We start from the raw sequence: 57,671 nt of genomic DNA, 5'->3' as shown, positions 1-57,671 counted from the left end.
ATGCGCGTACGCAACGACCTCGTCACTCTAGGCTTCACCATACGGCAAGGCAGTCTCAGCCAATACACGACAAGAATGGTCAAAGGCGATCAGACAGTCGATCTGCTGGTTGACAATCATTTATCGCCTCGTCAGCAACGACGGGCTTTCTTGGGAACCAATCGAATGCTCGGAATGCCCGGGTCTCGCAAAGCGCTCCAACGACATATGCAAGTAACGTTGTCATTCCAAGATGAAAACGCCATCATTGAAACCCCTGATCTTCTCGGGGCGTTATTGATGAAAATCGCATCATGGCGAGAAGCCCCGCAGGGCAATATCGACCGTCACCTTGTCGATGCCGCGACACTGGCTTCGCTGATTGATTCACCGGAACAAGAACTGCTCAGACTCAACAATGCAAGCGACAGTGACAGAAAGAATGTCCGGGCACTTCACCAAGTACTGAGCGATCCCACTGACTACTGGTGGCGCAACATGCCAGAAGAACAGCGCAACAACGGATTACGCACCGTGGCAATACCGTCATTGCTCATCGAGATGCCAAGGAAAGCAGACATGCGCGCATGGCTTGATAAGCATTACGGTCTGCTGTGATTTCCTGCATGAATCACCGGCGATTGTCCATTTCCATGCAACCCATGTACACCCGCGCGGTACGACCATGCAATCACACCACAACCAGATACCCCCGGGTTCCACAGCCAACCCGACCATACCAAGCCGTCATGCGACCGTCAGGTCACTGAAGCGGACCCCATATTCCGTACACATGTCCCGGTTTCCCGGGAAAACCGGAATCGGTACCAGCCACAGGAAGGAGCCCTCCCATGAAAAACGGGATGTTCACACCCGAGGAACGCGAACGACTCTCCCGCCTCGGCGCGGTCCTCGAAGTAAGGGCCAGGCAGATTGTCTACTCGCCCGAATTCAAAAAGGAATGCATGAGACGCTACCGTGCCGGAGAACGCCCCGGCGTCATCTTCGCGTCCGCGGGCCACGGCGCCATACGGTACAGCAGACGATCGGTCAAGCCCCATCCTCGGCCAGTTCCATCAGCGATATCGGTAGTTTTCGTGGAATGCCAACGCCTCTCTGGCTTCCTCGATGAACGCGTCGACACCGTCCTTCTTGTACGTCTCTCTGAAGCGCGCGACCGGCAGCTGGGAGGGAACGAGCGCATCGGAGGTCACCGTCACATCCTCGGGGTGGTGTGCCTCCCATGCAGCAAGCGACTCGGCGATTTTGTCAAGCAGGGAATCGACGTCATCGATCCTGTACCCCTCGTTAAAGAAAGTGAGCTTGAAAACCTGGTTGCGGACCTTCTCGGCCGTGAGCGTGTCCATGATCGCCTTTCTGTGGGTTCTGCGGGCAATTATCCACCATCATATCCATCGCAGGCGATGGACTCCGGGGGCAGCGATAGTCAAAACTATACGTATTCGCGAATAGTTTTGACTGCCACCCCGCCTAATCCAGAAATCTTGAGGCACGAATATTATATATTCTTCCGTAATCGGTATGATTATGTATATACTATGGTTATGAAGCAGATACGAACGGACGGAACATTCGTCACCGTCGCCCAAGCAGCCTTACGCCTTGGCATCAGCCCCAGACGCGTCCGCGCTCTGGCAGAACAGGGCACACTCAGTGTCGCCGACATCGAACAACACAGTCTGCTTATCAGCAATGAATCAGTGCTTGCATACAGAGCGCGCCCCCGTTCGGCAGGCCGGCCGCTATCCCCACGCATGGCCTTCGCCGCACTGTACCTTATTGCGGGGCTGCCCACAACGTGGATCACCCCGCAAGAACGGTATCGAATCCGCACCATGCTGAAGTCAACGGACGCGCGTCACTTGTCTGAAACCGTGCGAATGCGTGCCACTCGAACCTGCTTCTGGGCGCATCACTCAGACATCCAGACAATCCGACGGTACATCGTTCCATCTGGATGCACCGGCCAGACCGCCCAAACATTCCAGCTGGAATCCCCCTCCATTTTGGAAGGCTATCTTTCGGCGGCAATCAGCGCCTCCCTGATGAAGCGCACCTTCATTCGCGAGAACGCTTCCCCGACGACCTTGATCATACACACTGCAAACTTTCTTCCCCCGCATGGCGACGAGATGCCTTTGAGCGTCTGCGCTGCCGATTTGGCACAGTCGCCGGATCCAAGAGAAAGCAACGCTGGACTCGACATGCTCGACTCGATGTTGCGCGATTTCAACAGAAAGGATCATCATGCCATTACCAGTAGTTGATATCCCACATTCCACACCGTGGGAAACCGTGTTCCACCTTGCGCAGCTCACCGATGACCCGCATACGTGGATGCTGACCGGCGGCCTGATGACGCAATTGCACGCGCTGATGCATCACGTCGACATCCGCCCGACCACAGACGCCGATTTCCTCATCAACGTGCTCTCATACGAGCACTCGGTGATGCGCGTGCGCAATGACCTCATCACCTTGGGGTTTGCCATCCGACAAGGCAGCCTCAGCCAATACACAACCAGAATGGTCAGAGGCAACCAGACAGTCGACCTGCTAGTTGATAATCATTTATCACCGCGCCAACAACGACGGGCTTTCTAGGGACCAGCCGAATGCTTGGAATGCCTGGATCACGCAAAGCACTCCAACGGCATATGCAAGTGGCGCTGGCATTCAACAATGAAAGCGCCATCATCGAAGTTCCCGATCTCCTCGGGGCGTTATTGATGAAAATCGCATCATGGCGGGAAGCCCCGCAGGGCAATATCGACCGTCACCTTGTCGACGCTGCAACGCTTGCCTCGCTGATTGATGCGCCGGAACAGGAGCTGCTCAGACTCAACAATGCAAGCGACAGTGACAGAAAAAATGTCCGAACACTTCACCAAGTACTGAGCGATCCCACCGACTACTGGTGGCGAAACATGCCAGAAGAGCAGCGCAACAATGGCTTACGCACCGTGGCGATACTGTCATTGCTGATTGAGATGCCGAGGAAAGCCGACATGCGCATGTGGCTCGATGAGCATTACGGACTGTTGTGATTTGTCGTGATTCCCGCTAGAGGGCGGCGGCAACTAATCGCCCCGGGTATACTCGCCCGTCGTGCAACTAGGCAGTGGCATGGCCGGCAGGTATCAGCAGAACCAGCAATCCACCCCACCACACCAAGCCGCCATGCGACCGCCAAGTCACACCACAACCAGATAGCCGCCCCATAATACGCGGAATCCCGCCCCCGCAGCCATCTTGACGACAGTACGGGAACGGGAGGAGAGAGAAGGTCCGACAAGCGGCAGGTTCAGTCGGCCAGCCCTCCACTTCGGAAAGAATGCGGAGCCGGCCGACGCACCTGCATGGCAAGTCACTCGGAGAATGCCGCGGCTTTCGGTAGCATTCCCAATTCGGCCTTGTTGTTCGCCCATTCGGTTGACCATCCGTTGACAAAGGCGTTGGACACCTTATTCCAATCGCCCGTCCCCTGCGCATACTCAACCAGCGCGTTGGAAATGTCATCCTGCCACTGCTGATCAGGGATCGTGAAGCTGCGAACCTCCTTCTTTCCCTGCTCGCTGTAGGCACGCGCCGCCGCGGTGAGCGGATTGTCCGGCTGATCGCTGTCACCGAAGGTGGTGAACGGCACCGAGAATCCCATATCCTTCGCGAAAGTCTTCTTTGCTGTCTTGTCGGTCACCAGCCACGCGATAAAGTCAAGCGTGGCCTTCTTGTCCTGTTCGCTCGCGTTCTTATTGACCGCCCAGCTCGCGTCATAAACACCTGCGGGGCCGTAATCGCCTTCGCCCTTGATGCCCATGTAGTAGGGAAGCATGCCCAAGTCGTCGTCGGCGACCTTGTTGCCCTTGATCTGCGAGTACGCCCACACGCCATTGGGATAGAACGCGACTTTGCCGAGCGCGAACTCCGACGTGCAGTCATCATAGGTCTTGGAACTGACCAAGCTGGGTTGCGTCGGGCTGTTCTTCAGTTCAAGGTCGAACAGGTTCTTGTAATTGTTCAGATACGTCCCCTTCAGCGTTGCGGAGAATGTGGTGTCGCGATCGCGATACTCGTAGAACAACGGCAGTCGCGCCATATGTGCGGTGAAGCGGTAGGTGTCCGAGGGGTCGAGACCCGGCGTGGCAATTGCGCCGTCGAGCCCGAGATCGCTCTTGTGCTGCTGGATGCTTTCGACAACTTTCTTGAACACGGCATAACTGGTGATGTCGTCAGCGGACTTGATAACCGCGTAATCCTTGGTGCAGTAGTCCTTGATGATCTTCTTGTTGTAGATGATCCCATACCACTCGGCAGCATATGGAAGCGTGTACACGTTGGACCCGTCCTTGTACGCGTAAGCACGGCCGTCCTTGCTGAGCAGGCTGTACGCCTTGGACGTCTGCAACGGTTCCGCGTAACGCTGGTACTTCGCGAACTGGTCGTATCCGGAGATATTGAACATGGTAGGAGCGTCAGATTTCGACATCTCCGATGCCATCGTGGTGTCGTACGTGCCGGATGCCGCGGTCTGAATGTCCACTTGCACGCCAGTTTGCTTGGTATAGCTGGCCGCAAGCGTTTTCAATTGGTTGACGATTTCCGGCTTGTTGTTCATGTAGCGCACATGGCCTTTATCGGCCGATGACCCTCCGCATGCAGCGAGGCCGACACTCATGGCGAATACCGCCACGGCTGCTGTGAGCTTCGTCAATGTGGTGTTCATGATGACTCCTTTGTTGCTGATGAACTGCGGTTGATGGCCGCACTTGTGGTGGACGGATAAAGTAATAACGGCAGATTCGCCCGGCATCGTTGCCGTTGCGGACAGGAAGAGTAACAAATGTTGACGATGGATATCAATTGCGGCCGAAGCGCCGATAATACGACAGCAGGGGCGCAACGGGGGCTGCCGGCCGGAGGAATGCCCTGATATGGGCATCACCCCCAGCCAGCGATGAAAGCGCTATCAGTCCTGGTTCAATCGCAGCCAAACGGTGGTATCTTGCGGCAGCCGGCCGTCGGAGCACAGCTCGCCGGAAGCGAGCAGCACCTCCCCCGCCGGCAATGCGACCGGTTCCGCGCCGAAATTGGTGACGCTCACCCAGCCGTTGGACCGGCGGTAAGCAATCACGCCGCCGTGCTGACCGTCAGCGCCATCCGGCACATCAGACGGGCGGTCTTCATCCAGCCAAGTCAGCGTTGTGTCGGCCGGCATCAGCTCATGGCGCAACGCCAACGCCCTGCGATACAGATTCAACATCGACTCCGGCTGCGCGCTCTCACGGTCGGCGGCGAAATCAGCGAACCATGCGGGTTGCGGCAGGTGTGCAGGCTCCGACGGCTGCCCGGCCTGATCGGCGGAAACGCCAGCGCCCACGGATTTCACACGAGGCGAGAAGCCGAACGACCCCTCGACCCCGTCGGCGGCGACCCACGGCAGGGGGACGCGGCACCCGTCACGCCCCTTGTCCTTGGCCGCACGTTCGCTATTGCGCGCGGTCGGATCCTCGAGCTTGTCCCACGGAATATCAGCGACCTCGAACAGACCAAGCTCTTCGCCCTGGTACAGGTACGCCGAACCGGGCAATGCAAGCTCCATCAAAATCGCGGCCCGGGCGCGGCGCGTACCGGCTTCGCGATCCTCGTGATAGCTGGTGCCGTCACGCAGCAGCCAGTCATGCGCCAACTGATGATGCCGCGTGCTCGGCACTTGCGGCAGTGCGTAACGGCTGGCGTGACGCGGAACATCGTGATTACTCATCACCCACGTGGCGGTAGAGCCAGAACGACGCGCCGCCTCGAGACCTTCCTCGATCGCCTGATGCATGTCGTCACGCACCCAGTTCTTCTTCGCGAACTCGAAGTTGAACACCTGACCGAGTTCATCGTCGGACGCATACAGATACTGCCGCGCGGGATTAACCCACGCCTCGGCCACGGCGAATGCCGGCGGGTCATACTCGTTGAACACCTTGCGCCACTCGCGGTAAATCTGATGCACGTCGTCGCGGTCGTACAGCGGATGGCTGCCGTCGGCGGGCAGGCTTGGCGGGGTGACGCTCCACTGGTCGAGATTGTCGCGGTCGAGGTCCTTGCACAGGCCGTGCGCAACATCGACACGGAAGCCGTCAGCGCCGTGATCAAGCCAAAAACGCAGGGTTTTGATGAAGTCCGCCTGCACATCCGGGTTCTTCCAGTTCCAGTCGGGCTGCTCCACGGTGAACAGGTGCAGATACCACTGGCCGTCAGGCACGCGCGTCCACGCAGGGCCGCCGAAATGGGACACCCAGTCGGTGGGCGGCAGTTCGCCATGCTCGCCGCGGCCGTCACGGAAGATGTAGCGGTCACGTTCCGGCGAGCCCGGACCAGCTGCAAGCGCGGCCTTGAACCAGGGGTGCAGGTTGGAAGAATGGTTGGGAACGATATCGACGACAATCTTGATACCGGCCTCGTGCGCGGTTTTGGCGAGTTTGTCGAAATCGTCCATCGTACCGAGTTTCGGGTCGACGTTGCGGTAATCATCGACATCATACCCGCCGTCGGCGAGCTGGCTCGGATAGAAGGGGCTGAGCCAAATCGCGTCGACGCCCAGCTGCTTGAGGTAGCCGATGCGGCTGGTAACACCGGCGATGTCGCCGAGGCCGGAACCGGTGGTGTCCTTGAACGAACGCGGATAGACCTGATAGACCACCGCTTGATGCCACCAGGCCGCTGCGGCGCGATCCGATGCCGTGGATTCTTGCGCGGACTGGGGGGACTTGCGTTCTGCCATGCGCTTTCCTTTCTACGCTAGGTCATGGTGATGGGCGCGTGACTCGACTGCGCCACCACGATGACAGCGGTTACATCCTTCGCCGGCCTCACTGGCCGGAAACGTACGTTTCTCGTGATTCTTGCGTCTTGCCGTGGGTGGTGTCGGGAAGTTGGAGAGCCGCCGTCACCCGTGACAAGTCGTTGTATTGCAACATAATGATAGCGCTTTCATTACAACCGCACAAATGTCTTAATTTCCGCCGCGTGTTGCCATGTTTTCCAACGGTTTCGATACGATGGAAGCGGTCAACAAGCAAGGAGTACCATGGCAAGGGCGACAATCAGCGATGTAGCGGCGGCGGCAGGCGTATCGCAAGCCACCGTATCCCGCGCGCTCAGGGGCAGCGCGAACGTAAGCCCCGCGACACGGGCAAAAGTCGAGCAGGCAGCGGAATCCTTGAACTTCACCCTGTCGAAAAGCGCGTCAACCCTCGCATCCGGCCGAACCATGCGCGTGCTGCTGCTCGTCTCCGGGCCGTTGAACACCTGGTTCAACGCATCAGTGCTGCAAGGTGTCTACGATGTCCTCGCTCCGGAAGGCTACGACACCATCCCGGCTTTCGTGACCAACCGCGAGCAGCTCGACCGCTTCTTCCGCGACCTGCCACGTGACCGCAACGCCGACGCGATCATCATCACATCCTTCGAATTCGACACCGCGCTGCACGACCAGCTTTCCGCGCTCGGCATGCCCGTCGTCGGGCTGAATTCGCCGTCAACCGCCGGATTCGACGCATCCATCGGCATCGACAACGCCGCCGCCATCACCTCGGGCGTGCAGCTGCTGCGGTCGCTCGGCCATCGGCGCATCGCCTTCGTGCACGACTACATCCCCCACGACATGGTCTACGGCACTTCGACGCGCGTGGCCGCGTTCCGGACTGCCGCCGCCCAAGCCGGGTACGGCGATGACGACATCGTGATGATCGGGGCCGACCACCACGACACGACCCCCGCCATGTTGGATGTGACCGCCGCTGGGATTGTGGCGAGGCTGCTGTCATGTGAGCAGCACCCGACCGGCATCATGGGCGAGACCGACGAGTTCACGGCCGCGGTGTACAAGGAGCTGCGACGGCAGCATCTGGCGGCGCCACGCGACTTTTCCATCATGGGCTTCGACGACGCGCCAGTCTCGCGCACCCTTGACCTGACGACGTTGCACCAGAATCCGGTCGAACTCGGCAATGCGGCAGCGCGCAAGGTCCTGGCGCTGCTGCGAGGCGAGGCACCGGAGCGGACCCATGAGCTCGTGCCGGCGACCTTGGTGCTGCGCGAAACCACCGGCCGCGCGCCGAACGGGCGGTAGGCACGGGCGGGGTGCGGACGCGGGGTGCGGGACGGCAGACCGACGAACGTCACACAGCGGACGCCGCAATCATCCCTACCGTATTCACGACATGCGCATGCCCCGACATACACGACCCGGCAGAACCGCAGACGATACGAGTCGGCCCCACACCGTCCGCATCAATCCGCGTGCCGCGACATACACAACACAACAGATCGACCAACCCAAACCGATTAGGCCCGCAACAGGCTCATCTCGCGTATGCCCAGACATACATAACCCGACAAACCCGGTTCCCCGGCCATCTACCACGCCATCACTCCGCACACCACGCATGCCCCGACAAACACAACACGACAAATCAGCCCGGCAAGGGATAACTGAGACCGGCAGCAAACCAATCACGTATGCCACGACACACACAACCTGACAGATTGGCAGACGACACGAGCCAACCCTGCAGCGTCAGTATCGCCCCGCATGCCCAGACATACACAACCCGACAGACCTGGCTCCCCAATCATCAGTCACGCCATCAACCTGCACACCGCGTATGCCCCGACAAACACAACGCGACAGACCGGACTGTGCGAGGACCCACTCACACAACGACGGCCGGACGGAACCGGATGAAGGTTCCGGGTAATGACAAGGGGCATCGTGTGAGGATCCACTCACACACTGCCGGGTCAGGCGGCACGGACCGGAATACCGAGCGGCGCAAAGGGGCGTTGTGTGAGGATCCACTCACACAACGGAGGTCGAGCAGCCCCAGACCAAGGTTCCAGGCACTGCCGAGGGGCGTTGTGTGAGGATTGACTCACACGGTGGCGGATCAGACGGCCCAGACCAAGGTTCCGGGCATTGTCAGGGGACGTTGTGTGAGGATCCACTCACAAAGTGCCAGATCAGGCGGCACCCCCGGAAGCACCAGCCCCGGACGCACTGCCACCAGTACCACCCGCACCCGCAGCACCACCAGCCCGCTTACTCGCCGCCTGCCGCCAGCGCTTCACCGAGTCTTCCCGGTACTCCTGCGCGGTCGCCGGATCGATGCCCAGCTCACGCAAGCACCGGTCGCGCTCCCGCTCGGCGCGTTGCCCCAACTCCGCCCGCAGTTTCGCATCCGCGGCACTCGCAGCTGGCGGCAACGTATCCATGCGCGCGACGAACACGTCCATCCGTTCCGCATGCCGTAGCAGATGCGCCATCTCGATATGTTCGTGCAGAATCTGCCGGTAATCGTGCGGGTCGTGCGCAATCTCGCCGATCGCGGTCACCGGGTGCACATCCGCCACGCGGTAGGTCAGCCCGGCGAGCAACGGCATCAAGAACACCGTCACCGCACCGGCGGCGACCAGCGTGGACGCGGTCATCTGCTGCATCGTACCCGCTTTAACCGCGACTGTCGTCACCGCAACAATCAACGGCAGCGCAGTCGCACAATACACAGCGACGGTCACACGGTGATGCGACGACATCGGGTTCGCCTTGCGGTCCAAGGACATGGCGATATACACAGGCACCGCACGAATCAGCATCAGCACGACGATGAACACAATCAGCAATCCCGGATTGCCGCCGACGGCCTTCAAATCAATCGCCGCGCCAGAAACAACGAAGAAAATCGGGATGAAGAAGCCGTACGAAATCCCGTCAAGCCGCGTTTCCAAGGTCTGCGAGCCTTCCGGAATCACGTATCGCAGAATGAATCCCGCGGCAAACGCACCCAGCACCACATCGAGGTCGAAAATCGCTGACACCGTCACCAGCGTGATGAGCAGCAGCACAGTCAGACGCATGAGTACCTGCTCGGAAATGTTCGAATGCTTGGTCACGAGCCTGTAGAACCGGTTGCCCGCCTTGCGTGCCTTCGCTGGCACAAGCGCTGCGACCGCGCAAATCACGGCGAATACGGCGAGGGTGAGGAAAGTCTGCCATTGCGAGCGCGTGGACAGCAACACCGCCATCATCAGCACCGGGCACAGCTCACCCCACGTGCCGTAGGCGACCACCGCGTTGCCAACCGGCGTGCCTTCGAGTCCGCGTTCCTTGAGAATCGGCATTAGCGTGCCGAGCGCGGTCGTGGTGAGCGTGATCACCGCGGCCATTCCAGTCATGTCATGCCGTTTGAAGTACGGCACGAAGGTAATCACCGCGAACGCAAGCACAAATGTCGCCACCCACGTCGCCAACCCCACGCGGCCCTGATGCCCGCCCAACTGCTTGGGGTCGATCTCGTACCCGGCCAGCAGAAACAGAAACGCGAGCCCCAGCTCGCTGAGCAGTTCCACCGAGTCGCTGACCTGTATCACCCCGAACATATGCGGCCCCAGCAACGCCCCGGCGAGCAGCAACAGCACGGTCTGCGGCACGGGTTTGCCGGGGATGAGCTGCACGATGACTGGGCACAGCACCGCCACGAGCATGATGATGGTAAGCGAGACAAGATCGACGGTCATACCGCCATTATCGTCGCGATGGCGGAAAATCGCCGGTTTGTGCCTTGAGGCGAGATGGGCCATGTATCGTGCTTCCGATTGCACATCGGCGCTGATGGTGGTAGCTCAGAAAGTACACGCGTGACCGATACAATGCTTTTGGGGGGTGGTCACAATGCCACGCGAACGCACAGACAATGCTCGGACAAGATTCACTCGTCACGTTCTGCAGGATACCGTCATCAAACTGTTGCAAACCCAGCCTTTGCAGTCAATCAGCGTGAAAGAGGTTTGTCAGCGGGCCGGGATTAACCGCTCAACGTTTTACAGCTATTACGACAACATCCAGGATCTGGTCGCGGATATTGAAAACGAGACGCTCACATGGCTGGACCACGCAATCGCCACGGCGTTCAAGACCACGCTGCGGGCCGATCTTGAGCCGGTCATCACCAGTATTTGCCAATACGCAGCGGACAACAAGGATCGCGTCCGGATTCTGCTGAGCCTGAAAACCGATCCGCAATTCCAGCGCAGGCTCATCTCCATCATTCTCGATTACAACAATTGGCAGTCCCGCGCGCAGTCCGACGGGGCAGACCCCAGTCTTGCCAATATGCGACTGCTGTTCTGCATCACCGGCGGGCTCGGGCTTGTGCAGTCGTGGGTGGATGACGGGTTTTCCGCCACACCTGAAGCGATTGCGCACGTGATTTACACGCAGTCGTTGCCGCCGGTGCTACACGCCATGGCGCAGGGTTCGGCGGAACCACATGGAGAGGCTTCGCCGCGTGAACGCGACCGTCACGCGAGATGACGCCACGTGCGATATGGCGGCAGGACTATGGCTTCTGCGATTTTGCGCACCAGGTCGGGCGCGAACGCAACCGTCGCGTGAGATGACGGCGGGATACCTCGTGTCTGCGCGCTACAATGTCACCGTCGCAGCGCCGCACCGATGTGCCGGCGCACGACCTGAGCAATCAGAGAGGAAAGCATGAGCATCAAGAACACTGAGCCAGTGCAGGCGGAAACGCATGACGAGGCGTCGGCACAGCAGCAGACAACTGCCTCAACCGCCGCAGCAACCGACGCAACCGCAGCAACCGACAACCAGCCAAGTCTGCACAAATCATTGAAAAACCGCCATATCCAGCTCATTGCGCTGGGCGGAGCCATCGGCACAGGCCTGTTTTACGGGTCGAGCGAATCGATCAGCCTCGCGGGGCCGAGTATTCTGCTTGCGTACGTGATCGGCGGTCTCGCGATTTTCCTGATTGTGCGCGCAATGTCGGAGATGAGCGTCGAAGAGCCGAAAGCCGGCGCGTTCAGCTACTATGCGACCCGCTACTGGTCGAAGCGTGCGGGCTTTGTGTCCGGATGGAACTACTGGTTCAACTACATTCTCGTGTCGATGGTCGAGCTTGCGGTGGTCGGCTCGTTCGTGAACTACTGGTTCCCGGCGATTCCGCAATGGGTGTCCGCGGCGTTCTTCCTAGTGCTGATCACCGCGATGAACCTGATGGGCGTCTCGAAGTTCGGTGAATTTGAGTTCTGGTTCGCGATTATCAAGATCGCTGCGGTTCTGGCGATGATCGTCGGCGGCATTGCGGTGATCATCATGGGGATTCCGGGAGTGTCCGGCGTGCGGGCGTCCTTCGCGAACTGGTTCACGATCGGTGGCGGATTCATGCCTCACGGCCTGCTGTCCCGCGGGTCTGACGGTCAGTGGACCGGCCTGCTGATGGCGCTGTGCGTGGTCATGTTCAGCTTCGGCGGCACCGAGCTCATCGGCGTGACCGCGGGCGAGGCGGAGGATCCGCGCACCACCATTCCGAAGGCGACGAACGGCGTTATCTGGCGCATCCTGGTCTTCTATGTCGCCGCGCTCGGCGTGATCATGGCGGTGGTGCCGTGGAACACAATCGACGGCAAGTCAAGCCCGTTCGTGCAGATTTTTGATTCCGTGGGCGTGCACGCGGCCGCCGGCATCCTCAACTTCGTGTGCCTGACCGCGGTGATGAGCGTCTACAATTCTGGCTTGTATTCGAACTCGCGCATGCTGTATTCGCTTGCGAAGCAGGGCAACGCGCCCGCGTATCTCGGCCGACTGAACAAGCGCGGTGTGCCGGCTGCGGCAGTGCTGACCTCGGCAGCGATCACGGTGATCGCTGTGGTTGTGGTGTTCCTGTGGCCGCAATTCGCGTTCAACTACCTGATGAGCATCGCGACGATCGCCGCGGTGATCAACTGGTCAATGATCATGCTCACCGAAATGCACTTCCGCAAGGCCGTCGCCGCGGGTGACGGGCCGAACGAGCTCGCCGGACGCAGTGGGCAGGACGCGCTTGACGCGATTCACTTCAAGCTGCCGCTCGCCAAGGTCACGCCGTGGCTGGTGCTCGCGTTCATGGCGCTCGTGGTTGTGCTCATGTGCTTCTCCCCCAGCTACCGTGTGGCCGTGGTGATTGGGCCGATCTGGCTCGCCGTGCTGCTGATCGCCTACCAGCTGACTGTCTCCCGCAAGGGCGATACCGCCGGCGCGAGTGCGACGCAAGCGTAAGTACACAGCAATCGTGAGCCTGAGCGGCCTGTCCCCCCAGGCTGCCGTCCCCCCTCCCAAACTGGTTACGCTAAGGACCCCATCAGCGTAACCAGTTTGTGTTTTCGGGGGTTCCGGCCTGCTTCTACCGACGCTCAGGAGCCAGTCAGCGTCGGCAGAAGGTTGGGAGAGATACACACCGGAACGGCACCACGGCATGACACCCGGGTATGGCACCCCGGACAACACCGCGGTCCGATGCTCCGGACGACAATACACAAACTGGTTACGCTGACGACGGTCCTAGCGTAACCAGTTTGTATGTGGGGAGACGTGTATGTGGGGAGACGATAACAGGACAGGCCGCGGTTTACTGGAGGGACGCGAAATCACGCAGGTGGTCAAGCACCGTCAGTTGGCGCTCATCCAGCACAATGCCACCCAGCCACGTCCCCAGCGCGAGAACGCCGACACCGTTGAGCAGCGCGGCGAGCGCGACACACCACGGCAAACCGGCATCGCTGACACCCGCCATCGCAAGCGCCATCGCAACCAACCCCGTCGGCAACAGCACAATCATCGACCCGAACATATGAATCAGCGGAATCAGCGCCTGACTGGCCGCACGGCCCTGCGGCGTGGAAAACGGCCGATCCGCAGGGGCTATCGGATACATGAACACCGGTGAAATCACCTCGGCCACACCGACCGCGCACAATCCGAGCCCCACACTCAACGCCCAGAACATCACCGACATGTCCAGTCCGGTCTTCGGCGTCCACGCGCCGGTCGCCGCCACGCACACGATTGAAAGCAACGTCAAGTACACGAGGATAATCGCCACGTGCACGCGAACGCGACCACGCCGGTCATCAATCCCCCGCACGCCGCTGAGCACTTCAAGCGTGAACCCGAGCCCGTCATATGCGACGCCGTTGCCCTCAAGCGCGGCAAGCACCAGCCCGCCCGTAGCGACGGCGAACCAAACCGCATACCGCGTATCCTCCGGTTGCAACAGCATCGCCACCAGCACCAGCACAGGCGCTGCGTACATGACCAGCTGTCTGGGATCCCGACGCAGATACGTCGCCAAGCGCGCGGAAATCGCGCCGGACACACTGTCGGGAACACGAGCGAACATGCCGATGCCGCGCTGCACTTGCGCCGTCGTAGACCGGCCGCCGACCGTGCGTTCCCTGCGCAAACACCACAGGCACGCCCGATAGCATATCCAACAGGTGACGGCGATAATCACCAGACGCGCCGCAATCAGGCCCCAATGCCCCTGTCCCGCGTCGAAGGGCAGTTGGAAGGCCGCTCCGAACGGTGTCCAGGCGGCGACCACCGCATATTTTGCGTAGGTGACTTCCTTGACGCCGGAGCTCATCAGGATATTCGGCAGCTGGAACGCGAAGAAGCACAACGGCATACTCAGGATGTACAGCCAGCTGCGGGTGCGCCGCGAATCCGCGAGCACGGAAAACAGCGAAATCATCGCCTTCGACATGGCCAGAAGCACGGCGACCGTCACTGGAGCCGACAGCACGGCCACAACCACCATCAACGCGCTCGTCCCCCGGTATATCGGCGCGAACGCAAGCAGGGTGAGCATACCGCAGATCGCCGGCAATCCGCACATACCGGCAGCGAACAATCCACGCGTCAGCCTGCCGTCATCGATGCCGAACAGTTTGAATTTCTGCGGATCCATGGCGCTTGCCTGACCGACGTACATGAGTTGGAGCAGCAGGACGCCCAGCATGGCGACGGCCCCGCCCAGCACCACGATTGTGTTGAGCAGGTCGCCGGCGTGGGTGGCGGCGGGCATGACATCGTCGCCGAATCTCAACGCGGTGACGGCGGCGCCCACAATCAGGCAGATGGCAACAATCAGCGACACGATGGCGGCGATGATGCGTTGCGGGGAATGCTTAAGCGAGGCGAAGGTGAGGACCCAGCGCAGACGGATGAGCGTGACGGCCGCCTTGGGAGCGCCGGAGGCGGGGGCGGAGGCAGAGGCGGGAGCGGGCGCTTGAAGAGGAGCGGCTCCGGGAGCGGGCGCGCCGAAGGTGGGAACAGCTGGTGCGCCGGGGGCAGGAACCGGCGCGGGAGCGGGAGACGGAACGGAAGCCGGGGCCGGAACGGGAGCGGTCATTGCGCGCCTCCATCCAACCACGCGATATGCGCGGCGCCATGCCTGCCGCCGACCAATTGCAGGAACCGCTCTTCGAGATCCTCGCCGGCGGCCACTTGGCTGATGGTTCCGGCCGCGCATACCACGCCTCGATTGATGACCGCGACATGCGTGCACATTTTCTCGACAAGCGCCATCACATGCGAGGAGATGATCACCGTGCCGCCTGTGGACACGTATTCGATGAGGATGTCCTTGAGATTGGCACTGGAGACCGGATCAACCGATTCAAACGGTTCGTCGAGCACCAGAATGCGGGGGCTGTGAATCATGGCGCATGCGAGGCAGATCTTCTTAGTCATTCCCGCTGAATAGTCGGCGACCATGACGTTGGCGGCATTGGACAGGTCGAAGGCGGTAAGCAGGTCTCCAGCTCGCTGAAGCGCTTGAACACGAGGCATGCCGCGCAACATACCGCAGTAGACCAACAGCTGCATGCCGGTGAGACGGTTAAAAATCTCATCAGGCTGCGGCATGACGCCGATGGTGCGCTTGACTGCGTTCACGTCGCTCCACACATCCCGCCCGAGAATCGTGGCGATACCGCCATCCGGGCGAAGCAGGCCGGTGACCATGTTGAGCGTGGTGGTTTTGCCGGCGCCATTGGGGCCGACCAGACCGTAGAAGGAGCCGACGGGAATATCAAGCGACAGACCGTTGACGGCGACTTTGTCACCGAAGCGCTTCAGCAGGCCGCGGATGGATACCGCGGCGGCGGGGTTGGGAGGCACAGGTTGCATAGGCCGCGCGGGCTGAACAGGCGGTACGGCTTGCACAGACGATGTCGTGATACCGGGTTGCGTTGATTGCACAGGTTGCGCTGACTGCACAGGTAGCGCGGGCTGAGCGATTGGCGTAGTCGGCGTCGGCGTGACGGGCTGCATCATCGCAGGCGCAGTCGCGCCGGGAACAGGGGCATCCGCGCCAGGGAAACGGACAGAATGTCCCGCATTGTCTAGTGTCATGGATTTAGGCTATCACGCGGACGCAAGGATGGTTGGAATTCAAGCGAAATCGCCATAGCTGAAGATGACATCCGGGACGAAAATGGAGTGCCAAGAGGACGATGCAGCGCTGAAGACGATACTGAAAAACACTGAAGACCACACGGTGCCGGAACCGGCTGCATCAAGTCCAAGGAACCCTCTGCCGGCCCTCATCATCGTCGCGCTGATGGCGATACCTGTGGCTGTCGCCGTATGGGCGCCCGGAGGATTGTTCTTCGTCGGATTCTTCTGGGGACTGCTGTTTGCCGGGTGCAGCGTTTGGCTTGATGTCGTGGCTATGCGGCGCCAACGCGTATTCGACGACCCGCTCGTCACCGCGGATGAGGCGCGCAATTCCCGCAGCACGCCGTCACCAACCTCCCGCCCCTTCACAAACTAGCTACGCAAACAGTCTCCCCAGCGTAGACAGTTTGTAGGAGAGAGGCCCGGGGACACACCACGAATCACCCGAGGCCTGACTACACCGCCTCACTCGGCGCGGGGCGCGGCCGTTGATTCGCGGGTGATGAGCCGATATCCGGGCTCGAACTGGTTGGCGACGGATTCGCCGTCGATCAACGCATACAGCATCGAAACGACCTGCCCGCCAAGCGCGGGAATATTGCGGGCGAGCGCGGTCAGCCGCGGTTCGGTGACCGTGCACAGGTAGGAATCGTCCCACGAAATAAGCGACAGGTCTTCAGGCACGTTGATTCCCTTGGCGGACGCCACATGCAGGCCTTCGATCGTCATCACATCGTTGTCGTACACAATCGCCGTAGGCGTTTGCGGCAATGTCAGCAGCCGTTTCGTGCAATCGCGGCCTTCCTGCGGCGTGTAGTCAGCGTGCAAGCAGTCATACCGCATGCCATATTTCGCGGTTTCCTCACTGAAGACCCGATCGCGCAGATACGTGTGACCGAATCGTTCAGGACCGGCGACGCGCGCGATATGAGTATGCCCCAAATCATGCAGGTATTTGACGATTTGGCGGGTCCCATCGGCGTCGTTGCTGCTGATGGTCGTCAGGCCGCCGGATACGGATGCATCAGAGAACACCAGCGCCGGTACTTCAGGATGTTGCCGATACAGCTCGACGCGACGGTCTCCGATTTCGACGTTGAAAATCATCACCGCGTCCACGCTGCCGGCGGCAATCCAATTGCGGTGTACGCGAAGCGCCTCGTCGTCATCATGCGCGAAGCGCAGCAGCAGGGAGTAGTCTTCCTTCTCGAGTTCCACACCAACGCTGGAGAACAGCTCCATGAAGTAGGGCTCCACGCCGAGCAAGGTGCTGCTTGCGTTCAGGACCACGCCAATGGTGTGCGTATGCGCCACGGACAAGGCTTTGGCGGCGCTGTTTGGCTTCCAACCCATCGAATCGGCGATTTCCAGCACCTTTTTACGCGTTTGTTCGGAGACGCCGGGCTTGCCGTTGAGGGCGTAGGAGACCGCGCTGTTGGAAACCCCTGCGGCTTTTGCCACATCGGTGATGGTCACCTTCGACTTTCCACTGCCCATGGCTTTCACCCTTCAGTTCATATGTATTTGTACATGTTAACCCCTTCATCTTATAGCAGCGCAACCCCAAGGTTCCCCAGCGCTCATGCCTTGAAAGACAACGATGATATCGTTACCATTCGCCGCAGGTGATGCCGCATCCGCCGTGTACGCAGCTCGCCCCAAGTATGCGGCGCATTGCGCTGAACTGCCGTTCATCATCATCCAGCTCCCGCAATGGATCGACCGCGCGACCGCCGAAGCGCACGCCGACCCGCTTGACTGGCCAGTCATCCGCGACGCGCAATGGGCCGCAAGCCGCGAGATTCCAAGCGTCGCCACCGTATGCACTATTGACTGCGGCGAGTTCGACAACATCCACCCCTACGACAAGCGCACGGTCGGCGAACGCACGGCCGCCATGGCGTTGGGCACGATGTACAGATGCCGCGAAATCGCCGTTTGTGGGCCGGAACCCTTGGCAATACGGGCGGTCGACGGCTCTGCTGATTACTCTGCCGACGGTTGTGCCGGTGGTTGTGCCGGTGGCGGCGACGGCTCAGATGGCAGCTCCGATGACTCCGAGCGCGGCGGAGCTGTGCTGGTGCGGTACCGTCATGCTGCGGGACTCCGATTCGACGGGACCGTGCCCGGCACGACGAACGCCGACGGACTGGATGCGGTGTCTCGTTCGGCTGAGCAATCCGGATTCGAGCTCGCCGGCGCCGACGGCGTCTTCCATGATGCTGCCGCGCGAATCGTGCCTGATTGTGCAGTACACGGCGGGAAGACCGGTCTCTTCAGCGAGCCGGGTACAGCGGGTAGCGCGGCGAGCGGCACGACGGGCGACACGGCCGGCGAAGGCGACGGCGTAATCCGCGTCTTCAGCCCAGATGTGCCGCAACCCGTCGCAATCCGGTACGCGTGGAAAAGCTGGGGGCCTGCGCCCGTGCGCAATGCCGACGGACTGCCAGGCATCCCCTTCTGCGCCGACGTACCGCAAGCCTAGACTTGGCGCGTCCGAAGGTTGTCCCCCTTTTTTCCTTCGGACGCGTCAACCCTTTTCCGCTGGGTTGCGAAACGCAGTGGATATCTGCGATTCGGGATTGTTTTGGAATCGTGTCGCGGAGCAATATCAGTCATGCCGTGAAGCGGGATTTATCGCCACGGATGACCATCCATGCGAGTTCTCCCACGTTGACACCGAATGCTCTGTTATCTTGGGCCGTGGGTGGGTCTCGGACGGCAGGAGCCGTCGGGAGAACGCATGCGGATTGCCTCCACGCGGGTAAACTCCCAGATTTCCGCGGGAGTTTAGAGCGGATACACGAATCCTGCGGCGTTTTCCCAACCGTGGCTCCAAGACCGGATTTTGTGAATCACGGAATTTCAACGTTTTGTTTGGGAGATTATCGGCGAATCCCTGATTTGTGGCTAATCTCCCGCACTCGATGTGGGAGCTTTCGCTGTAAATCGTAAATCCGTCGACTTCTCCCGCGCTGGCCATATCGGCAAGCTATCCGCACCCGACTTCCCGCATACCCGGCCCCGCACACCCAACTCCCTGCACGCCGAATCCCACACATCCAGCGGGACAACCGCCCTCAACCGCCTGAACGCGTGGACGGTGAGCCGACTCCCGACCCCACCGGTTATGCCGACCCGCTGTCCCCTGCTTCTGCCGACGCTGAGGTGTCTGTCAGCGCCGGTAGAAGGTTGAAGTGCGCACACGTACATGCGTGTAGCCCCGCCTCGTCCATCACAAACTGGCTACGCTAGGACCTTTGGTTTGCGTCACCAGTTTGGGAGAGTACACGAACTGGCTACGCTGGTGGCCTCCCCGGCGTCACCAGTTTGGGAGGAGATACAAAAAGACCGCCGGCCGGACGAACCGGACGACGGTCTCTTTCAAACGCTATGCGGAACCTCGGCTAGCCGGCCACTGGCTCAGCCGCCGAAGCGCCGCCCGCAATCACTGCACCTGGGTACGAGCGATCTTGCCGTTGAAGGACTCGGTCATATCAGCGTCAGCGTCCTTCTGGTTGTTCCAGGAGAACATAGCGCGAAGCTTCGGGCCGACGGTCTCGAGGTGCGGGTGAGAGTACTCTTCCTGCAGCTTCTTGAACTTCGGGGCACCAGCAGCCTGGTCGTCCATGAACTCCTTGGCGAAGGAGCCGTCCTGGATGCGCTTGAGCTGATACTCCATGCGCTTCTTGGTCTCCTCGTTGATCACGGTGGAGGTGTAGTCGCCGTACTGAGCGGTGTCAGAGCAGGACCAACGAGCCTTGTTCAGGCCACCCTCGTTAGCCAGGTCGACGAGCATCTTCAGCTCGTGGAACACCTCGAAGTACGCGATCTCCGGCTGATAACCAGCCTCGGTCAGCACGTCGAAGCCCATGTCGCACAGGTGGTTGATGCCGCCCATGAGGACATCCTGCTCGCCGAACAGATCGGTCTCGGTCTCTTCCTTGAAGGTGGTCTTGATGGCGCCAGCGCGCAGAGCGCCGAGGGCCTTCGCGTAAGCCAGGGTGATATCCCAGCCGTCGCCGCGAGGATCCTGCTCGACAGCCACAACCACCGGGACGCCACGGCCGTTGGTGTACTCACGACGGACGATGTGGCCCGGGCCCTTCGGAGCGACCATGAACACCGGGTGATCCTCGGTCGGCTTGATGTAGCCGTAGTGGATGTTGAAGCCGTGAGCGAAGGCCAGAGCAGCGCCCGGCTTCAGGTTCGGCTCAACCTGCTCCTTGTAGACCTGAGCCTGGTACTGATCAGGCAGCAGGATCATGACGATATCGGCTTCGGCGACCGCTTCCGGCACGGACTTGACCTCGAGGCCCTGCTCCTTGGCGTAATCCACGGACTTGGAGGTCGGGCGCAGGCCGACGACGACGTCAACGCCGGAATCGCGCAGGTTCAGCGCGTGGGCGTGGCCCTGGGAGCCGTAACCGAGAATGGCGACCTTCTTGCCATTGAGCACGGAGAGATCCGCATCCTTCTCATACCAGATAGTTGCTGCCATATGTAGCACTCCTTGTTTTGGGAAAATCCCTTGCCGGCTTGACACCGGCACTTTGCTTGTAACTTCTGCAAAAAGGATTTTGTCCTTGATTGATGCCCATCATACTAGAACCGGCGTCCTGTATCGAACGCGTTCCACTAGTTGAACACCTCGGCAAAACTTTTTCGCAAGCCATCAAGCACATGGGTAGTTGGTCTCCGGACCGTAGTGCGGAACCGGGACGCGGCGGGCGGAAAACCAACCGCCACGCCTCGGAATCGCGCCAAAATCCAAAGTGGAATCGATATTCAGTTATGTCGTCTTCAGTTATGTAGTTATGTACTTACGTGTTCAGTTATTTGTGGTCAGATATCAATATTCAGATATCTCAGGTATTGACTGCGGACAAACGCCGAAGCGTGCAATCCGCAAGGACGCCCATGACGGGGAGCCGGCAATCCGCTGACCGCCTGTCGAAAGCCGCGACCGCGACCGCCGGCTCCACGCGCCGACGTCACTTGGTGAAATCGGTGTCCTTCGTCTCACGGCAGCTGAGCACCGCGACCAGGCAGCACACAGCCATCACGCCGAGATACAGGCCGACCGAACGCACGCCCCAATGATGGGACAGCCAGGTGGCGATCGTCGGAACGAACGCGGCACCCACAATCGCGGCGAGATTGTAGCCGATGCCGGAACCCGAGTAGCGCACGTTCGCATCGAACAGCTCAGGCAGGAACGCGCCGATCGGGCCGAACGCGATGCCCATCAGAGCGAAGCCGACGCACAGGAACAGCTCAACCTGGAAGAAGTTGCGGTGACCCATGAGCAGGTACGGGAACACCAGCGCGAACACCACCAGCGCGACCGAGGAGAACACGAGCACGCGACGGCGGCCGATGCGATCGGCATACACGCAGGACAGCACGATGAACAGTGCGAACACGCAGATGGCGATCATGAGCATGAGCAGATACTCACGGTTCGTGAAGCCGAGGCTGCCACCACCCTGGGCGACAGTCTTCGTGCCCCAAGCGAGCGACCAAGTGGCGAGCGTGTAGAACAGCGTGTAAGTCACAGCGACGATGAAGGTCGCCTGGATCACCTGACGCCAGCTCTTACGGAACACCTCAGTCAGCGGGGACTTGACCACCTTGTGCTGCTGCTGGGCGAGACGGAAGACCGGAGTCTCCTCCATCTGAACGCGCACGACAAGACCGACGATCACCAGCACGCTCGACAGCAGGAACGGCACGCGCCAGCCCCAAGAGACCATCGCGGCGTTATCGTTGAAGCTTTCGAGCAGGAAGTACGTGCCGTTCGACAGGAAGAAGCCGATCGGGGCGCCCAACTCCGGGAAGGAGCCGTACAAGGCGCGCTTGTCTTCAGGCGCGTTCTCGGTCGCCACCAGCGCGGCGCCGGACCATTCGCCGCCCAGGCCGATACCCTGGACGAAGCGGCACAGGCACAGCAGCGCGACCGCGGCGATACCCCACATGTCATAAGTCGGCAGGCAGCCGATCAGGAAGGTGGCGATACCCATCGTCAGCAGTGACACAACCAGCGTGGTCTTGCGACCCATGCGATCGCCGAAATGGCCGAAAATCAGGGAACCGACCGGGCGAGCGATGAAGGCGATGGAGAAGGTGAGCAGCGACATCAGCAGCGCGACCGTCGGATTGGTCGTGTCGCTGAAGAACACCTTCGGGAAATAGTTCGCAGCGGCGGTGCCGTATGCGTAGAAGTCATAGAACTCGATGGCTGTGCCGACCATGGAAGCGGCAATGACGGTACGCACCGAGTCACGCGTCATCTGTTCCACTTTGCCGGCGGCCTGTTGAAGGCCAGTCGTCTGTTCGACTGCTGTCATGATTGCTCCTGGATTGCTCCTGGACGTGCCGACGTTGCTCGCGTGCGACACGGTTCCATCTGTTTTGTTTTGAGCTGGATGCTGGTTGCGAATCTGTGGCGATCCTTGTGGGATTTGCAGTGCAACAAAAAAGCCCCGCGATGTATGCAGGGCGAATGATTTATCCGGCCCCGCATTCGTCAGCGGGGCTCAGCATGTACCGAATCAGTCCGCCAACGAAGACGGGCTAATAATTCGTGCGGAAACTCGCAGCAACAGCAGACCGTTCATCGTGGCGTCCTCCTTTCGGTTCTCTTTGGGATGTCTTCCCAACTGGCCCCTAACCATAGGAGGGTTCGCCCGCCACAAGGAGGCGATGTCCACTATGTGGACATGTCGGGAAGGCCGTAATATCAACGGGTTGAACGTTTGACTTCGATGTGGTGGAGTTGCGGCGCGAGGCCGGAGTGCGGCAGGGCGCGGCGCTGAGCGGGGCGTGGGGATCATGGTCGGTTGCGGGAAATCGCGGGAGATTGCGGCGAATCGGCCGGCTGGCGCATAAACTCCCGGGAGAACAGTGGAGTCAGAGCGAATTTTGCCGGAACTCCCAACAGAATCGTTGGAATCATGCGGTTCGCAAAATCAGGGAGGCGGGAGTTCAACATCAAATCAACACGAACACGATAAACTCCCGGGAGAACAGTGGGATTGGGACGGGTTGCGCCAGAACTCCCAACGGAATCGTCGGAATCATACGGTCCACAAAATCAGGACGCCGGGAGTTCAGCATCAAATCAACGTAAACACGATAAACTCCCACAGCCGATTCCGCCGGCATACGCGCAGCGACGGAAGAGTCGTGGGGAATCGGCGGAGTGCGATGTTACGGGTGGTGACGGCAGAAAGATTGCAGGGAGTAAGACGGCAGCCGGATTGCGCGCGGCGACTTCCGGTTTGGAGTCAGATACGGGGATTGCAATCGGATGCAATGCGCCGGGTGCAGTCGAGCGCGGCCGGGTACGACCGGATGAGCGGGAACGGTCGGAGGCGGGAGGAACGGTCGAGTGCAGCCAGATGAGCGGGAACGGTCGGAGGCGGGAGATTGCGACAAATTGATCGGCATGGGCATAATCTCCCGGGAGAACAGTGGGATTGGGACGGGTTGCGCCAGAACTCCCAACGGAATCGTCGGAATCATACGGTTCACAAAATCAGGACGCCGGGAGTTCAGCATCAAATCAACGTAAACACGATAAACTCCCACAGCCGATTCCGCCGGCATGCGGGCGCACCGCGGATTTCCAACGCTCTCAATCAGGAGCTGATCCGCAGCAATGAACGATTGACACGCGCCTAGGGAGTTCTTCCACGCGATGAAGGAATCCGTGCAAACTCCCGCAGCGGCCAAAGCATCAACATGCTGAGGAACATGCTCAGACCTGATTTCGCCACGAATCGTCATAAATCGCGCTCGCCTTACAAACTGGTTACGCGGAGCCGGCCGTCAGCGTAACCGGTTTGTGCGAGGATGAACGGGACTGCCACAATTGCACGCCACCACGATTGGCCGTCACGCACCTGCACGACCGGCAGGAGACAGGGGCAGATAAACCTGTGAATCGATTCTGCCGGCCTTCAGTTCTCAATGCGCAATCTCAATATCTCAGCGAAACGTCGAGATCAGCGAGATTTTCAGAAAAATCTCTGAAAAACTCCGACGGGAACGCAAATCCGAAATTTATTGAGATTCTATGGGCCAGCCCGCACGAATGAGGCGCCCTCACAGCGTTGATATTCCGCGGTTCTCAAGAATCCGCCATCGCTGTGACGACTCGCCAGAATCTGAAAATCTCGCGAAAACATGTCCAGACGCGAGATATTCAGAAAAATCTCTCAATATCTCGCGACAGAAGGGCGAATCCGAGAGTTTTTCAGACTCCAATCTGAATATCTCGCCAAATCGGAGGGGGCTGCGGTCGCAGGCGTGCCGGGATGCCTTCACCTGCACAGCCAGTGCGAAAAACGCAAGCGGCCGGGCACCTGTTTCGCCCCGCAATGAGGGGAACAGGCACCCGGCCGGCACATCACACGCATCACACGCACTCAGGCTTTGCGAGACGTCGCAGCCACACGCGCTAGCACAAAGCGCGCTGCCCGCAACCGAACTGACGTTTAAAATCCGCCACCGTCGTCGGGCCACACGCACTTGCGGAGGGCAAGCCGCCCGCGGCGTCACTTCACTTTCTTGATGCGCATGATCAGGTAGGCGGCGACCAGCACAATCACGATGGCGACGATGAACACCACGCGATAGGCGGATGGCGGCGTCGCGGTCACATGATGCATGCCCTTGGAAATGCTGATGATCGTCGACGTGAACACCGAGCCGATCACCGTGGACAGCGTGTTCGCAAGGTTCAGAATGCCCAGATCCTTACCCGCCTCCTCCGGATTCGGCAGCACGGAGACGTTCAGCGCCTGGTCGATCGCGTTGTACACGCCGTAGCCGAGGCCAGCGACCGCGGCGAACAGTAGCATGCCCGTACGGCTCGGCATCAGCAGCGGCATCAGGATGCCGACGGCGAACAGGCAGCTGGCCAAGGCGACCGGCAGCTTGCGGCGGCCGATCTTATCGGTAATCGGGCCGGCGGCCAGCGCGGCAATCAGCGAAACCACCAGCGTGATCACGCCCATCACGGCGATCAGCGCGTTCGCGGAATCCTTCGCATGCGGCTGGCCCGCGTAAATGTAATCCTGCGAAATATAGAACAGGTAGCTGTTGATCATCCAGTAGCCGCCCATCATCAGGGTGCGGCCCACGAGCGCGAAGTAGAAATCAGGAGCATGGCGCGGCGGACGGAAGTTCATAAGCACGGACTTCGCGGTGATTTCCTCGCGCTTCTCGTTCTTGTTGGACCCCTCGCGCGGCCAGATGGCGACCGTGATGATGCCGATCAGCGCGAACATCGCCGCACCGATCAGCCAGCCGAGCGTGACACCGGCGGCGCCGTTGTCGTTGAGCTTGGCGCCGACCACGTTGCCGAGCGTCTGGCCGGCGGCGATACCGGCACCGTAGAAGCCGGAAATCGTACCGCGGACCTTGTCGGGCACACGGTCGGACATGGTCGCCACGAACGGGGCGAGCATCACGTTATAGCCGAGCTGGGCGCAGCACCACAGCACGAGGATCGCCGGGAAGCTGTGCTGGGCAAGGGCGATCAGGCCGACGGACAGGCCGGCGATCAGGCCGCCGGGCACGATCCACGGGCTACGCTTGCCGAACCGGCTGCGCGTCATATCGGACAGCGTGCCGAAAATCACGTTCGCCAGCAGCGCGACAATCGAGCCGACCGCGTTGATGGTGCCGAGCATGGACTCCTTGGTGGCCGGATCGATGTTCTCCAGCACCTGCGGCAGGATGACCGCGCTCAAGGCGACCCACGGGATGGCTCCGGCGACGGCGCTGAGCGTGAAGCCGACGCCGAGGCGCATGATCTCGGTCTTCGACGGCCGGTGCCCATCAGCGCTGACCATCGGGTCACGCATGTCGTTGAACGCCGAATTCGGGTCGAGCACGGCCGCATCCACGGAACTCGCCATCGCCGCGACAGGGCTGCCGCTTTCCGCGACCATGCGTGTCTCCTGGACGCCTACGGATGCCGCAGAATCCTCGCTCTTCGCCTTCTTGGGCAGTGGGACAGCGAGACGGGAGACCGCCTCTTTCTGCTCCGGAGTCAGCGCCTTGTCCAAATCAGGGCGGTCATCGATACCCGGGCGGACATACCCGTTGCCAGGCTTCTTGCCGGCAGTTCCACCGGCCTCATTGTTGGTCATGTCAAATTCCCTTTGCAATGCCTTGCGCAATGCCTTCTGCAATGCCGTTGTTATGTAACCAGTCCGTCAGGACCCGGCAGCGGCAGTCAAACGTTTCAGGCGACCGTCGGCGGAGCGGCCAGCAGGTCGTCGGTTTCATGCTCGCCAGCCGTATCCGACCAACGCAGTGTGCACACGGAAGCCTGGTTATCAACACCCAGACCGCGTTTCGGTTCGAACGTGAGGCTCGCCGACGTGGTCTCGCCCTTCCAATCGAAGGTCAGCGTGTCGCCCTCATGACTGAAGGTGAACTCGCCGTCGAATGCGTCAAGCTGGTTGCGCATGCGGCACAAGGCGTTGAGCGCCTTGACGACCGGACGTTCGAGATTACGGTCAATCTCCTCTACGGAATAGTAGTGGCGATTGATGTCGCGGCCGACATTCGTGCGATGCAGCAGCTCCATGTCGTTCACGCCGGCGAGCGCACCGACATAGTACACCTGCGGCACGCCGGGCAGGAAGAACTGCACGGCACGCGCGGCGAGGTAATGCTGGTCGTTGCAGCCGAGCGCCGAATAATACGTGGAATTGACCTGATAGAGGTCGAGGTTGCTGGCGGCGGCACCAGTCGCGGCGCGGGATTCACCGTGGGTGTTCTCATGGATGGTTTCGACGAGCTGGTCGACCTCCTCGTCGGGCACGAGGCCCTTGAGACTGCGGTCGAGCTGGTCGGAGCCGATGTCGATGACGCCGATGCCGTCATGCGTGTCGAGTACGGTGACCGCGTTGTTCGGGCGCACCTCGACCCACTTGGCGATCGGACCGGTCTTGCCGGTGGTCAGGGCGTGCAACAGCAGACCCGGAATCGCGAAATCGTAGACGCGATCAACCTTGCCGGCGATGGCGACCTGCTTCTTGTAGTAGGAGTGCACTTCGATCAGCGTTTCGAGACCGCGGGATTCGGCTTCCGTCTTAATCCGGCCAATGAGGTCGAAGGTCTTGGGGGTCATGAAGCAGCTGGTCTTAGCCTGCTTGGCGCCGTAGCCGACCGCGTCGAGACGGATGTAGCTCACGTGGCTGCGCGACAGCTGGTCGAGGATGGACAGCAGGTAATCCCAACCCTCCTTGGAATCGGTGTCGATATCGACCTGCTGCGGGGTGAAGGTGGTCCACACGAGACGGGTCTTGCCGCCCCACGTGTAGTGGGTGAACGGCAGGCCCGGGCGCGGACGGTAGATGCCGGCGAGGTCCTCTTCGGTGGCGCCGTCGGGGAAGACGCTCGACATGGTGAGGAACATCGGGTAGTAGGGGCTGTCTTCGCCGCGCTTCATGACGTCTTGGAATTGCTTGGATTCCCAGGACATGTGGTTGACGATGGTGTCGACCATGATGTCGTGGGTCTTGGACAGCTCGGCGATATCATCCCATGTACCCAGGCGCGGGTCGACCTTGGTGTGGTCCACCGGGTCGAATCCGGCGTCGGCGCCGTCGAACGGGGTGAAGAACGGCAGGATGTGCACGCCTTCGTAGACACCGTCAAAGCGGGTGCGCAGCACGTCGGTCAAGGACTTGATGGTGCCCTCGCCTAACCGGTCGGCATAGGTGATGAGCTGGACTTTGTTCTTCATTGACCCTCCTTCGACGCCAAACGCAGAACACGTATAGTGTAGCGGGTTTTCGGCGGATTTTCGTGGATTTGGCGATTCGAGTCGCCGTCCGCCATCATCATTCCCGAATGATTCCCGAACGCGTATCGAACCGGTTTGATATCGTACGCGACGGGGTGGTCATGATGCCTTGCGACACGCGGGATATCGGCGAAACTGTGCCGAATACGGGGTTCTCTGGTGTCGCAAGAGCGATGGAGGCGGGGCATACCGAGGAAGGCACATGCATCCGAGGGGAGGAACGGGGCAAGCGAGGCTGCGAGCTGGGCCGCGGACTTCGAGTTGCGATACCCCGTGGAAGAACGGGGCACACGAGGCTGCGAGGCTAGCCGATGCCAAGAATTCAGTGATGATTCACGCTGGGGATATCCTCGAGTTCGAATCGGTAGCGCTGCCGGACGTCGGGATACTTCGCGCGGTCGACCTCGCCGGCGAACATCTCGAGCGGGCGCACCCACAGCGAGCCGTCACCATACAGTTTGCGATACACCACCACCGGCAGGCCAGACTCGGAATCCGTGGCGAAATCCTCCACAAGATACCGGCCGCCCTTGAAATGGCGGTAGATGCGGCCGCGGATGATGCGGCGGTCGGAGTTCGATTGCGCGGGGGCGGGCGGTTCGGTTTCGGCTGGGGTATGGGGGGCTTGGCTGTTGTTCATGCCTCGCATCGTACACGGGCGGGGTGGCGAGCGTCGTGCATCCGTCCTACTCACGGTTACTTTTCCATACGGTGAATTTCGAGGACCGATTGTGCGGCCGCGGAGAGTCAGGCTGGCAGAGACGGCTGCGACGCGGAATCAAAACCGCAGAATATCAACGATCCGATGGCAGTGAGCGTTGCACGGCACTCTCCCGTTCCATGGTCACTTTGCCATACCGTGCGTTTCGACATTCGATTCTGCGGATGCGGACACATGATTCCCGAGATAATCGGGACTTTACGCCGAGACGGGCCATGAATGTGTAAAGTCCCGACTTTCCGCGGGAGATTAGCGCGAATCGGCCGATCCGTGGGAAAACTCCCAACGGCATGATTTTGCGAACCGCATGATTCCAACGATGTCGTTGGGAGTTCTTGCAGAACGGAGTCGAACTCGACAATTCTCCCGGGAGATTATCCGCCCAATGGCCGATTCAGCGCAATCTCCCGCTTCCGACCGTGGATCAGCGCACCCAGTTTGGGATTGGGATCAACGGTGAACGCGGGCGGCAATGCCGGCGAGCGGATGCCACGCGTCGAGGCGTGGCATGAGCGCCTGGCACACCAGCGCACTCACCGCGACCGCGCAGCCGGCGGGCACAAACAGGTTCACCGGCGCGGCGGCGAGCTCCATCACCAAGCAGGTCGCCATCAGCGGCGCCTGCTGAGATGCGGACAGCAACGCGCACGCGCCAATCAGCGCATACACAGCGAGCATATTCGTATGGAAGCACGTCATCCACAGCACGCCGAGAATCGCACCCATCGACGCACCCAGCGCGATGCCCGGCTGCAACACACCGCCCGAAGCACCGGAACGGATGGTCAACAGGGTCAGTATGGCTTTCGCCACAAACCCAATCAGCAACCCCGGAATAACAGACAGTTCAACCGCGCTCGAGAATCCCAGCTGCCCCAACGCACGGCCGTTGCCCATAAGCTGCGGCAGCCAGATTGCGGCGACACCGGTGAGCGCGCCGGCAAGCGGCATGGTCCACAGCAGCGTCACACCCGTGGACTTATGCGATTCAGCCCATGCGGAACCGCGGCGGAACAGAGCGCCGCACACCCCGCACACCGCGCCGACAATCAGCGCGAAAGCAATAAGATCCGGCGTGAACAGGGCGCTGACCTGCCCCAAATCGTAGAAGGTATGCGTACCTTTGACTAGCGAGGCCGTCCACGCCGCCAATGCCGAACCGCCGAACGCCAAAGCCACAGTTTCCAGACTGATTTCGCGCAGCAGGATTTCCGTGGCGAAGAAAGTTCCGGCGAGCGGCGCGTTGTAGACGCCGGCGAGACCCGCAGCAGCAGCGATCGCAACGAGTGTGCGCGTATCCCGCTTGCCAAGCCGAGTCAAACCCGCGAACCGCTGGCCGAGCAGCGCGCCCAATTCGCGCGGGGCGACTTCGCGGCCAATTGAGGCGCCCGAACCGACGATGAAAATCTGCAGCATCACATGCACCACGGTCTGCCACGCGGGCATGCGCGAGCCGCCCACCGCCTGTTTGACCGACGGCACTTTGGTCGTGCGCGTACGCAGCAGCCACCAGATCACCGCCGCGACCGACAAGCCGACGAACACGGACACCGCCCGTCGCCACGCCGGCACCGCGAACGGACCGGGAGCCGAAACCCCCTCCACATACCCGAGGAACACGTGTTCCACGCCATAGAGCATGAGGGTGAGCAGACCGGCCGCCACACCGGCGAGCGCGGATGCAATCGCAACCGCCGCGGCGAGCCTGGTAACACGATGAGTACCAGTTTCCGCGTTTTCTGCCGGCATGTCGGCACGCGTATTGTTGTCAGCCTGTGTCATCTCGCCTCTTTCACCTGTCATCTCACATCTGTAGTCCCGCACCTGTCGCTTCGGCATGATGATTTCAGCACCGCGATTTCCGCACTGTCGCTTCCGTATCCATCATCGGCGCATCCGGCGACCGGGAGGGTCGGCTCAGACGGTAGAACGCCATTGACACGTTGGCGCAAGACCGTTACACGCATCAACCCGGCGCGTATCCTGCCCAATTCCAATACTTCTGATCAGGCGATCGGACAATCAGGCCATCTGGCGGGTGGTGTCGCCGACATGGAGGGAGACCGGCACGATATCGACTGCCGCGGCGTTTTTGGATTCCTTACCGGCCTTGGAATCCTCACCGTCCTTGGATTCCCGACCTTCCGGCTCGTTGACGGCGTCGACGATGCGTGCAGCCAATCGTTCGGCAATCGCATCGAAATCCTGCTTGATGACCGTCAGCGTCAATCCGGCGCAATCTACCAAGCATGTACCGTCATACCCGATGATCTGCACATCACGCGGCACGTTCAGCCCGTGCGCGAACGCCTCTTTCACCGCACATGCAGCGACCACGTCAGAACCGACAATCGCATCGACCGGCGGAATCCCGGCATCGCCGACGCCAGAATCGTGGACAGAACCACCGGCAGAGCCGCCGGAACGCGATTCGCTGAGGCGGTCGAACAGCAGATGCACCGCCCGCGCGTACCCCTCGACATCTGTGACCGGTCCGCACGCCACATACTCATGCCGAATTCCAGCCGCATCGAGCCGCTCCCCCAGCGTCTGGAAATACCGCACCGTGGGGAATGTGGTCGCCCCTTCGCCGCGATCATCGAACTGGCTGCGCGGGCCGCCGACCATCACCACATGGCGGGCCCCCGACTTCACCAGTTGCTCGGCAACCAGCCGACCGCCCTGCTCATGATCGGAACGGACTGTGGCGATGGTATCGCCCAGCGCACGGTCGAACGCGACAACAGGCCGGCCAATCGATGTCCAGTAATCCGCAGGATGATCAGTATGGGCGGCCATGATGATTCCGTCCATCATATGCCGGCGCAGGCGGCTGACATACTCCGCCTCACCGGTATCCGCATCAGCTGTAGAACACAGCAAAGTCTGCAATTCATGCTTCGCGAGCCGCCCCTGCAACGCGGACACCAACGTCGCGAAAAACGGATGACGCAATGTCGGCACAATCACGCCGATCATGCCGGTCCGCCCGCGATACAGATTGCGTGCCAGCTCGTTGGGGATATAGTCCAATTCGCGCATCGCCTGTTCAACGCGACGACGCATCTCTTGCGAAACGTATCCGGAAGCGTTCACCACCAACGATACGGTGCTTAAAGACACTCCGGCCTTTTTGGCCACGTCGCGCATTCCGACCACGGGTTTCTCCTCACGAAGCTTGATTCAAGCGCTCTCTGTTGCTTTCCGCTGCTCTCTGTTGTGCGCGGACGGATACCGCACGCCAAGCGGGACTTGAACCGCCGGGCGGCGTGCATCGCGCCTGCTACCGGCATTGTACTATCGGGACGAATCGAGCGGCGGCACCGGTTTCGTCATCATGCGTTGCAATGGCACCGCTGGAGCGCGTGAGGTGCGGGATGCGGGGGTACGGGATGCAGGTGCGACCGCGGTTCGGCAGACGCTCAGCGCGTCACAGCAACCAGCATCCACCCCAACGCAGCGCACAACAGCGGCGCCGCAATCGTCGCAAGCAGATACCAGAGCGCAAGCCACCAGCGACGATTACGGGCAAGTGACACCATTTCGTTGATGGCGGCCGAAAACGTGGACATGCCGCCGAGAAAACCCGCGACGAAAATCAGGCTGGTCGCGTGATCGACCGTATGGTACGCGTAGCCGGCCGCCGCCATGCCCGCACAGAACGAGGCGAGCACGTTGACCAGCAGCGTCGCCAGAGGAAACGCGTGATGCCAGCCGCGGCGAATCGAAACGTCGAACACATAGCGAACCATTGTGCCAAGTCCGCCGCACACACAAACCAGCAGCATCAGTGCACCTCCCCGGTCACCGGATCAGGAACCAGCGGGATTTCCGCGGTGATGGGCGTCGGCTCGAACGAAGCCGGCATATTCGGGTCGCTTCCGGCTGCGACGCCGTTGGCGGCAGTGGAATCACCGCCGGTGGAAGTCTGGGCGTGTCCGGAGGCAGGTTTTCCGCCCCCAACCGACGTGGAATCGGCGCGTCGAGCGTTATGTGACGCCTTGGAACCACCCGACATGCGACGCAGCGATTTGGCGGCCCGCGACGCCGTCAGCACGTGTGCCAGCAGTACACCGGCGATGCAGCATATGGTGCCGACGACCACGCTCGCCACCATATAGGAAACAGCCATCCACGGCTCATGGTCGAGCATATCGGTCAGGCTTTCAACCGCCACGGTGGACATCGTCGACAATCCGCCGCACAAACCGAGCCCAAGCCCGCGGCTGAGCAATTGGCGGGTGCGCCGGCGAATCCACGAGGCGTGCGCCATCGTTTCCGCAAGCAGCGAGAACAGGAAGCAAGCCGCGACATTCGCGATGAACGTACCCACGGGGAATTCGGTGCCAGACGACGGGAACAGTGCGGACACACCGTAGCGGACGGCGGTGCCGACAAAGCCGCCGAGGAATACGACCAGATAGACCAGTCCGTCGGCGAGCGGGTTGAATTGGGCGCGAAGCTTCTTGATGGGGGCGAGCGAAATCTGCGGTGGATTCGGGGATGCCGCTGCACCCACCGGGGCGTCGTGCTGCTCGACCTGTTCGATCATCAAGGTCTCGGGATTCGGCTCGTCGCCGGTTTCGCCGTGATTGCTGGATTTACTGGGGTTAGTGGAACCGTCTGAACCGCTATAGTCGTTGAAATCACCGGCAACTGCAGGAGTGCCGGAATCTTCGAAGTCCGCGGGACTGCCCGAATTGTCAGGACTGTTGAAATCAGCGGGATGACCCGGATTGGCGGGATTGCTGAGAGCGCTGGAATCGGCGGAATCTCGCCCGTTAACTGATTCAGATGCGGAGGTCAGCACTGTCGATATCACAGGGATATCAGGGACTTCCGGCACTGCAGGGACCGAAGCAGGGACCGAAGCGGCAGAAGCAATCGACGCGACCGAGAACACCGACGTAACGGCAGGGTCAGCAGGAGCTGGGGAACCGGCGGAATCCGCAGAATCAGCAGAAAATGCGGCAGATGCAGGCTCGGCGGAGTCAACGGGAGATGTAGAAGATGCAGGTTCAGACGCGACAGCCGCGCGCTGCGGAACCGCCGCTCCCATGGCACCCGGCAGCGATGCCTCGCCGCCTTCGCCGTCTTCGTCGGGGACATCCACGTCCCGACCATTCTGTTGCGTCATGTGTCACTCCGAAATCATGCGTGTGAGGCGGAATCGCCCGCCGCCGTCCTTACTCGCGCCACCGCGAATCGCGGCAATCCACTATGGTACCGCAACCATCGCACGAACCGTGCGGAACGGCACGACCGCAACGGGTCACAGACGGCAAACGCACGCCTGCCGACTAGTGGCTGCCGACTGGTGGTTGCCGCCCGCCGACTCACGACTGTGCAGACGCACAACTGCACAGACGACGAAACGGCTTCACCCACCGGCTGAGCGGCTCCAGCCTGCCACAGACCAGTCATCCGCCAAATTGACACGCCGCCCATCGGCATCGTGCCCGATCGGCCAACAGCCCGGTCCGAGACCAGCCCAGTTATCAGGAATCAGAGATCAGCAATCGGCAATCAGTCATCTGCCATCAGTCAGTAGATACCTTGCCAGACTGGACGTGGTCGAACACCGGCTTGTTGTCCTCGCCGTACTTGTACACGCCGATATTCGCGGAGCTCGGATCGTGGTCCTTGTTGAACGGGCCGATACCGGTCTGGCCAACATACTCAATGTCCTTGCCGTCCTTCAGCAGCGCCACGCATTCCTTATAGGATTTGCACTTCGTGCCGCCATTCGCGCCCGACACCGCGAGCAGGTTCTTCTGGATGGTCTCGCCGTCGGCCTTGCCGCCCTTCTGCGCAGCGAGCGCAAACAGAATCACGCCGTCATACGTTTCAGCCGCATAGGTGTAATCCTTGACGCTGCTTTCCATGGACTTGACCTTCTTCTGGAAGTCCGCAGTCGCGTGGGCGCCCGGAATCGTGCCGGTCACGCCCTTGAGCGTGCCCTTGTCGAACGTGTCGGCATAGTCGGAGGTATTGCCATCGACCAGATACAGCTTCGTGGTATCAATGCCCTGGCTGATCATTTCCTTGATGAGCGCCTTGGTCTGGTCGAAGGCGATAATCGCGATGGCGTCCGGGTTGGAGGCCTTGATGGTGGACACGAGCGAGGAGAAGTTCGTTTCGGTCGGGTCGAAGGCCTGATCCGCGCCATAGACGACATCTACGCCGGCGGCTTCGGCGGTCTTGGCAATCGTATCGCGCAAACCAGTGCCGTAATCGTCGTTGAACGAGGCGATTGCAAGCTTCTGCACGCCATCCTGGGCAATCACGTTGCCAAGCACCGCGCCCTGCACGCTATCAGGGGCGACCGTGCGGAAGAAGTATGGGTCGACGCCGGACAGGCTCGCGGACGTCGCGCCCATCGAAATCAGCGGGACCTTCGCCGCGGAAATCTCCTTGTACACGTTCTTGACCACGGAGCTGGATGCCGGGCCGATAATCGCCGACGGCTTCTTGGACAGCACCGACTGGGTGCCGGACGTGTTCTGGTCCGCGTGGTCGGCGTCCGAAGTGTCGGCGCTCACCGACGTGGCCTTCTTGCCGAGCACGCCGCCCGCATCATTGATGTCCTTGAGGGCGAGCTTGACCGCGCCTTCCTCCTGCGGGGACATGTACGCCAGCGAGCCGGTCTGCGGGAACAGCGCACCGAGCACGAATCCGCTGATTGCGCCGCTCGAGGCCGAGCCGCTCGATGACGAGGAACCGCAGCCGGACAATGCCAGGGTCAGTGCGGCGACGGCCGCGGTAGCGCACATCAGGGTTCGTTTCATTGACTTGCGCGATGATGTTGACGGCGTTGATGATGTTGAGTATCGCATGATAGTTTCCTCTCTCCCATGCTGATTCATTGCTGCGAAGCGGACGCTTGGACATTACGGTGATGTAGGCTTGCCGCTTCGTTTACCCGTGAATCTAAGCGTGGTTTGCAACACAGGCGTGTGCCGGATGTTTCCTGACCGTGACATGCGAAAACAACAGGAAATGTTGCGGGCGGATGGCCGGACATACACGAGACGACATATCCCGCTCGGCCCCGCCAACGAATCAGGAGAGCTGACAAGCCGCGCATGTCAGGGCATGCACAATTGAGCAGAACGGTTCAGACAAGGCCTCGGCCACCCGTACATATCGGCTGCGCAGGTTAGTCGGGACGCCAGGATGTGAGCGAATCCTCACACGATGACGTCCCCGGACCAGCAACACGGCTGGCCTCAACCATCAGACCGCCACCATGCGAGCCAATCCTCACAAAGTGACCCCAACCACTACCCGCCGGAAGGAACCGGAGCACACCAACCGTCACTGTGTGAGCCGATTCTCGCACGATGACACTCCCGGGCCAGCAAACCAACCGACGCCGGCCACCAAACCGTCGTTGTGTGAGCGAATCCTCACACGGTGGCGGGTTGCCAGGTCTGCGACCGGGGTATGAGAACGAAAGCGGCGGCTGTGTGAGGAATTACTCACACAACCGCCTTATCTACCACTGATCTCACCGACCAGCCTGACCAACTGGCCCGACCAACCGGCCACACCAACCAGCCCCGCTAACCGGCCACATCACCGCGGCACAACCACCGCGGCACAACCAACCAGCCCGACCAGCCAGCCTCGCCTACTTGCCTTCTTCCTCGACCGTCTCCTCGAGGTTGCCCAGGTACAGGGAGATGACCTTCGGATCGTTGAGCAGGTCACGCCCACGCCCGGAGTAGGCGTTGCGCCCTTGGTCGAGCACGTACCCGCGGTCGCAAATCTGCAGGCATCTGCTGGCGTTCTGCTCGACGATCACCACGGAAACCCCGGCTCTGTTGACTTCCTTCACGCGGATGAAGGTCTCGTCTTGCAGCATCGGCGACAGACCGGCGGACGGCTCGTCGAGCAGCAGCACGGACGGTTTCATCATCAGTGCGCGCCCCATCGCGACCATCTGTCGTTCGCCGCCGGACAACGAACCGGCTAGCTGGTCCTTGCGCGACGCGAGTTTCGGGAAGATCGAGCTGACGTATTCGAACCGCTCCTTGAACAGTTTCGGCGCCTGGAACGCCCCCATCCGCAGATTCTCCTCGATGGTCAGCGACGGGAACACGTTCTCCGTCTGCGGTACGAAGCCCACGCCACGCGAGACCAGCTTGTCGGCGCGCATATTCGTGATGTCCTCGCCGCGCAGCAGCAGCTTGCCGGACCGGATGTGCACCAGACCGAACAGGGATTTGAGCAGGGTTGATTTGCCGGCACCGTTCGGGCCGATGATGCCGACGATTTCGCCGTCATGCAAGGTCAGTGACGCCCCGTTGAGGATGTTCACACCGGGCAGGTAGCCGGCGATCAGATCCTGCGCATCCATCAGCGGGTCACCTTCCGGTTCACCGACATGCACTTGCGAGCGCGGCGGCGTGCCTTCCGCGGGCGTATCCGTGCCGGCAGCGGCGGTGGGGTTTTCGCGCTCATTCACCGTTACGTCACTCATGCTGTTCCTCCTCAAGCTTCTCAAGCGCCGCGTCATCGCCCAAATCGATGTTCGCTCGGGCGCCCAGGTACGCGTCAATGACCGCCTGGTCGGACATCACGTTCTTCGGCACGCCTTCGGCCACGATCTTGCCTTCCGCCATGACCGTCACCCAATCGGCGATATGCCGGACCATATTCATGTCGTGTTCGACGAACAGGACGGTCGTGCCGGTTTCGCGCAGCGCCATGATGCAGTCGAGCAGCGACTGCTTGAGCGCGGGGTTCACGCCGGCCATCGGCTCGTCGAGCATGACCAGCTGCGGGTCGCTCATGAGCGCTCGCGCCATTTCGAGCAGTTTGCGCTGGCCGCCGGAAAGCGATCCGGCGAAATCATCCTTCTTTTTCCACAACAGGAAGCGTTTGAGCAGGCGTTCGGCCTTTTCGCGGTTTTTCTCCTCCTGCTTGCGCCAACGCGCGGGGAATAACGCCGTGAGCATGCCTTCGCCCGGTTGGACGGGGGCGCCCAGCAGCATGTTGTCCATGACGGTCAGGCGGCTCATGACTTTCGTCAGCTGGAAGGTGCGGACCATGCCCATGCGCGCCACCTGTTCTGGTGATTCGGATTTGAGCGGTTTACCGTCGAATTCCCAGGTGCCGGTGTTCGGGGTGTCGAAACCGGTCATGAGGTTGAAGAAGGTGGTTTTGCCGGCGCCGTTCGGGCCGATCAGCGCGGTGATGCCGTGCCGTTCGATCTCGAAATGCTGCACGTCGACGGCGGTGACACCACCGAATTTACGGGTGATGTTGTCCGCCACGAGGATCGGATCCGGCTTGGCCACACCGGGCGCGGCTTTCACGAACGACAGATCGTGTTGCACGCGGTCCGCGTACTGCGTGGATTCGAGTTTCTCACCCTCGGGCGCGCGGGTCGCCCAACGCGGCAAATCCGCCTCGGGAGTAAGGGAGCCGGGTGCCGCAGCGCCTGAGGCGTCGGATTGCGACACATACGCCTGCTGCTGGAAGGGCTTGTCGCCGAAATCATCGGTCGCGTTCTTCCCGGTTTGCTGCGATGTTGCTTGTTGTGATGTTGACTTACGCATTGAACGCCAACTCCTTTCGGTCGCCGAGAATGCCTTGCGGCCTGAATATCACGATGCACATGAGCGCGACGCCCATAATCACCCAGCCGAGCGCCTCCACCTGGTCGGAGGAGATCACGGTCGTCGGAATCGTGCCGCGCATGAACTCCTTGATCAGCGTGAGCGCCACCCACAGCACGCACGAGCCGATCAGCGGGCCGAAGACGGTCGCCGCACCGCCCATCAGCAGAATCGTCCACGTGTAGAAGGTAACCTGACGGCCCAGGGAATCAGGCTGTACGGAACGCGGCAGCACGAAGATGATGCCGGCGAGCGCACCGAACGCACCGCCCAGGAACAGCGACTGAATCTTGAAGCGGGTCACCGATTTGCCCAGCGAGCGCACCGCGTTCTCATCCTCGCGGATGCCTTTGAGCACACGGCCCCACGGGGAGTTGAACCAGCGCCAGGTGAGGAACAGCGCGACGCCGACCAGCACCCAGGCCACGATGCGGATCCACCAGGAGTTCGCCGTATTGTTCGAGTAGGTCCATAGCAGGAAGGTCGATTGCCCGTCGGGCAGTGGCGAAAGCGCTTCGAATTTCGACGTGAAATCCTGCGGGGAGATGCCGCCGGAACCACCGGTGATTTTGGTCATCGCGGTGGAACGCCCGATAATGCGAACGATTTCAGCGGCTGCAAGCGTAACCATTGACAAGTAGTCAGGCCCGAGTTTGAGCGTCGGAATGCCGAGCAACAACGCGAACAGGAACGACAGGAACAGCGCCATGCACAGCGAGCCGAGAATGCTCCAGCCCATGGACTGGGTGACCGCGAAGCCGTAGGCGCCCAGCAGCATGAATCCCGCCTGGCCCATGTTGAACAGGCCGGTCATGCCGAAGTGAATGTTCAAGCCGATCGCCGCAAGCACGTAGGCGGCGGTTGTGGGCGCAATCAGTTCGCCCAACGAATTGGTGATAATCGTAAGGAAATCCATGGTTCAGCCCACCCTCTGTGCTTTGCCGAAGATGCCCTGCGGACGGAACAGCAGGACGATGATGAGGATCGCGAGCGCCGAAGCGTAGCGCATGTCGTTGGGGATGATGAGCGAGCTCATATCCGCCACGACGCCGATGATGAGGGCGCCGACGAGCGCGCCCGGCGCGGTGCCCAGGCCGCCGAGTGTGACCGCGGAGAACATGAGCAGCAGCAGGACCGCGCCCGTGTTCCACGCGATGCCGTTGAGGTAGATGCCCATGAGCACGCCGGAAAGTGCAGCGAGCGCGCAGGACAGGATCCACACAATCCGCACCACGTGTTCTACGTTGATGCCGGACGCCGCAGCGAGTGCGGCGTTGTCGGAGACGGCTCGCGTGGCCCGACCGAACCGCGTGTGGTACAGGAAGTACGTGACGGTGACGATGACCACGATTGCAATGGCCGCGGAAATCAGTGTCGCGCGGTCAGTGGTGATCGGGCCGATTTGGAAGCCACGTTCCACTGAGGTGACAATGCCTTTCGTGCTGCCGCCGAAGAAGAACTGGAACAGGTATTGCAGCACCATGGACAGGCCGATGGTGACAATCATCTGCTGCAGCGGGCCGACATGCTTGCGGCGCAGCGGCGCCCAGATGACTTCGTTCTGGATGAGGCCGGTCAGCGCGCCGATCGCGATGGCGAAAATGCCGGAGACGATGAGCGGCCAATGCAGCATCTGCGTGCCGACATACGCCATAAGGCCGCCGAGCGTGACCTGCTCGCCGTGGGAGAAGGAGCTCAGTCCGGTGGTGCCGTAGACGAGGTTCATGCCGACACTCATCAGCGCGAGCATGAGGCCGAAAATCAAGCCGGAGTAAAGCTGCTGCCAGAAGCGCTGGCCGAAATTGCTAGAGCTGCCGGATGAGCTTGACGCCGACGAGCTGTCGGTTGTGGAGCTTGAGCTGCCCGACTTGGCTTTGCTTGACGATGATGCCGAGCCGGAAGCCTTGCCGGAGCTTGAAGAATCCGTCACGTTTGCCTTGTCGAAGCGGACGACCGCCCGCTGCTTGGAGAAATCGCTTTTGTCGATGCTCACGGTCGCCGTGTTACCGGGCAAGCCGTGGCTTGAGGCGACCGACTTGTCGATGGTGACGGTGTATGAGCCGTCCGCGGTCACTGAGAACGCCCATTTTCCAGTCGAATCGGTGGTTGTGGTCGCCGATTCCTTGCCGGACAGGGTGACGGTCGCGCAGGCAACAGGTTGTTTGGAAGCATCTTGCAGGATGCCGTTCACGCAGCCGTTGGTGGCGGTCGGATTGCAGGTTGTGACCGCTTCGGCGGCCTGTGCGGATGATGGGAATGCGAGGAACGCCATCGGAACCAGCATGGCAAGCATGCAAGTCAGTATCAGGAACCGATGGCGCCGCGCAGTTGATAGTGCGTCTGCCATATGTAGTCCTCTCTCGATTACCCTCACCATAGGTATTCGAGATTCGACTAGCGGTTGCAATAACGTTTCGCCGGGGTAACTTCGCAGTCATTCGTGTTAACACGGCGGGCACGCGGATGACTGGGGGGCGAGCGAGCGGCCCGCACCGAATCGGAGAACACCGACCGAAAACGGATCCAGTCCGCGCCCGTGCCGGACCACAAAACCGCAGAATCCCAACAATCAGCCGGCAACACGGGAACCGGACACCAGACCACCGAGCCCGCAACCGCCCGAACCCATGGACTGAATCGGAGAACGGAAACCGAAAACCAATCCAGTCCGCGCCTGTGCCGGACCGCACCCGGCCACCAGCCACGGCATCACCGCAAACCCGCGGAATACCAACAATCCGAGCGCACTACAATCATCAACCATCACCAAACCAGCCACTCGGAACACCCGAATCACGGATCAAATCGGAGAACATAGGACAAAATCGGATCCAGTCCACACCCATGCCGGACCATATCCGGCCGCCAACCACGGCATCATCGCAGAAGCGCGGAATCACAGAGATCTGATTACGCCATCACAATCGACCGCCGGCGTGCCGGGCACCCCAGAACACCCGAACCACGGACCAAACCGGAGAACATAGGACAAAATCGGATCCAGTCCACACCCATGCCGGACCATATCCGGCCGCCAACCACGGCATCATCGCAGAAGCGCGGAATCACAGGGATCTGATTACGCCATCACAATCGACCGCCGACGTGCCAGGCACCCAGAACACCCGAACCACGGACCAAACCGGAGAACATAGGACAAAATCGGATCCAGTCCGCGCCCGTGCCGGACCGCACCCGGCCACCAGCCACGGCATCACCGCAAACCCGCGGAATCCCAACAATCAGCCGGCAGCACGAGCATCGAACAACGACGACTGACGACGGATGGCTCTGTCCCGTCGGCACCAAACAGCCGCAGGCAACTGCGGCGTCAATCAGCGCGGCGAGGCGCCGGATTCGGTCTCTTCCGCGTCGCATAGCCCGCGCAGCGCCGCGCGGACGGTCTGTTCCTCCTGACCGCTGAACAGTACGATCAGGTAATCGCCACCCCGCAGCATGGTGTCGCCACGCGGAACGATTTCGTGTTCACCCCGTCGAAGTCCAATAATCAGGCATCCGGACGGCCATGCAACGTCGCGCACGCGATGCCCGTCTGCGGGCGCGCCCATTTCCAGCGGGAAGTCCATGATGCCGGACCCCAGATTGCCGGGCAGTTTCGCCGCTTGGCCTTGCGCGCGCATGTAGCGTTCCAGCAGTACGCCGTAAATCGGTTTCGTACGCAGCAAGTCGGAGACAAGCAGCGCGATGAACGCGGCTGCGGCGACCGGCAACATGTGGGTCAGGGTGCCGGACATTTCAACGGTCAGCAGGATTGAGGTGATCGGGGTTTTGACCGATGCCGCCAGCGTGCCTGTCATCACGCAAACCGCGAAAACCGGAATCGCCTGTGCGGAAAGCCCCCACAGGTCATGTCCGAGCGTGCCGAACGCGCCGCCCGCCAGCGCTCCGACCGCGAGAATCGGCATGAAGATGCCGCCGGGCACGCCGGAACCGAAACTTGTGCTGGTGAACAGGATTTTCACGACGAGCAGGATGCACAGCATCAGGAGCCCAGGATGGCCGCGTTCGGCGGTTTGCACGAGGTTCGAGCCGCCTCCGAGCACGTCGGGCAGCCACAGACCGACCGGCAGGGCAATCGCCATGGCGATCATCGGACGCAACCAGTCGGGCAGCTTGCCGTACAAGGTCTGGAATCCAAGCAGGGAACGGTTCATCAGCGAGCCAACCAGCCCGGCGATGATGCCGAGCGGAATCAGCCACATGTAATCGCCGAGCGGCAACTGCCGAATATCCCCGAAATCAAGGACCGGGGTGAGGCCAAAACAGTATTTGGATACGAAATCCGCGGTCAGGGAGGCAGCGGTCGCACCCATGAGGATGGCCGGGGAGAAACTGCGATGGATGCCTTCAAGGGCGAACATCATGCCGGACAGCGGCGCGCTGAATGCCGCGGACAGGCCGGCGGCCGCGCCCGCGGTCACCAGATAGTGCTCTTGCACGTCTTCGCGTTTCTCGCCGCGCATGCGGTGTGACAGGAATTGTGCGCCGGACGCGCCGATCTGGATGGAGGGGCCCTCACGCCCCAAAGACAGTCCGAACAGGGCGGCGAGCAGACCGCCGAGGAAGCGCACCGGCAGAATGGTCTGCCACTTCATCTTCAGGCCGCTCAACACCACGCCGTCGGTTTGCGGGATGCCACTGCCGGATGCCATCGGCTCTTTGCGGACCATCCATGCGATAAGCAGGCTGATGAGTATCGCAGACAACGCCCAGGGGGCAATCAGCCAGGGGGTTATGCGAATCTGCGCGTACATCCACCGGGCGAAGCGAATGCTCAGTTCGATGCCTTGCCGGTAGATGACTACGAGCACGCCGGATAGCAGGCCGATGAGCACGCCAGCACCCGCCATGCGCCATTTGAGGCGGGCGAATGAGGTGAGCAGACGGTCCGCTGCGGCGTGCAAATCGTTCACAGGGCCGCCGCCAGCCACCAGCCGAGCGCCACGCACAGCAGCGGGACGACATATTCGAGGACGATATTCGCTGCGGCAACTGCGCGCTTGCCTTTGCGCAGCAGGGTGACGCTTTCGTTGATGGCGGTCGAGAACGTGGAGAATCCGCCGAGGAAGCCGGTGGCGAGTACCAGACGCCACGGGCTGGCCGGGTCGCCGTGGTAGACGAAGGCCGCCGCGACGATGCCGGCGAGCAGTGAGGCCGCGATATTCACGACGAGCGTGGACAGCGGGAACGCGTGGATGGCTGCAGTACGTTCGTCCGCATTGTCGGGGACGCGGGACCACGGCTGTTTGACCGCGGTATCAAGCACAAACCGGGTGACGGCTCCGAGGCCGCCCATGAGGCACAGGAGTGCACCAATCAGGAATGATGTCATTGCCGGGCCTCCTGTTCTGCGGAGTTGGCGGGGGTGGTGGGGGTGTCGGAGGTGGCGGGATTGTCAGGAACGTTGGAAACGTTGGGATTGCTGAGATTGCGGGACTTGCCAGACTGGGCGCCTGGACCGGCCGTCGCGGTACGTTGCACGCGATGCCCGGTCGCAAGCCGATCAGCGCACCAGACACCCGCGAACGCGACCAGCAGGCCACAAACCACGCTGACCAGCAGGTACAGCAACGCGTGCCACGCCTGCCCGCCGAGTATGCCGGTGAAGCCTTCCAACGCGAGTGTGGACATGGTCGACAACCCGCCGCACACACCCATGCCGGCTCCCCGGTTGACCAGTTCGCGCTTGCGCGGGCGAATCCAATCAGCCTGTGCCAAGTATGCGCTCAATCCCGCGTATACGAAGCAGGCCAGCAGGTTCGCGGCGAGCGTGCCGAAGTGGAATCCAGCGGCCGTGGCCGGTATCGCCAGCCCCAGCAGGTAACGCACGCATGTGCCGATCGCGCCGCCGATAAACACAACCACATACAGTTGTAGGTCGGCGAGCGGGGAACGTTTCGCCATCTGTCTTTTCCTTCTCCCTGTGATGTTGCGCGAGCTGATGTTGCGCGAGCTTTTGTTACACGGGCTTTTGCGCAGGTTTTCACAAGTGTCCTTGCACACGTTCTCGCACTTACTGTCGCAAAGCTCTCACGCGGCTCGGCGCACCCTCCAAATGCGGAACCGGAGCCGTGACGCCGCCGCGCCTCGACTCCGGTCCGGTCGGATTTGCCTGCAATGCTTCGCAGATTAGTCGATCAGCGAGTGGACGGAGATGATATGGTCACGCTGCGGGCCGGTGCCGATTGCGGAGATCCGGCATCCGGACAGGTCTTCGAGACGCTTGACGTAATCCTGGCAGGTCTTAGGCAGGTCTGCGAAATCATGCACCTGCGAAATGTCCTCGTCCCAGCCGGGCATGGTCTCGTAAATCGGCTTCGCCGCGGTGAAGGCCGCCTGGTCGACGGGCATGTCGTCGTAGCGGGTGTGCGTACCGTCCGGGTTCTCCACGTCGTAGGCGACGCAGATCGGGATTTCCTTGAGGCCGGTGAGCACGTCAAGCTTGGTGAGCACGATATCAGTCAGGCCGTTGACGCGCACCGCGTACCGGTTGACGACCGCATCGAACCAGCCACAACGGCGGGGGCGACCGGTGGTGACGCCGTACTCGTGGCCCTGCTCGCGCAGCCAATCACCCTGCTCGTCGAACAGTTCCGTCGGGAACGGGCCTTCGCCCACGCGCGTGATATACGCCTTGGACACGCCAATGACGCGGGTGATCTTGGTCGGCCCGACGCCCGTGCCGGTGCAAGCGCCGCCGGCGGTCGGGTTCGAAGAAGTGACGAACGGGTAGGTGCCGTGGTCCACGTCAAGCATGGTGGCCTGTCCGCCTTCGAACAGGACGGTCTTACCTGCGTCGAGCGCGTTGTTGAGTACGAGGGACGTGTTGGCCACGTACGGCTTAAGCCGTTCACCAAGCTTGAGCAGCTCGTCGGTGGTGCGGTCGATGTCAATCGGGCGGCGGTTGTACAGCTTGACCAGCATCTGGTTCTTCTGGTGCAGGCTCGCCTCGACTTTGTCGTGCAGATGCTTCTCGTTGAACAGGTCGTGCACGCGGATGCCGACGCGGTTGATCTTGTCAGCGTACGCCGGGCCGATGCCGCGACCGGTAGTGCCGATCTTGTGCTTGCCCAGGAAGCGTTCGGTCACCTTGTCAATAGTGCGATGGTAGGGGGCAATCACGTGCGCGGACTCGCTGACCAGCAGACGCGAGCAGTCCACGCCGCGGGCTTCCAGCCCGTCAATCTCCTGGAACAGGACTTCGGGATCGACTACTACGCCGTTGCCGATGACGGGAGTCACGTTCGGGCTGATGATGCCGCTGGGCAGCAGGTGCAGCGCGTAGGATTCGTCGCCGACGACCACGGTATGGCCCGCGTTGTTGCCGCCGTTGAAGCGGGCGACATAATCGACATGCGAGCCGATGAGATCGGTCGCCTTGCCTTTGCCTTCATCGCCCCACTGAGCGCCGATAAGAATGATTCCGGGCATGATGCACCTCCGCAAAACGCATGATTCCGCCGCCCACAGATTACCGTATCCCCTCTACCGGGTGGTGCGGTGCGGGGCGGGTGGCACGCGGGCGTCCCCCACCTTCTACCGACGTTGACACCCCGCTCAGCGTCGACAGAAGGAGAGAATACACAACCTGGCTACGCTGAGGAGCTTCCCAGCGTAACCAGTTTGGGAAAACACAGCCGCAACTCCTGCGAACACCCGCGAACACTGCGAACACCAGCAAACGCCTACAAACGTCTGCAACCGTCCGCCGCGCCACCTACTTTTTCGCGTCGCCGCCTTTATCGGCCAGCGGGGCGGCGCTGATGCCGGCGAGTTTGAGCAGGCCGCTGATGGTCACGAACTCGTAGCCTTGCGCTTTCAAATCGTCAATGATGCCGGGCAGGGCCTCGATATCCTGGTCACGATTACCGCCGCCGTCATGCATGAGCACCACCGCGCCGTTGTACGCGTGGTTGAGCACCGCGTCATGAATCGCTTGAGCGCCGGGATGCCGCCAATCCTCCGTATCGATGCTCCACAACACGTTGTAATCAATCAGGTCGTACACGTCCTTCCACTGGTCCACCGTGAACGAACCGTACGGCGAGCGCATCATACGCGTGCTCACGCCGGATGCCTTCTTCATATTGGCCAATCCGGCGGTGATTTCGGCACGCAACGCATCGCGCTTCATCTTCGGCATAAACGGGTGCGTGTTGCTGTGGCTAGCCACTTCATGGCCTTCGGCGACCATCCGCTTCTCCAAAGCCGGGTACTGCACCGAATACTGGCCCACGTCGAAGAACGTCGCCTTCACGCCCTTTTGTTTGAGGATGTCGAGAATCGGGGCGGTGTACTGACCGCTCGGACCATCATCAAACGTCAGCGCAATGACCTTATGACCTTGCGGACGCGGCGATACGCCGACAATCTGGGCATCAACTGGTTGAGCAACAACCCGCTTCGTGGTGCGTTTCTTGGAGATATCGCCGACCCAAATCTCGCGCTTACCGTCTTTGCCGCGCGTTTTCACCATCTGGATGACGCTGCCCTTGATATCAACCGACACAGTATAGGGAATCGGCGCATAGTCGATCGCATGCCCCTCGACCACATCTCCTCCCGACTTCACGGAAATATCAGCGTTGCCGGAAAACCGGGTATTGCCCCAATCCGCAGGGTCAATCACGCTGCCGTCAACCCTCAATTCCGCCGGATGCCCGCCATACTTCTTGATGACGCTACCGTCCACCGCCAGCAGCCGACCGGGATGGGTGCCGAAATTGTCATGGTCTTTCAACAGTTGTTTCGCCGTGGTTCCCGCGGAAATCTCCACCTGCTGCCCGTTGACGAATACGATGATATGGCGCAATCTGGCCTCCCAAGCCCACGCACCCGCGCACACCACAACCAGCGCCACGACAATCAGCACGGCAACCAGCTTGCCGACCCACAGGTGGCGTTTGCGTTCGCTCGCGCCGGTGGCGCTGTCGCCGAACGAGAGTTCTTCTACTTCCTTCATGGCCCTTCCATCCTGACGATCCTGATACGGTATTGTCACACACACCCGCCCCTTTGTGTAGTACCTCATGCAAAAACAACACACCGGGTTCGAAACGCGAATCCGGCACCCCCTGAGCGATAATGGAATCATGACTATCGCAACCCCTGAACGGTATGCCGAGATGCTCGATGCGGCGCGTCGCGGCGGCTATGCCTACCCCGCTATCAACGTGACCAGCACGCAGACGTTGAACGCCGCGCTGCAAGGTCTGGCCGACGCCGAGTCTGACGGCATCATCCAAGTGTCCGTAGGCGGGTCCGCCTACTTCTCCGGGCAGCGGGTCAACGACCGGGTCACCGGGTCGCTCGCATTCGCCGCGTTCGCGCACGAGGTCGCCGCGAAATACCCGAACACGGTCGCCCTGCACACCGACCATTGCGCCAAGCAGTATCTTGACGAGTGGGTGCGGCCGCTGCTCGCCGTCGAAGCGGATCAGGTAGCGCACGGCAAAGATCCGTCATTCCAGTCGCATATGTGGGACGGTTCGACGGTCCCGCTCGCCGAAAACCTTGATATTGCCGAGGAACTGCTCGCCAAGTCGGTCGCCGCGCATACAGTGCTCGAAATCGAAATCGGCGCGGTCGGCGGCGAGGAAGACGGACAGCGTGCTGAAATCAACGAGAAGCTCTATTCGACGCCCGCGGATGGCGTAACCGTCGCGCAACGACTCGGCCTAGGCGAAAACGGGCGGTATATGGCCGCCTTCACGTTCGGCAACGTGCATGGCGCGTACAAGCCGGGCGTAGTCAAGTTGCGGCCGGGACTGCTCGGTGACATTCAGAACGAAGTCGCTGCCGCCGTGATGGACGGGCGCATCACCGGGCACACTCCAGGGCGCGGTTTTGAGGGCGAAGTGCCTGAAAACAAGCCGTTCCCGTTGGTGTTCCACGGCGGTTCCGGGTCCAGCGCCGAGGAAATCGCCGAAGCGGTGAGCCACGGCGTCGTCAAGATGAACATCGACACCGACACGCAGTACGCGTTCACGCGGGCGATTGCCGGGCACATGTTCGCGCATTATGACGGCGTGCTCAAGATCGACGGCGAAGTAGGCGACAAGAAATTCTACGACCCGCGCTCATGGGGGCGTGAGGCCGAGGATTCGATGGCGCGGCGCGTGGTCGAAGCGTGCGAACGGCTCGGGTCGGCGGGGCGGCAGCTCAAGTAGGCCGCTGTGTTTGGGGATTGTGCGTCGGCGCGTCCCCGTGTCGGCGCGTCCCGTTCGCGCGTCCCGTCAACCTTCTACCAATGCTGAGACGACCGTCGCGTCGGCAGAAACAGAGTCATCACCTTCTGCCGACGCTGAGATGACTGTGAACGTCGGCAGAGGCAGGATATCAACCAGCAAAGGAGCCGCAATGAAAGCAATCGTTACCGGAGCGTCCAGCGGATTGGGACGCGATATGGCGCTGTACCTCGCCGAACTCGGATACAATCTCGCGCTCGTGGCACGCAATCAGGCGCGTCTGGACAATGTAGCGCAAGAAGCGCAGCGGATCGCAAGCGCGCACGGCAAAACCATCACGGTCGAAACCGTCGCGCTCGATTTGGCGCAGCGCAGCGCGTGCGAGCAACTGTTCGCGCGCTACCGCGACGAACGCATCGACCTGCTCGTCAATAACGCCGGATTCGGCCTGTTCGGCGACTTCACCGACACCCCGCTGGACCGCGAGCTCGAGATGATCAACCTCAACGTGGTCTCCTACCACGTGCTCACCAAACTATTCGTCCGCAAGTTCAGACGTGACGGGCGTTGCCGGCTGCTCAACGTATGCAGCGCCGCTGGATTCCTGGTCGGACCGCGTCTCGCCACCTACTACGCGACCAAGAATTACACGCTCAAACTCACGCTGGCCGTAGCGCAGGAGCTGCGGCGCGACCGCGTTCCCGTCACCGTGAGCGCGCTATGCCCTGGACCGGTCGACACGCATTTCAACGCGACCGCGGGCGGGGAATTCCTCACGCCGGGCGCATCCAGCCGCGCGGTTGCGCGATACGCGATCGACAAGACGCTGGCCGGCAAGCTCATCATCGTGCCGACCTGGCAGGTGAAGGCCGGGCTGTTCGTCGCGCGATTCCTGCCGTGGAGCGCACAACTGCGGCTCATGGACCGGTACGATCGCGGGCGGTGAGGGCACGGGCGGCGAGATCCCAGAATCCACAGGATTCGTCCTCGACCCGGGGCTATCTGTCGTGTTGTGCATGTCGGGGCATACGCAACGTGCAAGATAGTCCGCCGGACAACCCCATCCACACACCATCAGCCCCGTCGCGTATGCCCTGACACACGCAGCCCAACAGACCCCCAGACTCACAACCCCCAGCGCCCGCATCCGACGAGATATGCATGCCAGGGCATACGCGACGTGCACAATCCCGCGCCGAACCGCCCCCAATCCGGAACGTCCACCGGATTACGCACACCGGGACATACATAACCCGACAGACCCCGGCAACCAGCGCTCCGCCAAACGTGCATCCAGCAAATCGCGCATGCCAGAGCATGCGCAGCCCGCGAGATAGCTCATGCCAAAGCCAACGCGACCATCGCGCCTTTCAACGCTTCAAACCCGCACCCGCGGCGGCGTGCACACGTCCCCAATCAACGCGTGCAGGTCGGTGCAGTGGACATCCGGGTGGATGGTGGCGGCTGGATCGGCGAGCGCAGTGACGATTGCGGACAGTCGTGCGGTTTCGTCGGCACCTTGCCGAGGCGATACAGCCGTGCTTTCCAGGTCCGCCCCACCCAAGCCCGCGCCGCCCAAGGCCGTACTGCCATCCGTCAGGGCAGCACCGCCATCCGCCGAGAGCATCGGCAGCATGAGTATGTGCGAGGCTTCGCGGATGAGCCGCGTCTGCACAACGCCGGTCGAGCGTGAGTCGAGCACGGCGTCGTCGTCGGTCGTTCCGGCGATAACAAGCCGGTCATCGTCGAAGAGCTTTGATTCGAAGCCGTCCATGCCGACTGCCGTGGCGACGTGAATCGTGTCAACTGCACACGGCAAATCGCCCAGCATCGAACTGTCCGCGAGATACTGTGCGACCGCAGTCCCTTCGATCCCGACTGGCAGTACAGCGAGCATGGTTCCGGACCATTCGGGGGCCGCGTTCATCACGCGCACGAGATCGTGCTTGCAGGCGCAGGTCAGACAGCAATCATCCACGGGGAATATGGTGGCGTCACCGCCGAGCAGATTGCTGTCGTCCCCGGGCTCGCAGATGGTTCTGGCCAGGGACAGGCCGGTTGGCGAGTCGGGGTCGGGCGTTACGTCGTAGGTGGCGACGCGTACTGAGGGGCGTGAATCCGCCAGGGAGAAGGCAACGGCGTCGAGAGCGAGACGGTCGACTCCGGTCAGCAGAACGATATTGGCGTGCGGGGTTCCGGCTTCGGCGTTTCCCCATGATGGCAACGATGGATGGCGTGGCATGGCACGGCCTTTCTACAATCACTTGACGATAATGATTCTCAATATCTATAATGAAGCACATGAGCAATCATTGTCAAGTCCTCGGCACCCGTGCCGGCAAGGGCAACACCGTATCCCATTCACATAGGAAAACCCGCCGCCGCTTCGAACCGAACCTGCAGCGCAAACGTTATTTCGTGCCGTCGCTCGGCCGGCGCGTCACCCTCACACTGACGCCACGCGGCATAAAAACCATCGACAAGTACGGCATCGATGCGGTTATCGCCCGGCTGGTCGCCAACGGCGAAATACGCGTATAGCCCGCGCCCCCACGCCACACCAGAACAACAACACACCGAAGAAAGGAAATCCATGGCCAAAACCACCGATATCCGTCCGGTCATCACCCTGCGATCAACCGCAGGTACCGGATCGACCTACACAACAACCAAAAACCGCCGCAACACACCGAACCGACTCGAACTGCTCAAATTCGACCCCGTACTACGCAAGCGCGTGATATTCCGGGAGGTCCGCTGATATGGCCAAACGCAGCCTCATCGCCAAACAACGGCAACGCGAACGCCTAGTCGCGGCATACGCCGAACGGCGGGCGACGTACCGGCACGATTCAGTTAACCCGCATCTGCCCCCGGAAAAGCGCATGGAAGCAATGCGCCGACTGCACGCGCTCCCCCGCGACGCCAGTCCCACGCGCCTGCGCAACCGCGACGCCATCGACGGCCGGCCACGCGCATTCAACCGACGATTCGGTCTATCACGCATCAATCTGCGCAACAAAGCGCATCGCGGCGAACTGCCAGGCGTCATGAAATCAAGCTGGTAGAAGCCTTCCTGACAGGCGCCGCCGTCCACTGGTCCGGCGACTGCCCAATCAGCCTCCAATCAACCCCAAATAACCGATAGGAGAACCATGAAACCAGACATCCACCCAACATACGGGCCGGTCGTATTCCGCGACCAGACCACAGGCGAGACCTTCCTGACCCGTTCCACACTCGCCGGGCAAGCCGACCGGCTACCGTCCATCACCTGGACCGACGGAGCCACCTACCCACTGGTCAACGCGGACGTGACCAGCGCATCCCACCCGTTCTACACCGGCAAAGCCGTCGTCCTCGATTCCGCAGGACAAGTCCAGCGATTCCACAGAAGGTACGGAAAACGCGGTCTCGACGGCAATGAAACCGACGACGGCAATAGCAATACCAGTCACAATCACAGCAAGAAAGGCAGCAGCTTATGAAAGTCAAATCATCCATCCGCTCCCTCCTACGCAAAGACGGCTCAACCCTCGTGCGCAGACGCGGACACATCTACGTCATCAACAAGAAGAACCCACGATGGAAAGCGAGGCAAGGCTGATGGCCACACCGAAATACCGCATGTCACGCTCGCGGACCCGTTCCCGACGAGCGCATTGGAAAGCCAAATCTGAACAGCCCATTGAAGTGACGATGCCCGACGGGACCGTACTGCAGGTGCCGCAGCGACTCGCAGCGGCAGCACGACGAGGGTATCCGCTGCGCTGATCGCGCTCGCCTGCTCGCCTGCTCGCCTTCTCGAACCGATTACGTTTGCACCTCGCCCAGCGCAACCGGTTTGAGAAGGCGGGACTCGTCATGATACGAAAAATCGCGGCACCAAGCCGGTACCGCGATCGCGAGAGCGGATGACGGGAGTCGAACCCGCCTCTGAAGCTTGGGAAGCTTCCATTCTACCGATGAACTACATCCGCAGTTGCGCAGCAAAGCCGCACATACAAATAAGCACTTTACCACAGCGCGCCGATTTGCGCATCCTGTCCGCGCGGGACCATGTCAGCCGGCATTTCATCGTCAACGCTTCACCAGCCGGCACCACTTGGTCAATCCAAGACTTGCTGCGCACTGACCTCCCTGATATGCTGTACAGTATTCTGTACAGCACCTCAGGCAGGAGCGCAAGGAAAGGACGAAGATGGTCACCGCAGTCGCTTACACGAACTTCCGCAAAGATCTGAAATCCTACATGCGCCGGGTCAACGATGACGCGGATATGCTGCTTGTGACGAACAAGGATGAACATGACAATGTTGTCGTCATGAGCGCTTCCGATTACGCCTCCCTCATGGAAACGCTCCGGGTGTACCAGAATCAGTATCTGCGCAACAAAGTTCAACGCGGCATGAGGCAGATTCGCGAAGGGGCAGCCGTACAGCACGACATCACCAAGGATTGACCCATGCTCCGTTGGACGGATGACGCCTGGGAAGATTACCTGTATTGGCAGTCCCAAGACAAGCGCACGCTGAAACGAATCAACGCCCTCATCCGGGACGCGCAACGCTCGCCGTTCGAGGGCATCGGCAAGCCGGAGCCGCTGAAACGGGACTTCCAGGGCGCTTGGAGCAGACGTATCGATTCAGCGAATCGACTGATTTATATGGTCGCGGACGGCGACCTGTGCATCCTGTCAGCGCGAGACCACTACCTGGGACGCTGACGGCACCGCCGAACCCCTAGGACTAGCGTTGAAACAACACGACATCTGGAGGGATTATGAACAAAGGCCAGTTCATCGCGCAAATTGCGCTCAGCATACTGCTGATTGTCATCGGCGTCAGGGACCACGACGTTCCGATTATCATCATCGCGGCGGCCAGCATGATTCTTGACATCGTCGGTTGGTGGTGGCAATCCCGCACGAAACGGCAGTAGCACGAAACGGCAGCAGCGCGGTACGGCTCGCCCGACTGGTCACCTTCGCATTCGTCTGATTGTTCGCCTGATTGTTCGCCTGCCGGTCGAGTGGCCGTCACCCGGCGTGCACACCCGGGCGGTACAGTGTTGCTAGCAATATACGCGCTCTCGTTCCGCTCCGACGCACTTTCCGCACACCTGCCCAGTACCGAGTGCCGGACACCGGACGACGTACGTCGAACAAGACCGCGCGCCCAGCAACCCTAGAGGAGAGCCCCAGCCATGCCGAACCGCACCACCGACACCGCCAACCCGCTCCTCGGCCACGCGATTTCGCATGGCGGCACGGTGATCGGCCTGTTCGCCATCGTCCTGTGGGGCTTCATGGCCGGTCTGGTGCGGCTCGTGGCAGACGCGTTCGGCGCGGCTCTCGGCTCTGCCCTGATTTACACGGTCGGCGGCATTCTGCTGCTACTGACCCGACGCCCGAAACCGCTCTCCCAAGCGCCCCGCCGCTACCTCCTGCTCGGCGGCCTCATGTTCGTCTCGTACGAGGCTTCGATTTCCCTGTCCATCGGCCTCGCCTCCACTGCCGAACAATCCGTCGAAGTGAGCTTGGTCAACTATCTGTGGCCGACGCTGCTGGTGCTCTTCACTGCGGCGCTGTCCAAACGGCAAGGCGCGCTCTGGCAGGCGTTGCCGGGAGCCATCATCGCAACCGCCGGCGTGGCGATGGCGGTGGGCGGCGACAGTCTGGATGTGCAATCGGCCCTGCGCAATATCGCGTCGAATCCGCTGCCGTTCGCGCTTGCCTTCGCCGGAGCGCTGATCTGGTCGGTGTACGCGGCCATCTCGCCGACGATGGCCGACGGGTATGACGGCACGACGATTTTCTTCTGCAGCGTGGCCGTCGCGCTGTGGGTCATCCATTTCGTGTCCGGCGATGGGCTTCCTGCGCAGGCTCCCGGACTCGGCGGGTATCTGGCGCTGATTGCATGCGCGGTATCGATTGCCGGCGGATACGCGTGCTGGGGGTACGGCATGCTTCACGGCAACATGGAAACGCTGGCGATCGGATCCTATGCGACGCCGGTGTTTTCGACCGCATCCAGCACCCTGCTGTTGGGGGTCGCGCTTGGGCTGCCGTTCTGGATTGGCGTGGCGCTTGTGGTCACTGGCTCGCTGCTCAACGTGTGGTTCTCGCGGCGGGCGCGAGCGCGGGCGGATATGGCGGGCGCGGATACGAACGACCGATAATCGGATGAGTCGATGAGCCGGCAATCCACCGACCGCCATCGTGTGAGGATCCACTCACACAACGACACCCGACAGACCAACATCAGCCAGATCCACGACCTCCGACCGGCATCATGTGAGGATCCGCTCACATTCCGGCGTCCATGCCATTCCAGTCAGCCCGATTTCGGTCGGTCACAGGTCACCATGTGAGAATCCGCTCACATACTGGCCGCTGCCAACCGCAGCCGGCCACAATCACCGCCAAACTCACACCAGAATGCCGTCGAGGTGGTCGACCTCGTGCTGGATGATCTGTGCAACCCATCCGGCGTAGCTGGTCACATGCCTGTGGAAGGAGTCATCCTGCCAGGCGACGGTGATGTTCTCGTAGCGCTTGACCCGCGTCACGCCTTCCAGCGACAGGCACCCCTCCTTCGTGAGGTACATGCCGGAGCGCTTGATAATCACAGGGTTGACCATAATGACGTCTTTTTCACCCATCGTAACGATGATGATGCGCGTCAAACTGCCGATCATGTTGCCGGCCATGCCGACGCAATCGTCATGATGAGCGGCGAGGGTGTCGCGCAGGTCCGTGATCACCGCCGTATCATCCGCCGTCGCGGGCGCTGATTTCCGGGCGAGGAACGTCCTGTCCTTCACGATGTCACGCTGCATGATATCTCCTGTCCAAAGCCTTGTGCCGATTGGCGTTTGCCATCATACCGGCAGCCGCCGATGCGATTCGCGTGCCGACACAATCAACCGCGCCCGACGCACTCGCACCACTCACCGCGCGGGATCGCACAACCGGTACACGCACCACACGAGAACGGGTGTCAGAACGAGCGATGTGCACACGTCGGTCGGGTAGTGCACGCCGTAAATCACGCGGGACAGCGCGACGACGAACGGCACGACGACCAGAATGACCGTCAGCACGGTCCGCAGAACACGCCAGACGAGCGGCGATCGCGGCGATTGTGACGATTGCACTGCCGTGCCAGCCAGCCCGCGGGAATCCTTGATTCGCGCATCGATGACATGCAAGGCGAACAGCGCGAGCGACACGACCACCACCGAGCAGGCTGTGTGCCCGCTGGGGAAGCTCGGGTCGGGCATCAATGCGCCGCGGGCAGTGCTGGGCCGCGGCCTGTCAACAATCGTCTTGATAAGGCCGACGACCGCCATCGGCAACGCAGCCATAGCCAGCCCCCGCAACATCTGACCGGCGCTGCGCGTTACCGCCCAAATCACGCCAAGCAGCACGACAATCACCGGCACGGCCACCACCGCGGAGAAGCATACGGCGATGGTATACGCTGCCGGCACGAACGCCGCCCAACGCGCGCCCGCGGCAAGAATCAGCCGCATTTCCGCAACATGGTCCGCCGTATTGGACCGCAATATCAGACCTTCGACGATGGCAAGCGCAACGACCGCAAGCGCGAGCGATACAATGCCGATTGACGTTCGGTGGCGCGAAATCGCATGCGTGGCGGACTGTACTGCGGTCTGCCCGGTCGCGACACCGATAGCGGCGTCATCAATTGCAACGTCATTGATCGCAACATCATTGATCGCAACATCGCCGGGGAGTCCTTGGATGTCTTGGGATTCTTGAACTTCCTGTCGCCAAGTTTGTGCCACGGCCGAATCCTTTCATCCACATTCGCTGTCATTGCGTGCGTCTGCCGGCCAAGATGGCGGCGGCACGAACACGAGCCATTTAGCATACCATCGAAGAAATCGCCGGAACACGACAATCGACTCGCCGGCACCAAGCCGTCACAACCGCCCGATTCTCAGCGTCGGTACAAGCTTCTGCCGACGCCCGGCACCCACCTTACCGTCGATAGTCAGCGGCCGTACTGGGAGTAAGCGGGCTGGGCGGTCTGCTGGTAGGGCACCTGCGGGGTCTCGCCCGGCATGGTGACGGCGGCGCCGTGCATTTCGTGGGCCATCTGCATCAGCCGGTTGATGCGGTCGGCGGTCGGCGGATGGGTGGAGAAGAGCTTCTGGAAGCCTGCCTCGCTGAACGGGCTTTCGATCATCATGGCTGCGGTGCTTTGATTTCCAGCGGTCGCGGCCATGGGATGTTCCTTGACGCCGTACGAAATCTTGTACAGCGCGGATGCGAGCGCCTCCGGGTCTCCGGTCAGCTTGCTGCCGTCCTCGTCGGCGTCATACTCACGCGTCCGAGAGATCGCAAGCTGAATCAGCGACGCCCCGATCGGCGCGAGAATCGCGCTGAGAATAACCCCCAGGAAGCCGAACGGCCCGGAATCGCGGTCATCGTCATCGCCACCGCCGAAATACATAAGCGCATAGCCAAGATATGTGATGACCGTCGCCATGGCGGATGCAATGGCCGAGGTGAGAATGTCGTGGTTGTACACGTGCATCAGCTCGTGGCCGAGCACGCCGCGCAGTTCACGCTCATTGAGGATCTGCAGGATGCCCTGCGTGCAACATACGGCGGCGTGATGCTCGTTACGGCCGGTCGCGAAGGCATTGGGGCTCATGGTCGGCGCAATGTAGATGCGGGGCATGGGCTTGCCGGCCTTGGCTGACAGTTCACGCACAATCCGATACAATTCAGGCGCTTCTTGTTCGGACACATGCCGTGCGCCCATCGATGCGATGGAGATGCGATCCGAAAACCAGTATGAGATGAATGTGCTGGCCACACCGATGACGAGATACACCCCCAGCGTGTCCTGACTCGCACCGGTCAGCCACCAAATCAGCATGATGATTGCCCACATCAGCCCAAACAGAAAGACTGTTTTCAAGCCGTTGCAGTGACCATGCACCTTCATGTTGCCGTTCA

General features: G+C 61.1%; 50 protein-coding genes, 1 tRNA gene and 1 pseudogene (2 of these 52 running past the window's edge). 20 read left to right on the top strand and 32 right to left on the bottom strand.

Annotation, left to right across the window (positions count from 1 at the left end):
• A protein-coding gene (locus tag CQR48_RS00855; protein ID WP_101451648.1) for a hypothetical protein crosses the window boundary here: on the top strand, nucleotides 1-597 show its 3' portion. 96 nt of this gene lie to the left of the window's left edge; 597 of the gene's 693 nt are visible here — the last part of the coding sequence; its start codon lies beyond the left edge, outside the window; the stop codon is at nucleotides 595-597.
• A 458-nt stretch (nucleotides 598-1,055) separates the two neighbouring features.
• Here the strand turns inward: CQR48_RS00855 and CQR48_RS00850 are convergent, their stop codons facing one another.
• Nucleotides 1,056-1,346 carry a DivIVA domain-containing protein gene (locus CQR48_RS00850; protein WP_101451647.1) on the bottom strand — a complete coding sequence of 97 codons (291 nt, stop codon included), beginning with the start codon at nucleotides 1,344-1,346 and terminating at the stop codon, nucleotides 1,056-1,058.
• 198 nt (nucleotides 1,347-1,544) lie between these two features.
• Here CQR48_RS00850 and CQR48_RS00845 point away from each other — a divergent pair, with 198 nt between their 5' ends.
• Genes CQR48_RS00845 through CQR48_RS00835 form a run of 3 tightly spaced genes read left to right on the top strand, consistent with a single transcriptional unit; the run spans nucleotide 1,545 to nucleotide 3,047 of the window.
• Complete coding sequence (locus CQR48_RS00845) at nucleotides 1,545-2,267, top strand: helix-turn-helix domain-containing protein (protein ID WP_180334479.1); 723 nt, start codon at nucleotides 1,545-1,547, stop codon at nucleotides 2,265-2,267.
• Nucleotides 2,248-2,604, top strand: a complete 357-nt coding sequence (locus CQR48_RS00840) for a hypothetical protein (RefSeq protein WP_101451645.1) — start codon at nucleotides 2,248-2,250, stop codon at nucleotides 2,602-2,604. Before CQR48_RS00845 ends, CQR48_RS00840 begins: the two co-directional genes overlap by 20 nt.
• A 20-nt stretch (nucleotides 2,605-2,624) precedes the next feature.
• Nucleotides 2,625-3,047 carry a hypothetical protein gene (locus tag CQR48_RS00835; RefSeq protein WP_143252437.1) on the top strand — a complete coding sequence of 141 codons (423 nt, stop codon included), beginning with the start codon at nucleotides 2,625-2,627 and terminating at the stop codon, nucleotides 3,045-3,047.
• 320 nt (nucleotides 3,048-3,367) lie between these two features.
• On the opposite strand, the gene CQR48_RS00830 is transcribed toward CQR48_RS00835, so the two are convergent.
• Both CQR48_RS00830 and CQR48_RS00825 read right to left on the bottom strand, forming a co-directional pair.
• Nucleotides 3,368-4,723: an ABC transporter substrate-binding protein gene (locus CQR48_RS00830; RefSeq protein WP_101451643.1), complete on the bottom strand. Its 1,356-nt coding sequence runs from the start codon at nucleotides 4,721-4,723 to the stop codon at nucleotides 3,368-3,370.
• Nucleotides 4,724-4,966: 243 nt separating this feature from the next.
• Nucleotides 4,967-6,772 (bottom strand): glycoside hydrolase family 13 protein, encoded by a 1,806-nt coding sequence (locus CQR48_RS00825; RefSeq protein ID WP_101451642.1) that lies wholly within the window; start codon nucleotides 6,770-6,772, stop codon nucleotides 4,967-4,969.
• 306 nt (nucleotides 6,773-7,078) lie between these two features.
• Here CQR48_RS00825 and CQR48_RS00820 point away from each other — a divergent pair, with 306 nt between their 5' ends.
• Nucleotides 7,079-8,122: a LacI family DNA-binding transcriptional regulator gene (locus CQR48_RS00820; protein ID WP_101451641.1), complete on the top strand. Its 1,044-nt coding sequence runs from the start codon at nucleotides 7,079-7,081 to the stop codon at nucleotides 8,120-8,122.
• A gap of 890 nt (nucleotides 8,123-9,012) precedes the next feature.
• On the opposite strand, the gene CQR48_RS00815 is transcribed toward CQR48_RS00820, so the two are convergent.
• Nucleotides 9,013-10,566, bottom strand: a complete 1,554-nt coding sequence (locus CQR48_RS00815) for a cation:proton antiporter (RefSeq protein ID WP_244898861.1) — start codon at nucleotides 10,564-10,566, stop codon at nucleotides 9,013-9,015.
• Nucleotides 10,567-10,720: 154 nt separating this feature from the next.
• Between CQR48_RS00815 and CQR48_RS00810 the strand changes: the two genes are divergently transcribed.
• Together CQR48_RS00810 and CQR48_RS00805 are read left to right on the top strand one after the other, a co-directional pair.
• Complete coding sequence (locus tag CQR48_RS00810) at nucleotides 10,721-11,362, top strand: TetR/AcrR family transcriptional regulator (protein ID WP_101451640.1); 642 nt, start codon at nucleotides 10,721-10,723, stop codon at nucleotides 11,360-11,362.
• Nucleotides 11,363-11,542: 180 nt separating this feature from the next.
• Entirely contained in the window at nucleotides 11,543-13,108 is a 1,566-nt protein-coding gene (locus CQR48_RS00805) for an amino acid permease (RefSeq protein ID WP_244898860.1), read from the top strand.
• 349 nt (nucleotides 13,109-13,457) lie between these two features.
• Here CQR48_RS00805 and CQR48_RS00800 read toward each other — a convergent pair whose 3' ends face one another.
• From CQR48_RS00800 to CQR48_RS00785, 4 genes are all read right to left on the bottom strand, one after another.
• Nucleotides 13,458-15,242 (bottom strand): ABC transporter permease, encoded by a 1,785-nt coding sequence (locus tag CQR48_RS00800; RefSeq protein WP_180334477.1) that lies wholly within the window; start codon nucleotides 15,240-15,242, stop codon nucleotides 13,458-13,460.
• Complete coding sequence (locus CQR48_RS00795; RefSeq protein WP_033493646.1) at nucleotides 15,239-16,021, bottom strand: ABC transporter ATP-binding protein; 783 nt, start codon at nucleotides 16,019-16,021, stop codon at nucleotides 15,239-15,241. The genes CQR48_RS00800 and CQR48_RS00795 overlap by 4 nt, the downstream gene beginning before the upstream one ends.
• Before the next feature lie 264 nt (nucleotides 16,022-16,285).
• Nucleotides 16,286-16,660, bottom strand: coding sequence for a hypothetical protein (locus tag CQR48_RS08965; RefSeq protein WP_143252436.1), 375 nt, complete (start codon nucleotides 16,658-16,660; stop codon nucleotides 16,286-16,288).
• A gap of 96 nt (nucleotides 16,661-16,756) precedes the next feature.
• Nucleotides 16,757-17,788, bottom strand: coding sequence for a LacI family DNA-binding transcriptional regulator (locus tag CQR48_RS00785; protein WP_101451637.1), 1,032 nt, complete (start codon nucleotides 17,786-17,788; stop codon nucleotides 16,757-16,759).
• Nucleotides 17,789-17,891: 103 nt separating this feature from the next.
• Between CQR48_RS00785 and CQR48_RS00780 the strand changes: the two genes are divergently transcribed.
• Entirely contained in the window at nucleotides 17,892-18,776 is an 885-nt protein-coding gene (locus CQR48_RS00780) for a hypothetical protein (RefSeq protein WP_101451636.1), read from the top strand.
• A 963-nt stretch (nucleotides 18,777-19,739) separates the two neighbouring features.
• On the opposite strand, the gene ilvC is transcribed toward CQR48_RS00780, so the two are convergent.
• From ilvC to CQR48_RS00685, 19 genes are all read right to left on the bottom strand, one after another.
• Nucleotides 19,740-20,792: a ketol-acid reductoisomerase gene (gene ilvC / locus CQR48_RS00775; RefSeq protein WP_044092678.1), complete on the bottom strand. Its 1,053-nt coding sequence runs from the start codon at nucleotides 20,790-20,792 to the stop codon at nucleotides 19,740-19,742.
• 493 nt (nucleotides 20,793-21,285) lie between these two features.
• A complete protein-coding gene (locus tag CQR48_RS00770; RefSeq protein WP_101451635.1) occupies nucleotides 21,286-22,641 on the bottom strand; it encodes an MFS transporter in 1,356 nt (451 codons plus the stop codon).
• Between the two features lie 2,211 nt (nucleotides 22,642-24,852).
• Nucleotides 24,853-26,454, bottom strand: coding sequence for an MFS transporter (locus tag CQR48_RS00765; protein ID WP_101451634.1), 1,602 nt, complete (start codon nucleotides 26,452-26,454; stop codon nucleotides 24,853-24,855).
• 95 nt (nucleotides 26,455-26,549) lie between these two features.
• On the bottom strand, nucleotides 26,550-28,061 hold the full coding sequence (gtfA, locus tag CQR48_RS00760; protein ID WP_101451633.1) for a sucrose phosphorylase: 1,512 nt from the start codon (nucleotides 28,059-28,061) through the stop codon (nucleotides 26,550-26,552).
• Nucleotides 28,062-28,443: 382 nt separating this feature from the next.
• Nucleotides 28,444-28,761, bottom strand: coding sequence for a DUF1653 domain-containing protein (locus tag CQR48_RS00755; RefSeq protein ID WP_101451632.1), 318 nt, complete (start codon nucleotides 28,759-28,761; stop codon nucleotides 28,444-28,446).
• 531 nt (nucleotides 28,762-29,292) lie between these two features.
• A complete protein-coding gene (locus tag CQR48_RS00750; RefSeq protein ID WP_101451631.1) occupies nucleotides 29,293-30,624 on the bottom strand; it encodes a chloride channel protein in 1,332 nt (443 codons plus the stop codon).
• A gap of 240 nt (nucleotides 30,625-30,864) precedes the next feature.
• On the bottom strand, nucleotides 30,865-32,001 hold the full coding sequence (locus CQR48_RS00745) for a LacI family DNA-binding transcriptional regulator (protein WP_101451630.1): 1,137 nt from the start codon (nucleotides 31,999-32,001) through the stop codon (nucleotides 30,865-30,867).
• 263 nt (nucleotides 32,002-32,264) lie between these two features.
• Nucleotides 32,265-32,630 (bottom strand): fluoride efflux transporter FluC, encoded by a 366-nt coding sequence (locus CQR48_RS00740; RefSeq protein ID WP_015449639.1) that lies wholly within the window; start codon nucleotides 32,628-32,630, stop codon nucleotides 32,265-32,267.
• Nucleotides 32,630-33,979 (bottom strand): CrcB family protein, encoded by a 1,350-nt coding sequence (locus tag CQR48_RS00735; protein WP_101451629.1) that lies wholly within the window; start codon nucleotides 33,977-33,979, stop codon nucleotides 32,630-32,632. The genes CQR48_RS00740 and CQR48_RS00735 overlap by 1 nt, the downstream gene beginning before the upstream one ends.
• A 403-nt stretch (nucleotides 33,980-34,382) precedes the next feature.
• Complete coding sequence (locus CQR48_RS00730) at nucleotides 34,383-35,615, bottom strand: ABC transporter substrate-binding protein (RefSeq protein WP_101451628.1); 1,233 nt, start codon at nucleotides 35,613-35,615, stop codon at nucleotides 34,383-34,385.
• A gap of 860 nt (nucleotides 35,616-36,475) precedes the next feature.
• Nucleotides 36,476-37,327: an ABC transporter ATP-binding protein gene (locus CQR48_RS00725; protein ID WP_180335077.1), complete on the bottom strand. Its 852-nt coding sequence runs from the start codon at nucleotides 37,325-37,327 to the stop codon at nucleotides 36,476-36,478.
• Nucleotides 37,320-38,408, bottom strand: coding sequence for an ABC transporter ATP-binding protein (locus tag CQR48_RS00720; RefSeq protein ID WP_244898859.1), 1,089 nt, complete (start codon nucleotides 38,406-38,408; stop codon nucleotides 37,320-37,322). Before CQR48_RS00720 ends, CQR48_RS00725 begins: the two co-directional genes overlap by 8 nt.
• Complete coding sequence (locus CQR48_RS00715) at nucleotides 38,401-39,384, bottom strand: branched-chain amino acid ABC transporter permease (RefSeq protein ID WP_101451627.1); 984 nt, start codon at nucleotides 39,382-39,384, stop codon at nucleotides 38,401-38,403. The genes CQR48_RS00720 and CQR48_RS00715 overlap by 8 nt, the downstream gene beginning before the upstream one ends.
• A 3-nt stretch (nucleotides 39,385-39,387) precedes the next feature.
• Complete coding sequence (locus CQR48_RS00710; protein WP_101451626.1) at nucleotides 39,388-40,815, bottom strand: ABC transporter permease subunit; 1,428 nt, start codon at nucleotides 40,813-40,815, stop codon at nucleotides 39,388-39,390.
• 988 nt (nucleotides 40,816-41,803) lie between these two features.
• Complete coding sequence (locus CQR48_RS00705; protein ID WP_244898869.1) at nucleotides 41,804-43,339, bottom strand: ClC family H(+)/Cl(-) exchange transporter; 1,536 nt, start codon at nucleotides 43,337-43,339, stop codon at nucleotides 41,804-41,806.
• A gap of 59 nt (nucleotides 43,340-43,398) precedes the next feature.
• Nucleotides 43,399-43,821, bottom strand: a complete 423-nt coding sequence (locus CQR48_RS00700) for a fluoride efflux transporter FluC (RefSeq protein ID WP_101451625.1) — start codon at nucleotides 43,819-43,821, stop codon at nucleotides 43,399-43,401.
• Nucleotides 43,818-44,393: a fluoride efflux transporter FluC gene (locus tag CQR48_RS09215; RefSeq protein ID WP_101451624.1), complete on the bottom strand. Its 576-nt coding sequence runs from the start codon at nucleotides 44,391-44,393 to the stop codon at nucleotides 43,818-43,820. The genes CQR48_RS00700 and CQR48_RS09215 overlap by 4 nt, the downstream gene beginning before the upstream one ends.
• Nucleotides 44,394-44,618: 225 nt before the next feature.
• Nucleotides 44,619-45,920, bottom strand: a complete 1,302-nt coding sequence (locus CQR48_RS00690) for an adenylosuccinate synthase (RefSeq protein WP_015449629.1) — start codon at nucleotides 45,918-45,920, stop codon at nucleotides 44,619-44,621.
• Between the two features lie 286 nt (nucleotides 45,921-46,206).
• On the bottom strand, nucleotides 46,207-47,451 hold the full coding sequence (locus tag CQR48_RS00685) for a polysaccharide deacetylase family protein (RefSeq protein ID WP_033493622.1): 1,245 nt from the start codon (nucleotides 47,449-47,451) through the stop codon (nucleotides 46,207-46,209).
• A gap of 130 nt (nucleotides 47,452-47,581) precedes the next feature.
• Between CQR48_RS00685 and fbaA the strand changes: the two genes are divergently transcribed.
• Nucleotides 47,582-48,658 (top strand): class II fructose-bisphosphate aldolase, encoded by a 1,077-nt coding sequence (gene fbaA, locus CQR48_RS00680; protein WP_101451623.1) that lies wholly within the window; start codon nucleotides 47,582-47,584, stop codon nucleotides 48,656-48,658.
• Nucleotides 48,659-48,848: 190 nt separating this feature from the next.
• Entirely contained in the window at nucleotides 48,849-49,622 is a 774-nt protein-coding gene (locus tag CQR48_RS00675) for an SDR family NAD(P)-dependent oxidoreductase (RefSeq protein ID WP_101451622.1), read from the top strand.
• 432 nt (nucleotides 49,623-50,054) lie between these two features.
• Here the strand turns inward: CQR48_RS00675 and CQR48_RS00670 are convergent, their stop codons facing one another.
• Nucleotides 50,055-50,918 carry a hypothetical protein gene (locus CQR48_RS00670; RefSeq protein WP_101451621.1) on the bottom strand — a complete coding sequence of 288 codons (864 nt, stop codon included), beginning with the start codon at nucleotides 50,916-50,918 and terminating at the stop codon, nucleotides 50,055-50,057.
• Between the two features lie 59 nt (nucleotides 50,919-50,977).
• On the opposite strand from CQR48_RS00670, the gene rpmB reads away from it, so the two are divergent.
• The 6 genes and pseudogenes from rpmB to rpmF all read left to right on the top strand — a co-directional run bounded on the left by rpmB (nucleotide 50,978) and on the right by rpmF (nucleotide 52,450).
• On the top strand, nucleotides 50,978-51,217 hold the full coding sequence (rpmB, locus tag CQR48_RS00665) for a 50S ribosomal protein L28 (RefSeq protein WP_033493616.1): 240 nt from the start codon (nucleotides 50,978-50,980) through the stop codon (nucleotides 51,215-51,217).
• 52 nt (nucleotides 51,218-51,269) lie between these two features.
• The gene (gene rpmG / locus CQR48_RS00660; RefSeq protein ID WP_101451620.1) at nucleotides 51,270-51,437 is read left to right on the top strand and encodes a 50S ribosomal protein L33; all 168 of its coding nucleotides are present in this window, start codon (nucleotides 51,270-51,272) and stop codon (nucleotides 51,435-51,437) included.
• 1 nt (nucleotide 51,438) lies between these two features.
• Nucleotides 51,439-51,744: a 30S ribosomal protein S14 gene (gene rpsN / locus CQR48_RS00655; protein ID WP_101451619.1), complete on the top strand. Its 306-nt coding sequence runs from the start codon at nucleotides 51,439-51,441 to the stop codon at nucleotides 51,742-51,744.
• A gap of 87 nt (nucleotides 51,745-51,831) precedes the next feature.
• Nucleotides 51,832-52,086, top strand: a pseudogene (locus CQR48_RS00650) (type B 50S ribosomal protein L31); the annotation flags it as partial.
• A 74-nt stretch (nucleotides 52,087-52,160) separates the two neighbouring features.
• Nucleotides 52,161-52,283: a type B 50S ribosomal protein L36 gene (gene ykgO, locus CQR48_RS00645; protein ID WP_029576190.1), complete on the top strand. Its 123-nt coding sequence runs from the start codon at nucleotides 52,161-52,163 to the stop codon at nucleotides 52,281-52,283.
• Complete coding sequence (gene rpmF / locus CQR48_RS00640; protein WP_101451617.1) at nucleotides 52,262-52,450, top strand: 50S ribosomal protein L32; 189 nt, start codon at nucleotides 52,262-52,264, stop codon at nucleotides 52,448-52,450. The genes ykgO and rpmF overlap by 22 nt, the downstream gene beginning before the upstream one ends.
• A 135-nt stretch (nucleotides 52,451-52,585) precedes the next feature.
• Here the strand turns inward: rpmF and CQR48_RS00635 are convergent.
• Nucleotides 52,586-52,656 (bottom strand) — tRNA-Gly (locus CQR48_RS00635).
• Between the two features lie 221 nt (nucleotides 52,657-52,877).
• Between CQR48_RS00635 and CQR48_RS00630 the strand changes: the two genes are divergently transcribed.
• The 4 genes from CQR48_RS00630 to yddG all read left to right on the top strand — a co-directional run bounded on the left by CQR48_RS00630 (nucleotide 52,878) and on the right by yddG (nucleotide 54,856).
• Nucleotides 52,878-53,138, top strand: a complete 261-nt coding sequence (locus CQR48_RS00630) for a type II toxin-antitoxin system Phd/YefM family antitoxin (protein ID WP_101451616.1) — start codon at nucleotides 52,878-52,880, stop codon at nucleotides 53,136-53,138.
• Between the two features lie 3 nt (nucleotides 53,139-53,141).
• The gene (locus CQR48_RS00625) at nucleotides 53,142-53,402 is read left to right on the top strand and encodes a Txe/YoeB family addiction module toxin (RefSeq protein ID WP_101451615.1); all 261 of its coding nucleotides are present in this window, start codon (nucleotides 53,142-53,144) and stop codon (nucleotides 53,400-53,402) included.
• A gap of 56 nt (nucleotides 53,403-53,458) precedes the next feature.
• A complete protein-coding gene (locus tag CQR48_RS09055) occupies nucleotides 53,459-53,617 on the top strand; it encodes a hypothetical protein (RefSeq protein ID WP_180334476.1) in 159 nt (52 codons plus the stop codon).
• A 264-nt stretch (nucleotides 53,618-53,881) separates the two neighbouring features.
• Entirely contained in the window at nucleotides 53,882-54,856 is a 975-nt protein-coding gene (yddG, locus tag CQR48_RS00620; protein ID WP_101451614.1) for an aromatic amino acid DMT transporter YddG, read from the top strand.
• Nucleotides 54,857-55,105: 249 nt separating this feature from the next.
• Here the strand turns inward: yddG and CQR48_RS00615 are convergent, their stop codons facing one another.
• The 3 genes from CQR48_RS00615 to htpX form a co-directional block, all read right to left on the bottom strand.
• Nucleotides 55,106-55,516, bottom strand: coding sequence for a peptide deformylase (locus CQR48_RS00615; protein ID WP_015449613.1), 411 nt, complete (start codon nucleotides 55,514-55,516; stop codon nucleotides 55,106-55,108).
• A 111-nt stretch (nucleotides 55,517-55,627) separates the two neighbouring features.
• A complete protein-coding gene (locus CQR48_RS00610) occupies nucleotides 55,628-56,488 on the bottom strand; it encodes a phosphatase PAP2 family protein (protein WP_101451613.1) in 861 nt (286 codons plus the stop codon).
• A 209-nt stretch (nucleotides 56,489-56,697) separates the two neighbouring features.
• A protein-coding gene (gene htpX / locus CQR48_RS00605; RefSeq protein WP_101451689.1) for a zinc metalloprotease HtpX crosses the window boundary here: on the bottom strand, nucleotides 56,698-57,671 show its 3' portion. It continues 1 nt past the right edge of the window; only the last 974 of its 975 coding nucleotides appear in the window; its start codon straddles the right edge of the window (only 2 of its three bases are visible, at nucleotides 57,670-57,671); it ends in the stop codon at nucleotides 56,698-56,700.

Origin of the sequence: Bifidobacterium thermophilum (assembly GCF_002846655.1) — a bacterium.
Taxonomy (GTDB): Bacteria; Actinomycetota; Actinomycetes; order Actinomycetales; family Bifidobacteriaceae; genus Bifidobacterium; species Bifidobacterium thermophilum.
This window is presented reverse-complemented; position numbering and strand designations above follow the sequence as displayed.

Coding starts and splice junctions, on each gene's coding strand:
- CQR48_RS00705 (WP_244898869.1), bottom strand. CDS start 43,339: ATGGCGGGTGCTGGCGTGCTCATCGGCCTGCTATCCGGCGTGCTCGTA.
- CQR48_RS00820 (WP_101451641.1), top strand. CDS start 7,079: ATGGCAAGGGCGACAATCAGCGATGTAGCGGCGGCGGCAGGCGTATCG.
- CQR48_RS00690 (WP_015449629.1), bottom strand. CDS start 45,920: ATGCCCGGAATCATTCTTATCGGCGCTCAGTGGGGCGATGAAGGCAAA.
- CQR48_RS00685 (WP_033493622.1), bottom strand. CDS start 47,451: ATGAAGGAAGTAGAAGAACTCTCGTTCGGCGACAGCGCCACCGGCGCG.
- CQR48_RS00845 (WP_180334479.1), top strand. CDS start 1,545: ATGAAGCAGATACGAACGGACGGAACATTCGTCACCGTCGCCCAAGCA.
- CQR48_RS00765 (WP_101451634.1), bottom strand. CDS start 26,454: ATGACCAACAATGAGGCCGGTGGAACTGCCGGCAAGAAGCCTGGCAAC.
- CQR48_RS00835 (WP_143252437.1), top strand. CDS start 2,625: ATGCCTGGATCACGCAAAGCACTCCAACGGCATATGCAAGTGGCGCTG.
- CQR48_RS00850 (WP_101451647.1), bottom strand. CDS start 1,346: ATGGACACGCTCACGGCCGAGAAGGTCCGCAACCAGGTTTTCAAGCTC.
- gtfA (WP_101451633.1), bottom strand. CDS start 28,061: ATGAAGAACAAAGTCCAGCTCATCACCTATGCCGACCGGTTAGGCGAG.
- CQR48_RS00770 (WP_101451635.1), bottom strand. CDS start 22,641: ATGACAGCAGTCGAACAGACGACTGGCCTTCAACAGGCCGCCGGCAAA.
- CQR48_RS09215 (WP_101451624.1), bottom strand. CDS start 44,393: ATGGCGAAACGTTCCCCGCTCGCCGACCTACAACTGTATGTGGTTGTG.
- CQR48_RS00675 (WP_101451622.1), top strand. CDS start 48,849: ATGAAAGCAATCGTTACCGGAGCGTCCAGCGGATTGGGACGCGATATG.
- rpmG (WP_101451620.1), top strand. CDS start 51,270: ATGGCCAAAACCACCGATATCCGTCCGGTCATCACCCTGCGATCAACC.
- CQR48_RS00800 (WP_180334477.1), bottom strand. CDS start 15,242: ATGACCGCTCCCGTTCCGGCCCCGGCTTCCGTTCCGTCTCCCGCTCCC.
- CQR48_RS00735 (WP_101451629.1), bottom strand. CDS start 33,979: ATGACGCAACAGAATGGTCGGGACGTGGATGTCCCCGACGAAGACGGC.
- yddG (WP_101451614.1), top strand. CDS start 53,882: ATGCCGAACCGCACCACCGACACCGCCAACCCGCTCCTCGGCCACGCG.
- CQR48_RS00615 (WP_015449613.1), bottom strand. CDS start 55,516: ATGCAGCGTGACATCGTGAAGGACAGGACGTTCCTCGCCCGGAAATCA.
- CQR48_RS09055 (WP_180334476.1), top strand. CDS start 53,459: ATGAACAAAGGCCAGTTCATCGCGCAAATTGCGCTCAGCATACTGCTG.
- CQR48_RS00755 (WP_101451632.1), bottom strand. CDS start 28,761: ATGAACAACAGCCAAGCCCCCCATACCCCAGCCGAAACCGAACCGCCC.
- CQR48_RS00810 (WP_101451640.1), top strand. CDS start 10,721: ATGCCACGCGAACGCACAGACAATGCTCGGACAAGATTCACTCGTCAC.
- CQR48_RS00795 (WP_033493646.1), bottom strand. CDS start 16,021: ATGCAACCTGTGCCTCCCAACCCCGCCGCCGCGGTATCCATCCGCGGC.
- CQR48_RS00780 (WP_101451636.1), top strand. CDS start 17,892: ATGATATCGTTACCATTCGCCGCAGGTGATGCCGCATCCGCCGTGTAC.
- CQR48_RS00730 (WP_101451628.1), bottom strand. CDS start 35,615: ATGTGCGCTACCGCGGCCGTCGCCGCACTGACCCTGGCATTGTCCGGC.
- CQR48_RS00805 (WP_244898860.1), top strand. CDS start 11,543: ATGAGCATCAAGAACACTGAGCCAGTGCAGGCGGAAACGCATGACGAG.
- CQR48_RS00715 (WP_101451627.1), bottom strand. CDS start 39,384: ATGGATTTCCTTACGATTATCACCAATTCGTTGGGCGAACTGATTGCG.
- CQR48_RS00725 (WP_180335077.1), bottom strand. CDS start 37,327: ATGAGTGACGTAACGGTGAATGAGCGCGAAAACCCCACCGCCGCTGCC.
- ilvC (WP_044092678.1), bottom strand. CDS start 20,792: ATGGCAGCAACTATCTGGTATGAGAAGGATGCGGATCTCTCCGTGCTC.
- rpmF (WP_101451617.1), top strand. CDS start 52,262: ATGGAAAGCGAGGCAAGGCTGATGGCCACACCGAAATACCGCATGTCA.
- CQR48_RS00625 (WP_101451615.1), top strand. CDS start 53,142: ATGCTCCGTTGGACGGATGACGCCTGGGAAGATTACCTGTATTGGCAG.
- CQR48_RS00750 (WP_101451631.1), bottom strand. CDS start 30,624: ATGACACAGGCTGACAACAATACGCGTGCCGACATGCCGGCAGAAAAC.
- CQR48_RS00830 (WP_101451643.1), bottom strand. CDS start 4,723: ATGAACACCACATTGACGAAGCTCACAGCAGCCGTGGCGGTATTCGCC.
- rpsN (WP_101451619.1), top strand. CDS start 51,439: ATGGCCAAACGCAGCCTCATCGCCAAACAACGGCAACGCGAACGCCTA.
- fbaA (WP_101451623.1), top strand. CDS start 47,582: ATGACTATCGCAACCCCTGAACGGTATGCCGAGATGCTCGATGCGGCG.
- CQR48_RS00700 (WP_101451625.1), bottom strand. CDS start 43,821: ATGACATCATTCCTGATTGGTGCACTCCTGTGCCTCATGGGCGGCCTC.
- ykgO (WP_029576190.1), top strand. CDS start 52,161: ATGAAAGTCAAATCATCCATCCGCTCCCTCCTACGCAAAGACGGCTCA.
- CQR48_RS00630 (WP_101451616.1), top strand. CDS start 52,878: ATGGTCACCGCAGTCGCTTACACGAACTTCCGCAAAGATCTGAAATCC.
- CQR48_RS00785 (WP_101451637.1), bottom strand. CDS start 17,788: ATGGGCAGTGGAAAGTCGAAGGTGACCATCACCGATGTGGCAAAAGCC.
- CQR48_RS00670 (WP_101451621.1), bottom strand. CDS start 50,918: ATGCCACGCCATCCATCGTTGCCATCATGGGGAAACGCCGAAGCCGGA.
- CQR48_RS00740 (WP_015449639.1), bottom strand. CDS start 32,630: ATGCTGCTGGTTTGTGTGTGCGGCGGACTTGGCACAATGGTTCGCTAT.
- CQR48_RS00840 (WP_101451645.1), top strand. CDS start 2,248: ATGCCATTACCAGTAGTTGATATCCCACATTCCACACCGTGGGAAACC.
- CQR48_RS00815 (WP_244898861.1), bottom strand. CDS start 10,566: ATGACCGTCGATCTTGTCTCGCTTACCATCATCATGCTCGTGGCGGTG.
- CQR48_RS00825 (WP_101451642.1), bottom strand. CDS start 6,772: ATGGCAGAACGCAAGTCCCCCCAGTCCGCGCAAGAATCCACGGCATCG.
- rpmB (WP_033493616.1), top strand. CDS start 50,978: ATGAGCAATCATTGTCAAGTCCTCGGCACCCGTGCCGGCAAGGGCAAC.
- CQR48_RS00710 (WP_101451626.1), bottom strand. CDS start 40,815: ATGGCAGACGCACTATCAACTGCGCGGCGCCATCGGTTCCTGATACTG.
- CQR48_RS00720 (WP_244898859.1), bottom strand. CDS start 38,408: ATGCGTAAGTCAACATCACAACAAGCAACATCGCAGCAAACCGGGAAG.